This is a genomic window from Phaeospirillum tilakii (assembly GCF_042683125.1).
GTDB classification, from domain to species: Bacteria; Pseudomonadota; Alphaproteobacteria; order Rhodospirillales; family Magnetospirillaceae; genus Phaeospirillum; species Phaeospirillum tilakii.
This window is the reverse complement of sequence record NZ_JBHUIY010000035.1, coordinates 1-41,203: the sequence shown is the minus strand read 5'-3', so window position 1 is coordinate 41,203 and position 41,203 is coordinate 1. Positions and strand designations below refer to the sequence as shown.

The 41,203-nt window shown below is 69.8% G+C and carries 25 protein-coding genes and 1 pseudogene; 25 read left to right on the top strand and 1 reads right to left on the bottom strand.

Annotated features, from left to right (window positions below):
- Positions 1-113 precede the first annotated feature (113 nt).
- The 25 genes from ACFSNB_RS14870 to ACFSNB_RS14750 all read left to right on the top strand — a co-directional run bounded on the left by ACFSNB_RS14870 (position 114) and on the right by ACFSNB_RS14750 (position 40,377).
- Positions 114-989, top strand: coding sequence for a tyrosine-type recombinase/integrase (locus tag ACFSNB_RS14870; RefSeq protein ID WP_377317949.1), 876 nt, complete (start codon positions 114-116; stop codon positions 987-989).
- A 58-nt stretch (positions 990-1,047) separates the two neighbouring features.
- Positions 1,048-1,350, top strand: coding sequence for a type II toxin-antitoxin system TacA family antitoxin (locus tag ACFSNB_RS14865; protein ID WP_377317947.1), 303 nt, complete (start codon positions 1,048-1,050; stop codon positions 1,348-1,350).
- Positions 1,350-1,889, top strand: coding sequence for a GNAT family N-acetyltransferase (locus tag ACFSNB_RS14860; RefSeq protein ID WP_377317945.1), 540 nt, complete (start codon positions 1,350-1,352; stop codon positions 1,887-1,889). The genes ACFSNB_RS14865 and ACFSNB_RS14860 overlap by 1 nt, the downstream gene beginning before the upstream one ends.
- A gap of 83 nt (positions 1,890-1,972) precedes the next feature.
- Positions 1,973-2,137: a hypothetical protein gene (locus ACFSNB_RS14855; protein ID WP_377317943.1), complete on the top strand. Its 165-nt coding sequence runs from the start codon at positions 1,973-1,975 to the stop codon at positions 2,135-2,137.
- Positions 2,138-2,503: 366 nt separating this feature from the next.
- Positions 2,504-3,448 (top strand): helix-turn-helix transcriptional regulator, encoded by a 945-nt coding sequence (locus ACFSNB_RS14850; RefSeq protein ID WP_377317941.1) that lies wholly within the window; start codon positions 2,504-2,506, stop codon positions 3,446-3,448.
- Positions 3,449-3,598: 150 nt separating this feature from the next.
- Complete coding sequence (locus ACFSNB_RS14845) at positions 3,599-4,690, top strand: HlyD family secretion protein (protein ID WP_377317939.1); 1,092 nt, start codon at positions 3,599-3,601, stop codon at positions 4,688-4,690.
- Positions 4,687-6,228, top strand: coding sequence for a DHA2 family efflux MFS transporter permease subunit (locus ACFSNB_RS14840; protein ID WP_377317937.1), 1,542 nt, complete (start codon positions 4,687-4,689; stop codon positions 6,226-6,228). Before ACFSNB_RS14845 ends, ACFSNB_RS14840 begins: the two co-directional genes overlap by 4 nt.
- 1 nt (position 6,229) lies before the next feature.
- Entirely contained in the window at positions 6,230-7,666 is a 1,437-nt protein-coding gene (locus ACFSNB_RS14835; protein ID WP_377317935.1) for an efflux transporter outer membrane subunit, read from the top strand.
- A 255-nt stretch (positions 7,667-7,921) separates the two neighbouring features.
- Positions 7,922-13,420 carry a non-ribosomal peptide synthetase gene (locus tag ACFSNB_RS14830; protein WP_377317933.1) on the top strand — a complete coding sequence of 1,833 codons (5,499 nt, stop codon included), beginning with the start codon at positions 7,922-7,924 and terminating at the stop codon, positions 13,418-13,420.
- The gene (locus ACFSNB_RS14825; RefSeq protein ID WP_377317931.1) at positions 13,417-15,171 is read left to right on the top strand and encodes an ABC transporter ATP-binding protein; all 1,755 of its coding nucleotides are present in this window, start codon (positions 13,417-13,419) and stop codon (positions 15,169-15,171) included. The genes ACFSNB_RS14830 and ACFSNB_RS14825 overlap by 4 nt, the downstream gene beginning before the upstream one ends.
- Positions 15,171-16,955 (top strand): ABC transporter ATP-binding protein, encoded by a 1,785-nt coding sequence (locus ACFSNB_RS14820; RefSeq protein ID WP_377317929.1) that lies wholly within the window; start codon positions 15,171-15,173, stop codon positions 16,953-16,955. The genes ACFSNB_RS14825 and ACFSNB_RS14820 overlap by 1 nt, the downstream gene beginning before the upstream one ends.
- Positions 16,952-18,055 (top strand): saccharopine dehydrogenase NADP-binding domain-containing protein, encoded by a 1,104-nt coding sequence (locus ACFSNB_RS14815; protein WP_377317927.1) that lies wholly within the window; start codon positions 16,952-16,954, stop codon positions 18,053-18,055. The genes ACFSNB_RS14820 and ACFSNB_RS14815 overlap by 4 nt, the downstream gene beginning before the upstream one ends.
- A gap of 20 nt (positions 18,056-18,075) precedes the next feature.
- Positions 18,076-19,206, top strand: coding sequence for a class I SAM-dependent methyltransferase (locus ACFSNB_RS14810; protein WP_377317925.1), 1,131 nt, complete (start codon positions 18,076-18,078; stop codon positions 19,204-19,206).
- 7 nt (positions 19,207-19,213) lie between these two features.
- Positions 19,214-21,157 (top strand): class I SAM-dependent methyltransferase, encoded by a 1,944-nt coding sequence (locus ACFSNB_RS14805; protein ID WP_377317923.1) that lies wholly within the window; start codon positions 19,214-19,216, stop codon positions 21,155-21,157.
- Positions 21,154-22,260, top strand: coding sequence for a Gfo/Idh/MocA family oxidoreductase (locus ACFSNB_RS14800; protein WP_377317921.1), 1,107 nt, complete (start codon positions 21,154-21,156; stop codon positions 22,258-22,260). Before ACFSNB_RS14805 ends, ACFSNB_RS14800 begins: the two co-directional genes overlap by 4 nt.
- 47 nt (positions 22,261-22,307) lie before the next feature.
- Positions 22,308-23,033, top strand: coding sequence for a VOC family protein (locus tag ACFSNB_RS14795; RefSeq protein WP_377317919.1), 726 nt, complete (start codon positions 22,308-22,310; stop codon positions 23,031-23,033).
- A gap of 194 nt (positions 23,034-23,227) precedes the next feature.
- On the top strand, positions 23,228-24,169 hold the full coding sequence (locus ACFSNB_RS14790) for a helix-turn-helix domain-containing protein (RefSeq protein WP_377317917.1): 942 nt from the start codon (positions 23,228-23,230) through the stop codon (positions 24,167-24,169).
- Between the two features lie 146 nt (positions 24,170-24,315).
- The gene (locus ACFSNB_RS14785) at positions 24,316-27,309 is read left to right on the top strand and encodes a salicylate synthase (RefSeq protein ID WP_377317915.1); all 2,994 of its coding nucleotides are present in this window, start codon (positions 24,316-24,318) and stop codon (positions 27,307-27,309) included.
- Positions 27,306-33,914 carry an amino acid adenylation domain-containing protein gene (locus tag ACFSNB_RS14780; RefSeq protein ID WP_377317913.1) on the top strand — a complete coding sequence of 2,203 codons (6,609 nt, stop codon included), beginning with the start codon at positions 27,306-27,308 and terminating at the stop codon, positions 33,912-33,914. Before ACFSNB_RS14785 ends, ACFSNB_RS14780 begins: the two co-directional genes overlap by 4 nt.
- A 230-nt stretch (positions 33,915-34,144) precedes the next feature.
- Positions 34,145-36,241, top strand: coding sequence for a TonB-dependent receptor (locus ACFSNB_RS14775; protein WP_377317911.1), 2,097 nt, complete (start codon positions 34,145-34,147; stop codon positions 36,239-36,241).
- A 40-nt stretch (positions 36,242-36,281) separates the two neighbouring features.
- A complete protein-coding gene (locus ACFSNB_RS14770) occupies positions 36,282-37,541 on the top strand; it encodes an MFS transporter (protein ID WP_377317909.1) in 1,260 nt (419 codons plus the stop codon).
- Positions 37,538-38,344, top strand: a complete 807-nt coding sequence (locus ACFSNB_RS14765; RefSeq protein WP_377317907.1) for a thioesterase II family protein — start codon at positions 37,538-37,540, stop codon at positions 38,342-38,344. Before ACFSNB_RS14770 ends, ACFSNB_RS14765 begins: the two co-directional genes overlap by 4 nt.
- A 127-nt stretch (positions 38,345-38,471) precedes the next feature.
- The gene (gene exbB, locus ACFSNB_RS14760) at positions 38,472-39,188 is read left to right on the top strand and encodes a tonB-system energizer ExbB (protein ID WP_377317905.1); all 717 of its coding nucleotides are present in this window, start codon (positions 38,472-38,474) and stop codon (positions 39,186-39,188) included.
- Positions 39,189-39,193: 5 nt separating this feature from the next.
- The gene (gene exbD / locus ACFSNB_RS14755; protein WP_377317903.1) at positions 39,194-39,613 is read left to right on the top strand and encodes a TonB system transport protein ExbD; all 420 of its coding nucleotides are present in this window, start codon (positions 39,194-39,196) and stop codon (positions 39,611-39,613) included.
- Entirely contained in the window at positions 39,610-40,377 is a 768-nt protein-coding gene (locus ACFSNB_RS14750) for an energy transducer TonB family protein (RefSeq protein ID WP_377317901.1), read from the top strand. Before exbD ends, ACFSNB_RS14750 begins: the two co-directional genes overlap by 4 nt.
- 215 nt (positions 40,378-40,592) lie before the next feature.
- Here the strand turns inward: ACFSNB_RS14750 and ACFSNB_RS14745 are convergent.
- Positions 40,593-41,006, bottom strand: a pseudogene (locus ACFSNB_RS14745) (DUF3363 domain-containing protein); the annotation flags it as partial.
- Between the last annotated feature and the right edge of the window lie 197 nt (positions 41,007-41,203).

The following is a 41,203-nucleotide window of genomic DNA, read 5'->3' as shown; positions in this document are numbered from 1 at the left end:
CGGTTCGCCCGCCGATACTCACGGCGGGCGGTTTCGGTCCAGGGCATCGATCTCTCTCCGTTTCGTCTCGCAACAAAACGGAATCACAACCCTCTGAAACCGCTCAACTCTTTTTGAGTTGGGCTCTCAAAGAGCATGTCGCGGTGCGCTGCAAGCCGAGCACCCAGGCCGAATACAAGCGTTCGGTCGAGCTGTTCATCAATCCGAAAATCGGGACCCGCAAGGTCACCGACATTGAGCGGCGCGACATCGCCGAACTGCACCAATCGCTCAGCCACATCCCCTACCAGGCCAACCGGACCCTCGGCGTCCTGTCGAAAATGTTCAATCTGGCCGAGGTGTGGGGATTACGGCCGGACGGCAGCAATCCCTGCCTGCACGTCAAGAAATACGTCGAGCGCAAGCGTGAGCGTTTTCTCAGCCCCGACGAGTTCGCCGCCCTCGGCACGGCGTTGCGCGAGGCCGAGGCGGATGGATCCGAGACCCGATCGGCGATCACCGCGATCCGGCTGTTGATGCTGACCGGCTGCCGTCTGAGCGAAATCATGACGCTGAAATGGGAGGACGTCGACACTGCGGCCCGGGAACTGCGCCTACCCGACTCCAAAACCGGGGCGAAGGTGGTGCATTTCGGCCAAACCGCCGCCGCCATCCTGGACAGCATCGAGAGGTTGGACGACAACCCGTTTGTCATCACCGGCAAGAAGCCCGGCGCCCGGCTGACCGACCTGCAACACCCGTGGCAGCGTATTCGGGACAAGGCCGGCCTGGGTGATGTCCGCCTCCACGATCTGCGCCATTCCTATGCCAGCGGGGCCCTGGCGCTGGGGGAAGGGTTGCCGATGATCGGCAAGCTGCTCGGCCATTCGCAGGTCCAGACCACCGCCCGCTATGCCCACCTCGCCAACGATCCGGTCAAACGTGCCGCCGGCCGGGTGTCGGACATGATCGGCCTCGCCCTGACCGGAGGCGAACCACAGAGCCGCTAACGTGTTGAAGATGTCAGTACAGACCTGATAGGGTTGCGGTCAGAGAGGAAGGTGCCTGATGACGTCCGCCGAACCGCATCCGACCAGAGCCCAGCCCCGCAAGGGCGACGTGATCCAGATCCGCGCCTCGTCCGAGACCAAGGCGCTGCTGAACCGGGCGGCGGCGTTGCGCGGACAAAAGCTGTCGGAATTCATGCTCGACAGCGCCCGGCGTCAGGCGGAGGAAACCTTGCTGGATCAGCGGGTGTTCTTGCTGGAGCCCGACGCACACGCGCAGTTCCTGGCGCTCCTTGACGCCCCCGCCGCGCCGAGCGACGAAGTCCGTCAGCATCTGACCCGCCCGGCTCCCTGGGAGCGGTAATGCCGGAAAAAGAGGGGCCTGATCCGCCCCGGCGCGTACACTCGCCAGAGCGTTTGACCCCGAGCCACGATCTGGCCGCGTTCCAAAACGGCCGGCACCCGCCTCTGGACGATTGGCTGAAACGTCGGGCGCTTGCCAGCGAAGGCCTGTCGGCCCGGACCTACGTCGTCTGTGACGCCGATCCTCCGGGACGGGTGGTCGGCTATTACGCGCTGTCCACCGCAATGGAACAGCGGCGGGTTCTGCCCAGTGCAAGACTTCGGTCCGGAACACCGGACGAAATCCCGTTGCTGCTGATTGGCCGCCTCGCCGTCGATCAGGCATGGCACGGAATGGGCCTGGGCAGCGCCCTGGTCTCCGACGCCTTGCGGCGTTGCCTCGCCGCCGCGGACATCGCCGGTGTCCGCGCCGTGATCGTGCATGCGATCGACGACGGGGCGGTCAAATTCTACCGTCGTCTGGGTTTTATCCCCTCCCCGCTGGGGCCGCGCGTCCTGATCCTGCCGATTGAAACCGTTCGCTCCGTACTGTCCGATTAAACCCGGGGGGCAAAAATACCGCCCGCCCTCTCCCGCTCTGCTTCCTGGCCCGCCATGACCAATTCAAACGTCATGTCGCGGCAATGATCGACATGCCCGACCGCCTCAGTGACCTGCTGTTCCGCTTCCTGCACCAGAACAACGACACGCTTTCCCAGCGCGCCCGGGATAAAGAATTCGCCGGATTGACCGACGAAAAAGCCCGTAGGATCGAGTCCATCTACGCGGACGCCTTTCCCGGAGAGTGACCATGACGACCCGTTCACCCTCCCGGAGAGACATCATCTCGGCACTGCAGGTAGAACAGCGTCGTTTGCGGCACGAACAGGAGCAATCCGTCTGACGACCAATAGGTCACCCTCCCTCTGATAGCACACGAGGAGGCGACCGGAAGCCCCCTCGTCGCTTCACGGCGAACGCGGCCGGGGTGAGGTATCCGAGGCCGTGCAGGCGACGGCGACGACCTGATCGGCCGGAACACCCTTGGGGTCTGTTCGTGACGGCAGGCTCGGCACCGGACTCGACGGGCCGGACGAAACCTCCTATCAATGATAACGATTATCATTATCTTTTGCCGTGCGATCTTGCCCCCGCGCGGCAGTGCGAGGTCTGCCATGACGTTCCAGCCGTCCGATCCGACTCATTCCGAGATCGCCGCCTCGACCCTGATCCGGGATGTCTCCGTGCTGCGGCTCGACCCGGCCTCGACGTGCCACATGGTCACCCGTTCTCCCCAGGACGGGATCGACCTTCTGATCTGGCGCGGCCGGTTCAGCCGTCCGGTCGAGATGACGATCCGCGACGATAGCGAGCGGATCCACTTCACCTGCACACTGCAAGGCCGTGCGCGGCAATGGTTTGAATCCGGGGCCGGCAGCCTGGAACACCTGCTTGACGCCGGCACCGCCTGCATCGGGTTCAATCCCGGTTGCCGGGGCCGTTTCGGCCAGAATGGCCCTTTCGAAAGCGTGACGGTGATGGTCCGCCCCGACCTGTTCGCCGGCTGGGGCGACAGCGTCGATTCCACACTGAACCAGGCGATCCAGTCCGGCCGCTGCTTCGCCCGCTGCCCGCCCGTGGCCGAACTGACGGCAACGGCGGCAACACTCTGCCACGCCTTGACCGGCGAGCCGGGGCGGCATTCGTCCTTGTGGCTGCTGGGACAAGGCCTCGCCATGGTCGGGCTGGTACTGGAAGCCCATGGTGCCGGCCCCCACCCCATCGCCCCGCTTCCCGCGGCGGAGCGGCGCAAGTTGCGGCGAGCCCGCGACCGGCTGCTCGCCGACCTCAGCCAGCCGCCGACGATCGCCGAGTTGGCCCGCGAGGTCGGCCTCAGCGTCCTGAAGCTGAAGCGCGGCTTCCGCCTGATGTTCGACGACAGCGTCTACGGCCTGTTCCAGCACGAGCGGATGCAGGAAGCGCGCCGCCGCCTGCGCGCGGGGGAACTTTCGGTGACCGAGGTGGCGTCCGAACTTGGCTACACCAACGCCAGCCATTTCGCCGCCGCCTTCCGCAAGCAGTTCGGCGTCCCTCCGTCCGCCTTGAAGCGGGCACCGTAACGCGGGCCGCGTCCGCCGCGCGCCCTCCATTGCCGCAATCCGCTGAATTTTGAACCGATCCGGGCCCCAATCGAGCCGATCCGGGTAGCGCCGCGACGGACCCATCCCCGATCATCGCGCCACAGCTTTCCAACGCGCCGGATGGACCCTATGGACAAGCCCCGATCGATACGCCCTCGCAAGGCGGTGCTGCTGGCCCTCGCCAGCGGCGTGGCCATCCTGGCCTGCGCCGGGGGTCTCTATCACCAGAGCTACGGACGCTACTTCCAATCGACCAACAACGCCTACGTCCAGGCGGATTCCGTCGTGGTGTCGTCGAAGGTGGCCGGCCTCGTCGAGGCGGTGTTCGTCTCCGCCAACCAGGACGTCGCGGCGGGAGACCCGCTGGTGCGAATCGATGCGCGCGACTACCGCGCCGAGGCGGCCCAGGCCGAGGCGCAGATTGGCGTCGCCCACGCCCTGGCCGAAAGCACCCGGGCGCAAATCCGTGAACAGCGGGCGGGAATCGAACAGGCGCGGGCCCAGCGCGACGTCGCCGAGGAAAACACCCGTTTCGCCGAGGCCGAGGCGGCACGCTACGAACCGCTGGCCGCCTCCGGGGCGGAAACACGACAGAGTCTGGCCCGACTGCGCACCGAGGCCCGCCAAGCCCGTGCCCAGCTCGGAGCGCGGCGCGCCACCCTGGCCAGCGCCGAACGGCGGGTGGCCGCGCTGGAAGCGGGGGTGGAACAGGCCATGGCTCAGGCCCGGGCCGCGGAGGCGCGGTTGCAGGCGGCCCGGATCAACGTCGAGGCCAGCCTGATCACCGCCAGCACCAACGGCCGGATCGGCAACCTGACCGTCCGGGTCGGTCAGTATGCCCAGCCCGGCCAGCGGATGATGAGCGTGGTCCCGGTCGGCCGGCTGTATGTCGAGGCCAATTTCAAGGAAACCCAGGTCGGACTGATGCGGACGGGCCAGCCGGCCCGGCTGGAGGTCGACGCCCTGCCCGGCATCGCGTTCGCGGGGCGAGTGACCAGCCTTGCCCCCGGCACCGGAGCACAGTTTTCGCTGCTGCCGCCGCAGAACGCCACCGGCAACTTCACCAAGATCGTCCAGCGCGTCCCGGTGCGGATCTCGATCGACGCCAGCCCGGCGCTCCTGGCGCTGCTGGTGCCTGGCCTGTCGGTCGAGGCCGAGGTCGATACCCGCTCGGCCCGGGACGAGCTGACCCGGCTGGCCCGGGCCGATCAGCCGCAATGACCCCCGCCACGCCACGGCCCGAGGGAGAACGGACCGAACCCGGCGCCTGGCTGGCGGTGGTCGCCGGCACACTGGGCGCCTTCATGGCCACCCTCGACATCTCGATCGTCAACGCCGCGCTGCCAACGATCCAGGGCGAGATCGGCGCCAGCGCCACCGAGGGCACCTGGATCACCACCGCCTACCTGGTCGCCGAGATCGTCATCATTCCGCTGAGTGCCTGGCTGGTGCGCCTGCTGGGGCTGCGCAGTTTCCTGCTGCTGGTGGCCGGGCTGTTCACCGCCTTCTCGATCCTGTGCGGCCTGTCCACCTCGCTCGCGATGATAATCGTCGGGCGCAGTGGCCAGGGCCTGAGCGGCGGAGCGATGATTCCGACCGCGATGACCATCATCGCCACCCGCCTGCCGCCGCACCGGCAGATGATGGGCAATGCCCTGTTCGGCATGACCGCGATCCTGGGACCGGTGCTCGGCCCCCTGGTCGGCGGCATGCTGACCGATACGGTCAGCTGGCGCGCCGCCTTCTTCATCAACCTGCCGATCGGGATCGCCCTGGCCACCCTGCTCCTGACCGGATTGCGGCACGAGCGCTCCAACCTCGGACTGATCCGCGAGGCCGACTGGCTGGGAATCGGCGGCATGACCCTCGGTCTCGGCTGCCTCACCGTGGTGTTGGAGGAGGGGCAGCGTGAACAATGGTTCGAATCCGCGCTGATTCTTCGCCTCTGCCTCGCCGCCGGACTGGGCTTCGCGCTGCTGCTGGCCGGCCAGATGATGGCACGCCGGCCGGTGATCCGGCTGCGCCTGCTGCTCGACCCCCAGTTCGGCAGCGTGGTGATGATGGGCATCCTGCTGGGCATGGTGCTGTACGGCACATCCTACCTGATCCCTCAGTTCCTCGCCGCCATCGCCGACTACAACGCGTCGCAGGCGGGCCGGATCGTGCTGCTGGGCGGCGTCCCCTCGCTGATCCTGATGCCGCTGACGCCGCTGCTGATGCGCGGCCTCGACATCCGGATCGCCGTCGCCCTCGGCCTGCTGACAATGGCGGTCAGTTGCTGGCTGGAAACCGGGCTGACGGCGGATTCGGTCGGCGGAGACTTCGTGCTGTCGCAATTGCTGCGCGGCGTGGGGCAGGTGCTGGGGATCCTGTTCCTCAATCAGGCGGCGATGACCTCGGTTCCCCCCGACCAGGCCGGCGACGCGGCCGGGCTGTTCAATGCCGCCCGCAACATGGGGGGATCGATCGCCCTGGCCGGCATCGCCACCCTCCAGGATCAACGCCTCTGGCTGCACAGCCGACGGATCGAGGAGACGCTGTCGGCCAACGCCGTATCGACCCACGACTATCTCACCCTGCTGGGACAGGGCGAGTCCGTCGCCGGAATGGTGTCCCTGGCCCGGATCATCCAACAACAGGCCCTGGTGATGACCTTCAACGATCTGTTCTGGCTTCTGGGCACCGGCGTCGCGGTCGTGACCGTGCTGGTGGTGTTCCTGCGCCCCCTGCGCTCCGGCGCCGAAGCGATGGCGCGCTGAGATGCGGAAAGCGCCCGCCCCCGCCGCCCTCCTCGCCGCGCTGTGCCTGCCCGGCTGCATGATGCTGGGGCCGGACTATGCCGGACCGCCTGAAACGGTTCCCCCGGCCGCCCCGTTCGTCCGCGCCGGACCGGCGGACGGGGCCCCGCCGGCGCTGGCGTCCTGGTGGGAGGGATTGGGCGACCCGCTGCTCGACCGTCTGGTGGGGCGGGCCCTGGCCGGCAACGCCGACATCGCGGCGACCCGGGCGCGGACCCGGGCGGCGCTCGCGGTGCTGGCGGCACGGCGGGCCGATTTGTTCCCCCGTGCCGGCGCCCAGGGACTCTACCTGCATGGCCATCTGTCCGACGTCGATTTCGGCGCGATCCGCGACGGCGCCGGCGGATCGGAGGATTTCGACTATTACAGTCTCGGCTTCAACGCCAGTTGGGAAGTCGATCTGTTCGGCCGACAACGCCGAGGCGCCGAAGCCGCCCTGGCCCGCGCCGAGGCGGCCCAGGCCAGCCTGGCCGACGCCCGGCTCGGCCTGTCGGCCGAACTGGTGCGGACCTACGCCGACTTACGCGACCGGCAACGGCGGCTGGCCCTGGCGCGCGAGACCCTGGCGCTGCGTCAGCAGGCGCTGGATCTGATGCGACAGCGTCATGACCAGGGCACCGCCACCGAACTCGACATCGAACGCCAGCGGATGCGAATCGAGGAGCCACGGGCCCGCATCGCCCGGCTCGAAGCGGAAACGGCGGCGCTGCTTGACGCACTGGCGGTGCTGAGCGGCACCGTTCCCGGCACCCTCGACGCCGAACTGGCCCCGCCCCGCCCGGCCCCCCTGCCGCCGGCGGTGGTGACGGTGGACAACCCGGCGGCCTTGCTGCGGCGACGTCCCGATATCCGCGCCGCCGAACGGACACTTGCGGCCGACACCGCCGCGATCGGCGTCGCCGCCGCCGAGCGTTTCCCCAAGGTCACCCTGTTGGGCAGCCTGGGAGTCGGCGGCACCGACCTGTCCAGCCTGAGCCGACTGGATGACCTGTCCCTGTTCGCCTTGCCCCGTATCGAATGGACCTTCCTGGATTTTGGCCGCGCCGGGGCCATGCTGGCCCAGGCCGAGGCCCGGCGCGACGAGACCGAAGCCCGTTATCGCGGCGTCGTGCTGGCCGCGTTGCGCGATGCGGAAGACGCCCTGGCCCGTTTCCACGCCAGCCGAACCCGGATCGCCGGCTTCGCTCGCACCCTGGCGGCGGCCGAACGCAGCGTCGTCCTGCTGCGTCAACGCGAACAGGGCGGAACCGCGTCGCGTCTCCAGCTCATTGACGCCGAGGACCAGCGCGTCTCCGCGGCCGAGACCCTGTCCGGAGCCGAAGCCGACCTGACCCGGGACTACGCCGCCCTGCAAAAGGCCCTCGGCCTGGGCTGGGAGGATCAGGAAAAAGGGCCCTGATCCCGGCCGCCCCTTGAAATGATCCCTCTGGCGGCCGGCCAGCCCGCGCGGCGTTGAGCGTCAGCGTCTCGGCATGCATGGATCCAACGGATCAATTGATTCGCCGAGCGGCATGAGCCCCGCCCCGGCCAGAAAATTCCGATCCGGGTAAAGAACGGCACCGTTTCGGCGAGAGACGCCCTCCCCCACGCCGTATTGTCATCCAATGCTGATAATGAAAATCGTTTGCATCATGACGCGGGGAGCATCGCCACGATGGATGTCGCCAAACTGGTCACGGAGCTGGAAACGCTGGGGGTCGACCTGTGGGCCGAGGCCGGAAAGCTTCAGTTCCGCGCGCCGAAAGGGCTGCTGACCGCCGAGCGGATGGGTTTGCTGCGCACCCACAAGGGGCAGATCCTCGACCTGCTGTCGGCCGACCACAGCGTCGTCGTCGAACCCGATCCGGCGGCACGGCACCAGCCGTTCCCGCTGACCGACGTGCAGGCGGCCTACCTGCTGGGCCGGCAGGATTCGTTCGGCCATGGGGGGGTCGCCTGCCACGGCTACCTGGAGGCGACCTTTCCCGAAGCCGCCCCCGAACGACTGGAAGCGGCCTGGAACCGGCTGATCGCCCGCCACGACATGCTGCGCGCGGTGATCGCGACCGACGGACACCAGCGCGTCCTCGACACGGTGCCGCATTACCGCCTGGCCGTCACCGACTGCCGTGGCGCCCCGTCCGCCACCGTCAACGCGACACTGACGGCGATCCGGGCCGAGATGGACCACCGCCTTTACCCCACCGACATCTGGCCGCTGTTCGAATTGCGGCTGACCCGCACCGACGGGGGCGACATCCTCCACGTCTCACTCGACGCCCTGATCGCCGACTGGGCCAGCGCCGGCATCCTGTTCACCGAACTCGACCAGATCCTGGCCGGCCGGGACGATCGGCTGCCGCCGCTTGAAATCACCTTCCGCGACTATTTGCTCGCCGAACGGCGGCTGCGCGACACCGCGCGATACCGCCGCGACCGCCGCTACTGGCTGGATCGTCTCGACCAATTGCCCGCCGCGCCCGATCTGCCGCGCGCCCCCGCCACCGTCGCCACCTTGCCCCGCTTCGTCCGCCATCACGGCCGCCTGGGCAGGGCGGCGTGGGAGTCCCTGCGCCGCCACGCCGCCGCGCGCGGGCTGACGGCATCGATCCCGGTACTGGCCTCCTACGCCGCCGTGCTGCAACGCTGGAGCCGGCGCCAGCGGTTCAGCCTCAACCTGACCCTGCTCAACCGTTTTCCGCTCCACCCCCAGGTCAATGATCTGGTCGGCGATTTCACCTCGGTCAGCCTGCTGGAGGTCGAGGCGCCCGGGCCGCGCGGTTTCACCGAACAGGCGGCCCATCTGGCCGCGCGGATGCTCGACGACCTCGACCACCGCCTGTTTTCCGGGGTCGAGGTCATGCGCGAACTGGCGCGTCGGCGCGGCCGTGAGGCGGCTTTGATGCCGGTGGTGTTCACCAGCGCGATCGGCCTGGACGCCCGCCCCGAAGGCGGCCCCCGGTTCGGCCACGGCCTGACCCAGACCCCCCAGGTGGTTCTTGACTGCCAGGTCCGCGACGACGCCGACGGGCTGGACATCAACTGGGACGTCCGCCAGGGCGTGTTCCCCGACGGCATGGTCGATGACATGTTCGCCACCCTGCTGGCCCTTCTCGCCGCCCTGGCCGAGGATGCCACCGCCTGGGACAGAACCGAACCGGTGCCGCTGCCGGACTGGCAGCGGGCCGAGCGCGCCCGCGTCAACGCCACCGCCACCCGGTTGCCGGACGGGATGTTGCATCACGCCCTGCTGCGCCATGCCGCCCAAACCCCCGGGGCGACGGCGGTGATCGCGCCGGGGAGAACCCTGAGCTACGGCGAACTGGCGCGGCGGGCCGCCGGGGTGGCGACGGCGCTGCGTGACCGGGGCTGTGCTCCCGGCGAACCGGTGGCGATCGTGATGGCCAAGGGGCCCGAGCAGGTGGTGGCGGCCCTCGGAGTGCTGCTGGCCGGTGCCGCCTACCTGCCGTTCGAGGCGCGTCAACCGCGCCAGCGGCGCGACCGGGTGCTGGCCAACGCCGGCCCGCGCCTGATGCTGACCCAATCCTGGCTGCCGGTCGCCGCAGAGGCGCCGGCCGGGGTCGAGGCCCTGGCGGTGGACCGGATCGCCCCGGCGGAGACACTGCCCGAGACGGATGACGGCGCCCCCGACCGCCTTGCCTATGTGATCTACACCTCGGGCTCCACCGGCGAGCCGAAAGGGGTGATGATTTCCCACCGCGCCGCCCTCAACACCGTCGCCGACATCAACCGCCGCTTCGGCGTCAGCGCGACCGACCGCATGCTTGGCCTGGCCCAACTCGGCTTCGACCTGTCGGTCTACGACGTGTTCGGCGTGCTCGGGGCCGGCGGCACCCTGGTCCTGCCCGATCCCGAACGGGGGGCCGACCCGTCACACTGGGCCGAGATGGTCGCCCGCCATGGGGTGACGCTGTGGAACTCGGTGCCGGCACAGATGCAGATGCTGGCCAATTATCTCGAAACCGAACCCCGCCCCCTGCCCGCCCTGCGGTTGGCCCTGCTGTCGGGCGACTGGATTCCCGTCACCCTGCCCGACCAGATCCGCCGTCTCGTCCCGGGGCTGGACCTGATCGGACTGGGCGGCGCCACCGAAGCGTCGATCTGGTCGAACCACCACCGCATCGATAGGGTCGATCCGGACTGGACCAGCATTCCCTATGGCTTGCCGTTGGCCAACCAGGGGTTCCGCGTGCTCGACGAGGCGCTCCGCGACGCTCCGGCCTGGGTGACCGGCGAGTTGTACATTACCGGTGATGGTCTTGCCGACGGCTATTGGAACGACCCCGCGTTGACCGCCGAACGCTTCTTCCCCCATCCCGTCGATGGCCAGCGCCTGTACCGCACCGGCGACCTCGGTCGCTACCGCCCCGGTGGCCTGCTTGAGTTCCTTGGCCGCGAGGACGGCCAGGTCAAGATCCGCGGCCATCGCGTCGAGCTGGGCGAAGTCGAGGCGGCCCTGCTGGCCCATCCCGCCGTCGCGGCGGCGGTGGTGGTGGCGGCCGGGGGCACCCGCGCCGACCGTACCCTGCTTGGCTTCATCGAGCCGGCGCGGCGACGGCCGGACGCAGCCGAGGAGGAGCGGCAGGCGTGGCTGCGGCTCGCGCCGGTGGTGCAGCGGTTCGCCGAGGACCATCTCCGCGACCTGGACGCATCACGGGTGGCCGATTCGGTCGGCGCCCTGCGCGACGCCGCGCTGGCCACCATGTTCGACGCCTTCGCCACGCGAGGGCTGTTCGCCGACCGGACGACGGCGCACGATGCCGAGGCGATTCTCGTCCAAACCGGGATCGACCGGCGCCATCATTGGCTGGCCCGGCGCTGGCTCGACCTGCTGGCCCAGGCGGGATGGCTGGCGACCGAGCCGGAAACCGGCCACTACCTCCGGCGCCGCGACGGCATTGATGTCGCGGCGGCATGGGACCGGGTCGCCCGCCTGGGGGCGGAGGGCATGTTTCCCCCGGACTTCGTCGGCTACCACCGCGCCCACGCCGCGCGGATTCACGCCCTGCTGGCCGGCGAGCAGACTCCGTTCACGCTGCTGTTCCCCGAGGGGCGGCAGGACATCGCCCACGCGCTTTACCGCGACGACGCCATCTCGCGCCACAACAATCAGGCGGTTGCGGCCCTGGTCAACCGCATCGCCGCGCGACATCCACGCGGCACCGCGCTGCGCCTGCTCGAATTCGGCGCCGGAACCGGCGCCACCAGCGCGGCGGTGATCCCGGTGTTGGAGGGCTATGACGCCGACTACCTGTTCACCGACGTCACCCCCTTCTTCCTGTCCGAGGCGCGCGAGCGTTTCCGCGACCATCCCTGGGTCCGTTTCGGCCGCGTCGACCTTGACGACGACCTGCCCGCCCAGGGGATCGCGCCGCAATCGGCCGACGTGGTGCTGTGCGCCGGGATGCTCAGCAGCACCGCGGACATCGCCGCCGCGCTGGCGCGGATCGCCACCACCCTCGTTCCGGGGGGCTGGCTGATCCTGACCGAGCCCACCGCCGACCTGCCCCACATCCTGCTGACCCAGGGCTTCATGATCGAACCGGCCGGCGGCGACCACGCCCACGGCGGCACCAAATTCCTGCCGGTCGAACGGTGGCGCGAGTTGATCGCCGCCGCCGGAGGCGACCTGCTGCTGTCGCTGCCCGAGGACGACGCCCCACTGGCGGCTTGCGGGCTCCGGATGCTGGCGGCACGCTTCAAGGCCGACCGGGAACGGATCGGTGCCGACGAACTGGTCACCTTCCTGGCCTCGCGGCTGCCCTCGCACATGGTGCCCGCCCACATCCAACCGCTCGACCACCTGCCGCTGACCGGCAACGGCAAGCTCGACCGCGCCGCCCTGGCCGGCTGGATCCCGGTGGGCGGGATCGATCCCGGCGTCCCCGCCACCGCCGAAGCGGATGGCCTGACCGCGCGGCTGTGCGCATTGTGGGCCGAGGCCCTCGGCCTGGCCCGGCTGGCGCCGGAGGACAATTTCTACGACCACGGCGCGGATTCGCTGATCCTGGCCCGGGTGGCCGGACGCCTGCGCGAGGAGGTGGTCGAGGCCAGGGACTTCGCCTACGACACCTTGTTGCGCCAGATGCTGAACGAGCCAACCGCCGCCGCCCTGGCCCGGACCCTGCGCGCGCCGTCCGCCGCAGCGGAAACGGGAACACGGGCCGTCCCCGCGCCGGCCGTCCCGGCAGCCGGCCAGGACAGCAACGCCCTGCTGCTGCCGTTCGGCGGCGGCGACGACGGGGTGGCCCGCGTGATGTTCCACGCCGCCCTGGGCACGATGGATTATTTCCAGCACCTTGGCCGCGCTCTGGCGGCCCAGTCCCTGGGGCCGGTGATCGGCATCGCCGTCGCCGACACCGAACGCTACCTCGCGCTCGAACCGGCCGAACTGATCGGGCGGGTGGCCGACGATTACGCCCGGCGGCTGGCCGAGGCCGGGCACCGCCGTTTCCAGTTGGTCGGCTATTGCCTGGGAGGATTGCTGGCGACCGAGGTCGCGCGAAGGTTGTTGGAACGCGGCCTCGACGTGTGCGACCTGACCCTGGTCGACAGCATCCCGATGTTCATCGACACCGACGAGGAACTGGCGTTCGAGGCGATCTTCGTTCCCAACCTCAACCTTGATCCGGTCACGGCGGTGTTCGGCGCCGACATCGACCCTGCCGACGTCTACCGCGCGATCGAAACGCTGACCACCGGCGGCAACCAGCGCATTCCCGCCGGAGCGATGGGGCGGCTCGGCGGTGATCCCGGGCTCGAAGCGGTCGCGGCGGCGGCGCGGCGGCAGGCGGCGCGCCCGCAGCAGGACCGCCTGGCCGACTACGCCCGGGCGATGACCGCCCAGGCCGGAGTGCCGGTGGGGCCGGAACTGGTGCCGGCGCTGTTCCGGGTTTGCCGCCACAGCATGCGCGCCGCCCGCTTCGACCCGCCGCCCTATGTCGGCGACATGACCTATCTGCGCTGCCGGGAACAGCAATCCTTCGGCATCACCGCCGGCGTGGGGCATCTGGCGGTGCCGTTCTGGGAAAAGGTCTGCCTCGGCGACTTCCGCCTCATCGACGTGCCCGGCAACCATTTCAGCGTGGTCGAGCCGCCCCACGTCACGGTGGTGACCGACCATCTTGCCGCCGCGCTGGGAGGGGCCCGGTGAGCGCCCCCGACGACGCCCGCGCGCTGCGCGCGCTGCGGCAACCGGTGATGGGGATGATCCGGGCCGGAACCGGCCTGGGCGGCCTGGGCGCGCTGACCGGCCTGATTCCCTTCATCGGCATCGTCGAACTGGGACGCGCCCTGCTGCGGCCGGGACCGGCCGATCCGGGCGAGTTGGTGGCCATCGCCGCCGTGGTGGTCGCCGGACTGGTGGTCGGCTGGAGCTGCACCGGCGGCGGATTGTGGCTGACCCACATCGCCGACCACCGCCTCCAGGCGATCCTGCGCCGGGCCCTGGTGCGCAAGCTGGGGCGAGTCCCGCTGGGCTGGTATTCCGACCGCACCTCGGGCGCGGTCCGCAAGGCGGTGCAAAGCGACCTCGACGACCTGCACCATCTGGTCGCCCACCATTACGTCGAACTGGCCGGGGCGATCCTGCTGCCGGCCGGGGGCCTCGCCTACCTGATGTGGCTGGACTGGCGGCTGGCCCTGCTGGCCGTCGCTACCCTGCCGATCTATGGCGCCGCCTACGCCTGGATGATGCGCGGGTTCGCCGACAAGATGACCCAGCTTGACGCCAGTTTTTCCCGGGTCAGCGCGGCGATCATCGAATTCGTCCACGGCATCGCGGTGGTCAAGGCGTTCGGACAGACCGGGCGCGCCCACCAGGGGTATCGGCGCGCGGTCCGCGATTTCGGCGAACGCTACGCCGGCTGGGTGCGGCCGCTGCTGCAACTGGAGGCGATCAGTTCGATGGCGCTGTCGACGCCGGTGATTCTCCTGGTCAGCCTGAGTGGTGGCGCGGCGATGATCGCCCGGGGCTGGATCGGCCCGGTCGACCTGCTGGCCGAGGTCCTGGTCGCGGTCGCCTTGCCCCAGACGATCCTGACGCTCAACCAGAGCCTGACCGCCGAACGCAAGGCGGTGGCGGCGGCGGACCGCATCGCCGGCCTGCTCGACACGCCCGAACTGCCCAGCAACCCGTCGCCGCGCCGGCCCGAAGGCGGAGAGGTCCGCTTCGACTCGGTCTCTTTCCGCTACGACGACGGACGCGACGCGCTGTCCGGCGTCACCCTGTGTTGTCGGCCGGGCACCGTGACCGCCCTGGTCGGCCCGTCGGGGGCGGGCAAATCGACCCTGGCCAAACTGGTACCCCGTTTTTACGACGTGACCGGGGGCGCGGTGCTGGTCGGCGGAATCGACGTGCGCGAGATCGCCCCCGACCGGCTGTACCGCCATGTCGGGTTCGTGTTGCAGGACGTGCAGTTGGTGCATGGAACGGTGGCGGACAATCTCCGCCTCGGCCGTCCCTCGGCCAGCGACGCGGAGATGGTCGCGGCGACGCGGGCGGCGCGGATCCACGACCGCATCCTCGCGCTGCCGCGCGGCTACCAATCGGTGGTGGGCGAGGACGCGATCTTTTCCGGCGGCGAGGCGCAACGCGTGTCGATCGCCCGGACCCTTCTGGCCGATACCCCGGTGCTGATCCTCGACGAGGCAACCGCGCACGCCGACCCGGAATCCGAGGCGGAGATTCAGGACGCGCTGTCGGTGGTGGCGCGCGGTCGTACCGTGCTGGTGATCGCCCATCGGCTGGCCACCATCACCGGGGCCGATCGGATCATTGTGCTGGAATCCGGGCGGATCGTCGAACAGGGGCGCCATGCCGAGTTGCTGGCGGCGGGAGGACCCTACGCCCGAATGTGGCGGTCAGGCGCCAACGACGACGCCATCGCGATGGAGGCGTTGTGATGCTGCGTGACCTTGCCAAGATCCTGGGGCCGCGCCACGCCGGGGCGTTGCGGGTCTATCTCGCCTGGCTGGTGGCCTACGCCGTGCTGGAGGGGGCGGCGATCGCCTTGCTGGTGCCGGTGCTGAAGGCGCTGCTGTCGTCCGACCCCGCCGGAGCGACCCCGTGGCTGCTGACGCTGGCCGGCGCGGTGGCGGTGTACTACCTTGCCCGCCACCAGCAGACGATGAAAGGGTTCGCCCTGGCCCTGGTGGTGCTCACCACCCTGCACGACCGTCTGGGCGACCATGTCGCCACCTTGCCGCTGGGCTGGTTTTCCTCCGAGAAGGTCGGACGGCTGGCTCAAAGCGCGACCGGGGGGACCATGATGGTCACCAACGTGTTCGCCCATTTGATGACTCCGGTGGCCAGCGGGGTGCTGACCCCGGCGACGATCGCCCTGGCGATGCTGCTGTTCGACTGGCGGCTGGGCCTGGCGACCTTGGCGTGTGTGCCGTTGATCTACCTGGCCCACCGCTGGTCGTCGCGCTGGATCGGCCGCACCGAGGAAGCGGTCGACGCGGCCGGGGCCGAAGCCGGCAACCGGGTGGTCGAGTTCGCCCGCCACCAGCAGGTGCTGCGCGCTTTCGGCCGCACCAGCGACGGCTATCCTCCGCTCGACGCCGCGATCGCGGCCCAACAGGCGGCGGGGGGATCGATGCTGCGCAATACCATTCCGCGCCTGCTGGTCGGCGGGCTGTCGGTCCACCTCGCCTTTCTGGCCCTGATCTCGGTCGGACTGACGCTGGCGCTGACCGGCGCGGTCGATCCGGTCGAACTGGTCGCCCTGCTGGCATTGGCCGCCCGCTTCGCCGGACCGCTGGCCGAGGCGGCGGGACGCACCGGCCTGCTGCGGATGGCGGCCAACGACCTGCACCGGCTGGCCGAGATCTTCGACCAGCCGGCCTTGCCCCAGCCGGCGACCCCGGCGGCGCCGACCCGCCCGGGGACGATCGCGTTCGAGCGGGTGACGTTCGCCTACCGCCCCGACCAGCCGGTCCTGCACGACTTGTCGTTCCAGATTCCGGCGCGGACGCTGACGGCGATCGTCGGCCCGTCGGGATCGGGCAAGACCACCATCACCCGCCTGCTCCTGCGTTTTTTCGACGTCTCGTCCGGCCGCGTCCTGGTCGGAGGAACCGACGTCCGCGCCCAGGATTCCGAGACGCTGATGGCCCAAATGGCGCCGGTGATGCAGGAGGTCTACCTGTTCGACGACACCATCGAGGCCAACATCCGGATCGGGCGGCCCGACGCCGGCGAGGACGAGGTGCGCGAGGCGGCCCGGCTGGCCGGGGTGGAAGAGATCGTCGCCCGGCTGCCCCAGGGCTGGAACACGCCGGTGGGCGAAGCCGGCTCGCTGTTGTCGGGGGGCGAACGCCAGCGGGTGGCGCTGGCGCGGGCGGTGCTGAAGGATGCCCCGATCGTCCTGCTTGACGAGGCCACCGCCGCGCTCGACCCCGAGAACGAGCATTTCGTCCAGGCGACGATCCAGCGCCTGAAACAGCGGGCCACCGTGGTGGTGATCGCCCACCGGCTGCCGACCATCGCAGCGGCCGACCGGATCCTGGTGCTGGATGGCGGCCGGCTGGTCGAATCGGGCAACCACCGCGACCTGCTCGCCCGCAACGGCCGCTACGCCGCGTTCTGGCGCGAGCGCCGCCGCGCCCATGGCTGGCGGCTGGTGCCCGAAGCCGGACCGGCGGCGCAGCCGAAACGGCATCCGGGGCCGGGGGTGCCGGCATGATCGTCGGACTGGTCGGCGGCTATGGCGACGTCGGAACGGCGGTCGCGCGACAGATCGCCGCGCTGGGGCTGGCGCGGCTGCGGATCGGCGGACGCGACGCCGAGACGGCGCAACGGCTGGCCGCCAGCCTGGGCGGCAGTGAGGCCGCCGGGGTCGACGCCGGCGACGACGCCGCACTCGACCGTTTCGTCCGGGACTGCCGGGTGGTGCTCAATTGCGCCGGCCCGACCCAGGCGATCGGCGACCGGGTGGCGCGGGCGGCGTTGCGGGCGGGGGCGGATTACGTCGACGTCGGAGGTGATGAACGGCTGGAAGCCGCGCTCGACCCCGGCGAATACCGACGGCGGGGGCGGATCGCGGTGATTTCAGCCGGCTTGCACCCCGGACTGACCGGATTGCTGCCCCGCTGGGCGGCGGGACGAGGCTGGAGCCGGGTCGACGGCCTGACCAGCTATTTCGGGCTGCGTGACACCTTCACCCCCACGGCCGCCCTTGATTACCTCCAGGCGGCGGCCGACGGCATCGGCCGGTCGGGAACGGTGTGGCGGGGCGGCCGCCATCCCGCCCCGCCGGTCCGGAACGGCGAAACCGCCGTGCCGCTGTTCCCCGTCCCGACCACCCTGCTGGCCTACCTGACCCCCGAAGCGGAACGGCTGGCGCGCGCGCTGCGGCTGGAACACGGTGCCTGGTACACCGTGCTGTGCGGGCGGCACGTCACCAGCGCCTTCGCCTGCGTCCACGGGCTTGGCCCCGAGGCGGGAGCGCGGCTGTTGTGCCAGGCCAGCCGGCTCGACCTCGGCGGACAAACGCGCTTCGTGCTGCATCTGCTGCAACTGGACGGCTGGCGCGACGGCCGGGCGACAACGCGCACCACCGTGCTGCGTGGCACCGGCAACGCCGCGCTGACCGGGGCGATGGCGGCGATGACCGTCGCCGCCGTCCTCCGGGGCGAAATTCCTCCCGGCCGCCATGCCGCCGCCGCAATCCTGAACCCCGACCGAACCATCCCCCGCCTGGTGTCCTGCGGCGTGGTCGACCTGCTGACCGAGGCCGACGGGACCATCGCCGCGCTCCACGCCATCGAAGAGGGCGCGTTATGACCGCATCGGACTTGCCATCGTTGGCCGCGACGGCCCATCGGGCCGGACTGACCGCTCTGGCCGAACGCGGGGCCGGGGCGGAGACGATCGCTGCCCTGCCCGATCGTCTGTGGCGGGTCGAGGCGATCAGCCTGGACGCGATCCGCGCCTTGCTGGCGGACAGCGGCGCCCTGCCCCCCGGCGGCCCGGCCCACGCCCCCCAAGAGATCCTCGCCATCCTGGGCACCGCGCCGCGTCACGCCTGGCTGGTCCGCCGCTGGCTGGCGGCGCTGGGCAGACGCGGGCTGATCGCGCCGGACCGCGACGGACGCCTGGGCTGGAGCGGACCGCCCCCGCCCAAAAGCGAGGGCGCGGCGGCGCTACCCGAGGCCTACCGGGCCCTGGGCTTTCCCCCGGCGATGGCGGTGGCACACGGTGCCGCGCTGGAGCGGCTGGCCGCCCTGGTGCGCGACGAGGTCACCCTTCAGCGGATTCTGTTTGGCGATGGCGACGTGCTGACCGCGCTGGCCGCCTATCAGGACAACCTGTTCACCGCCTACCTCAACGCCGCCGCCGCCGCTCTGGTCGCCACCCGCGCCGACAGCGGCCGCCCGCGTCTACTTGAACTGGGCGGCGGCGCCGGTCTCACCACGGCGGCGACGGTGCGGGCCCTGGGGGGACAGGCGGCCGCCTACCGCTTCACCGACATCTCCCGCCTGTTCACCAGCGCGGCGGCGCGGCGGTTCGCCCAGGTTCCGGAGCTGTCCTGCGCGCCGCTCGACATCGACACGGATTTCGGGTCCCAGGGGGTGCCCCCCGCCTCGGCCGAAATCGTACTGGCCGGCAACGTTCTGCACAACGCCGCCGACATCGGCGCCACCCTGCGCCGGATCCGCCAGACCCTGGTGCCGGGCGGCTGGCTGATCTTCACCGAATCCACCGAAGAGACGGACGCGATCCTCACCGCGATGCAATTCCTGCTGTCACCGCCGGCGGGAGCACCACCTCCGGGCGGCCGCGACCGGCGCCCCGACGGCCATGTGTTCCTCGACGCGGCGGACTGGACCGACGAACTCGACGCGGCCGCCCTTTCCCCGGTCCTTGAATTGCCCGAACCCGCCTCGCCGCTGGCCGCCGCGGGCCAGCGCCTGTTCCTCGCCCAAGCCCGGTAAGCCCACGATGACCACCCCCCCTCCCTCACTGCCCGACCAGATTCTCGCCGCCCTGCGCCGCCAGGAGACCGGAGCCGCCCTGTCCTCGGGCGAACACCGGTGGAGTGGCGCCGAAATCGCCGCCCTCAGTGACCATGCCGCCGCGCTGCTGCGCGACCGCGGCGCCACGCCGGGCGGCACCCTGGTCTGGCCCGAAACGGCCGTCGAACAGCCCGGCCTGCTGCCGGCACGGCTGGCGGCGCTGCGCCTTGGCCTGCGCCTTGTGGTCGGCCCGCCGACGGAGGGACCCGCCGTGCGGCTCGGTCCGGAGGACCTCGTCCCCCCCGGAGGCAAGCTCCGGCCACGATCCGGCCTGGGCTCGCTCCCGGAGGCGGCCGGAGGCGCCCCCGCCGAGGAAAAGCGGATCCGGCAGCTTGGCAACCGGCTTGGGTCGGTCCGCCGCGTCGCCGTGCTGGCCCCGCTGACGGGTGCGGGGGGCGACGCCGCCCTGGCCTGCTGGAGCACCGGCGGCAGCGTCGTCCACCAGCCGGCGGCACAATCCTCCCCCGGCACGGCGTTGCGCGTCCTTGAACAGGCGCAAGCGGACGCAGCGGTGCTGACCACCCCGCTGCTGCGCGACCTGCCGGAACATCCCGCGCTGGCCCTGGCCGATTTCGGACCGTTGCGGAGAATCGTCCACGATGGCGCGACAGCGGCGGACGGCAACGCCGCCTGGCGCGAGCGGGGAATCGATCTGATCGGCATCGAGGCCGGCCCCGGCGACACGACGGCCCCGGCCACCGCCGGAGACGAGGGCGCCCGCCTGCTCGCCGCGGCCGCGGCCGAGGTCGATGCCGACATGGCCGGGCTCGATCTGGCCGCCGCCCTGTCCGTGATCGACCGCCTGGGCCACACCGCGCTGCTTTCGATGCTGAACGCCCTGTCGCGGCGCGGGCTGTTCCCCCATCCCGGCGCCGTCCACGGCGTGGAGGAGATCCTGCAACGGGCCGAAGTCGCGCAAGAGCATCAACCGCTGATCCGGCGCTGGCTGCGCGTTCTGGAAGAACACGGCCTGCTGCGTGCCGACGAAAAAGGCTGGCGAGCGATCGCGGCGCCCGAAACCTACGCAGACCGGGCGATGGCCCGGGCGTGGGACGGGTTGGAACGCGACTGGAGCGCCACCACCGGCGGAAACGCCGGAACCATCGCCTACGCCCGCCGCAATGCCGAGTGCCTGCCCGAGCTGATGGCGGGCCGCATCCTGGCCGTGCATCTGCTGTTCCCCGAAGGACGCGCGGACCTGGCCCGCGCGCTTTACCGCGAGAGCATCGCCGCCCGCTATCAGCATCTTGCGGTGCGGGCGGTGATCCGCCGGATCGCCGCAGGCTGGCGCGGGAAACGGCCGCTGCGGCTGCTGGAGGTGGGAGCGGGCACCGGAGCGACCACGGAAACCCTGATGCCGGCCCTGGCGGCGGCCAGCGGCGGCAGGGCCGAATACCTGTTCACCGACGTGTCGCGTTATTTCCTCGACCAGGCGGCGTCATGGCTGGCGGCCTATCCCTTCGCCCGCCGGGGGCTTTACGACATCGACCGTGCCCCGGACGGACAGGGTCACGCCGCCGGCAGCTTCGACGTTGTGATCGCCGGCGGCGCGCTCAACGCCGCCCGCGACACCGACGCCTCGGTCGGTTGGCTGCGCGAGCTTCTGAGCCCGAACGGCTGGCTGGTACTGACCGAACCGACGGTCGAGGAGGTGTGGGTCATGGCCTCGCAAGCCTTCATGCTGGCCGAGGCGCGCGACGGCCGGCGCCGCAGCGGCACCACCTTCCTGTCGCTGCCGCAATGGAACGCGGTGCTGGACAGCGCCGGATTGCGCCGCTCCGCCAGCCTGCCTCGGCCCGGGCATCCGCTGGACCGGCTGGGGCATCGGGTGTTCGTCGCCCGCAACGCCCCGACGGAGATGGTGCGGTGACCCCGCCCCGGCTCGGACCGACCCGGCGGGTCGTGGTGGTGGGAACGGCGTTCGGCCGGATCTATCTCGACGCCGTCGCCTCAGCGCCGGACAGATTCTCCCTGGCTGGAATCCTGGCACGCGGCAGCGACTATTCGCGCCACTGCGCGCGGGAACGCCGGGTCCCGCTCTATTGCACGGTCGAGGCCTTGCCCGACGACATCGACATCGCCTGCGTGGTGGTGCGGTCCGGTGCCACCGGCGGCGCCGGGGCGGATCTGGCCCAGGCCCTGTTGGGACGCGGGATCCACGTCCTGCAGGAACATCCGGTTCACGTCACCGAGATCACCGCCTGCCTCCAGGCGGCGCGGCAGGGCGACGCCGCCTACGCGGTCGACACCCTGCATCCCAACATCCGCGCCGTGCGGCAGTTCCTGGCCGCCGCCGCCCATCTGCGCCGACATCATCCCCCCCGCTTCCTCGACGCGGCCTGCAACAGCCAGTTGGCCTATCCGCTGCTCGACATCCTGGGGCGGACGGTGGGCGGGCTGCGGCCCTGGACGTTTGCCGACGCCCCGCTCCGCCCCTCGCCGGACGCCCCGTTCCTCATCCTGACCGGAACGCTCGGCAGTGTCCCGCTGACGCTGCGGGTGCAGAACCAGGTCCACCCCGACGACCCCGACAACCATTCCTTTGTGCTGTACCGGGTCGCGCTGGGATGCGACGCCGGCGTGCTGACCCTGGCCGACATCCAGGGGCCGGTGCTGTGGACCCCCCGGTTGCATGCGCCACGCGACGCCACCGGCCGGCTCCGGATGCGCGGCGACGGTACCGAACGACTGTCCGTGTCCAGCACCACAATCCTTGCCGGGGGCGAACCGGGTAGTTTCCACTGGATGTTCGCCCGGACATGGCCGGACGCAGTGGCCACCTCCCTGCGCGACCTGGACCGGGCGATCAACGACCCGGCCGCCCGGCGACGTGAAGGCCAATGGGCGCTCGACGTGTCGATGGCGTGGCGCGACCTGACCGGACGGCTCGGCATGCCCGAGATGATCCACCCGGAGGAACCGGCGCCGCTGCCGGTGGAGGAGTTAATCCGCGCCGTCCACGCGGTGGGATGAGCAGAGCGCGATGCCCCCGGAAAAACTGGAATGGAAGGAAAAAGACGATGCGATGCAGCCATGTCCTGGTTTGGGTCGACGACCTGCATCGGGCCGTGCGGGATTACCGTCATCTTGGCTTCCAGGTCGACTACGCCAGCGAGCAAAGCAAGGCCCGCCATGCCCATGTCTGGTTCCCGCAGGGACCGATCCTCGAACTGCTGACCACCCCCGGCAACGCGCGCCATTTCACCTGGCTGATCGACCTGGTCGCCGGACGCGGCGCCGGACGCCGGATGGTGGGCTGGGCCGGCGCCGGGGAGGGGTTTTGCGATATGGCGGTACTCGGCGAAACAGCCGACCTGGCCTCGGTGCTGGAGGATCTGCGCCGCGACGGGGTGACCACCGGTCGGCCCGTCCGCTGGGTGCGCCGCCGTCCAGACGGACAGCGCACCCGCTTTCAGTTCGCCTACCCGACCCGGCCCGGCCTGCCTTTCCTGGTCAGCCCCTACGATCCACCGCAACATCCCGCCAGATCGGCCCATCCCAACGGCGCCAGGGGGATGACCCGGGTCCGGCTGGGGGTCGCCTCCGGAGACGAAACGGCGGTGGCCCGGCTGGTCGGGGACGACCCGGCGGTCACACTTGAACCGGCCACGACCACCGGCGTGCGGGCGATCGAACTGGCGGGATTGCAGCACGAACTGGAACCAACCTTCCTGCACGGAGCGGTCATCCGCCGTGACAGCAAACGGACGGACACCACCGCCGGCCTCTCCGACCATTTTAGTTGAATATGAAACTCATTCTCAACTAAGATCTCCACCCTGAAGAGGGGGGCAGAAAGGTCTTTCGCCGAATACCCGCCCCCCCCTCGAAATGATCCGCTGTGACGGCCGGCAAGCCCGCGCGGCGTCGCCGTCCCCGACCTGAAATGATCAAACGGATCAATTCAGTCGCCGGGCGGTATAATAGGCTTGGGGACGACATGAAACAGGATGACTCCCTCCCGCAGGGGGATTGGCGCGGCGGCAGCAACGACTATGGCGATCTGTTCGAAACCGGCGCGGGTCGGTTGAGCGACCTGAACGCCCGGTTCGTCGATCTGCGGCCCGACATGACCGCCGCCCTTTACGAGGGCAACGGGCGCGAGAAAACCCATGCCGAGCTGCTCAACAACAGCCCTTTCATTCATTTCACCTGCCTGCTCAGGGACCGCTCATGCACCCTGGTGCGCGGTCGGGAACTTTCGCCCGACGTCGGCGAAGGCTATGTGGTGTTCGCGCCCGGGGAACGCTTTTCGGTCGATTACGGCCCGCATTACACCCATGTCGACCTGATGGTGACACCGGAAGCCCTGTCCGACCTGGCTGGAGACGAGGCGGACTGGATTCGAGACGAAGTCGGGCGCGGGTTCATGATGCAGGCGAGCCCCCCTGGCCAGCGGATGGTCGACGCCGCGCTACGGTTGGCCGCCCATATCAAATCTCCCCACGCGCAGCGCCTTTATCTGCATTCAGCGGCGCTGGAGCTGCTGGGCGGGCATATCGATGGCCTGGGCGGCCGCGCGCCCGCCGGGCCGGTCCCCCCCCGCGAACGCCAACGCCTGATCGCGGCGCGGGAACGCCTGCTGCGCGACCTCAGCACGGCACCGACCATAGCCGAACTGGCACGGGAAATCGGGCTCAACCAGCTCAAGCTGAAACAGGGTTTCAAGGCCCTGTTCGGCACCAGCGTCTACGCCCTGTTCCAGCAGCACCGGATGGAGCGGGCCCGCCACCTGCTGCGCAGCCACAGCGTGACGGAAACCGCGCTGATGCTGGGATACAACAATCTCAGCCATTTCAGCACCGCTTTCCGCAAGCAATTCGGCATCCTGCCCCGCCACGAACGCAAGGGCGTGGCCGGCGACCTCCCTCCGCCGAGATAATCCCGATCCGGGCAATTTTACACCCCGTTTCGGGGGGGATTCCTCCCGCAAAATTGATAATGACAATCATTATCTCTGCTGCATTCTCCGGTCGCCGGCCTCCGCCGCGACCGGCCCCCCGCAGTTGGTGAGGAAAGGGACTTTCGATGGAACGCGCCTTTCATCCATGGCCGGAAGAGTTGGCCCGAAAGTATGAGCGCCGGGGCTATTGGCAGCCACTGGCTCTGGGAGAGCAGTTCCGTCACTGGGCCAGCCGCCATGCCACCCGCACCGCCCTGGTCGACGGCGCGACCAGGCTGTCCTTCGCCGACCTCGACGCCAGGATCGACCGCCTGGCCGCCGGCTTCCACGCCCTGGGCCTTGTCGCGGGGGACCGGGTTCTGGTGCAGTTGCCCAACAGCGCCGGGTTCGTCGCCGCCTGCTTCGCCCTGTTCCGCCTTGGCGTGGTGCCGGTCCTGGCGATGCCGGCGCAACGCTCGGCCGAAATCGACGCCCTGTGCCAAGTGGCCGAACCGGCCGCCTACCTGCTGCCCGAGCGCTTCCTCGGGTTCGATTATCGGCCGATGGCGGAGGAGATCGCCGCCCGCCACCCGTCGCTGCGCTTCCTCATCGTCGACGGCGCGCCCGGGCCGCACCTGACGCTGGAGGGACTCGAACGTCCGCGGCGGGATTTCGCGGCCCCCGGCCATCGCGACGTCGCCCTTCTCCTGCTGTCCGGCGGCACGACCGGCACCCCCAAGCTGATCCCGCGCACCCACGCCGATTATGCCTACGCCGCCCGCGCCTCGGCCGAACTGTGTGGCCTCGGCCCCGACAGCGTCACACTCGCCGCGCTGCCGCTCGCCCACAATTTCCCCCTGTGCTGCCCGGGGCTGATCGGCACGTTCTCGGTCGGCGGCACCGTGGTGCTGGCCCGCACCCCGGGCTTCGACGAAGCCTTTCCGCTGATCGCCCGCGAACGGGTCACCATTACCGCCCTGGTTCCCGCGCTGGCCCGGCTGTGGACGGCGGCGCGGGCCTGGAACCAGGACGACCTGTCCAGCCTCGCCCTGCTCCAGGTCGGCGGCGCCCGGCTGGAGCCGGCGGCGGCGACCGAGCTGCGCGCGGCGCTGGGATGCCGGGTTCAGCAGGTGTTCGGCATGGCCGAGGGACTGCTGTGCTACACCAGACCCGACGACCCCGACGACGTTGTCCTGACCACCCAGGGCCGCCCGCTCAGCCCGGACGACGAGGTCCGGATCGTCGATGAAGACGGAAACGAGGTCGCACCGGGCGAAAGCGGCGAACTGCTGACCCGGGGGCCCTACACCATCCGCGGCTATTACCGCGCCGGGACCGCCAACGCGGCGTCCTTCACCCCGGACGGGTTCTACCGCTCGGGCGATCTGGTCCGCCGCACCGCCGGAGGCAATCTGGTGGTGGAGGGCCGGGTCAAGGACCAGATCAACCGCGGCGGCGAGAAGATCGCGGCGGCCGAGATCGAACAGCACCTGCGCGCCCACCCCGCCGTGCGCGACGCGGCGGTGGTGGCGGTGCCCGACCCCCGACTGGGCGAGCGCAGTTGCGCCGTCCTGATCGCGCCCGAAAGCCAGCCCGGCCTTGACGGCCTGCATGCCTTCCTGCGCGGACGCGGGCTGCCCCGCCACAAGCTGCCCGACCAGGTGGCGTTCGTCCGGTCCTGGCCGCTGACGGCGATCGGCAAGATCGACAAGAAGCAGTTGGCCCGGCTGGCCCGGATGCCCGAGGCGGAAGCGGCCCGCCCCTACCTCGAACACGAAACGACCATCGCGGGCGAGCCGCTCGAACTCGCGGCGCGGATCGCCGCCAGCGACCCGGACGAGGCGCTGATGGTTTACGAACGCGGCGGGGAATGGTCGGTCGGCATCGGGCGCGCGGCCGAAATCGTGGCCGACGCGGAGGGACTGATGCTGCGCCTGGGCGACGGCGTGCGGCGCTGGCACGGCCCCGACCTTTGCGCCCAGTTGGTCCAGGCCCTGGCGGCGCTCCCCTTCACCGGCTGGCGCGTCTACGGCACGGCGCATTTCGAGCTGGCCCGGCGGCTGCTGGACCTGCCGGTGGCGAAGGACGCCCCGCCGTTACTGCATCTGGTCGTCCCGGACAGCGAAATCCGCCTGTCGCGGGGGCGGGCGCTGCTGCGCGGGCTTGATCAGCCCGGCCTCGACGCCCTCGCCCGCCGGCTCGCGGCGCTGGACCGCCCGGCGGCCGGGCCCGCCCGGCCGCTTCCCGCCTCCCGCATCGAGGTCCCCCAGGTCGAAACCGCCGAGGCCGAGCCTTACCGGCGCCTGGTCGCCGTGGCCGTCGCCGAGATCCGCCAGGGGCTGTACCAGAAAGTGATCCTGTCGCGGCGGGTAAGGCTGACCGCGATGCCCGACCTGATCGCCAGCTACCTGACCGGACGGCGGGCCAACACCCCCGCGCGTTCCTTCCTGCTGCGGCGTGACGGGTTCCAGGCGGCCGGGTTCAGCCCGGAAACCGTGGTCGAGGTGGCCGGGGACGGCGCGGTCAGCACCCAGCCGCTGGCGGGAACCCGGGCGCTGGGACAGGATCCGGCCGAAGAGGAGCGCCTGCGGGCCGAACTGCTGAGCGACGCCAAGGAAGTCGCCGAACACGCGGTGTCGGTCAAGCTGGCCCACCAGGAACTGGAAGAGGTCTGCGCCCTCGACTCGATTCATGTCCGCGACTTCATGACGGTGTGCCGGCGGGGATCGGTCCAGCATCTCGGCTCGCGGGTGGCGGGACGTCTGCGCCAGGGTCGCTCCGCCTGGGATGCCTTCGCCGCCCTGTTTCCGGCCGTCACCGCCTCGGGCATCCCCAAGCGCCCGGCGATCGAGGCGATCGGACGACACGAGCCCGGGCCGCGCGGCCTTTACAGCGGTTGCGTCCTGATCGCCGACAGCGACGGCGCCCTCGACGCCGCCCTGGTGCTCCGCACGGTCTACCGCCAGGGAGACGAAGCCTGGCTTCAGGCCGGAGCCGGGCTGGTCGCCCTGTCCACCCCGGAGCGCGAGTTCCGCGAAACCTGCGAGAAGCTGGGAAGCGTATCGCCCCACCTGGTCGCCGCGACGGCCGAAGGCGGGCAAGAGCGCATCGGTCGCGCCCTGGAAGGGGCTGGCGCATGAGCACGCCCCCGCCGTTGGCCGCGCCGGCCGCCGCCTTGTCCCCCGACTGGCTGCGCGCGCAAATCCTGCCATTGCTGTCCCATCCAGGCCGGACGCCTAGCGACGACGACGACCTGATCGAAGCCGGACTGGATTCGCTCCAGGTGATGCGACTGGTCGCCAACCTGGGCCAGGCCGGGGTGGCGGTCACCTTCTCCGCCCTGATCGAGCGGCCCACCCTGGCCGCATGGGAAGAACTGGTCCTCGCGGCCGCCCCCGCACGGGAAGATCCCGGCGCCGCGACCATGAAAACAGCGACCGACGATGCGGTGGGCGGGGACACGGTGGACGGGGACGCCTTCGCCCTGACCGACGTCCAGCACGCCTATTGGATCGGCCGCCGCGACGACCAGCCCCTGGGCGGGATCGGCTGCCACGCCTATATTGAACTCGACGGACACGACGTCTCCCCCGACCGGCTGGAGGCGGCGTGGAACATCCTGCGGCGGCATCACGGCATGCTGCGCGCCCAGTTCGGCGCGGATGGCACCCAGCGGATCGCCCCGGCCGACGACAGCGTTCACCCACTGCCGGTGCATGACCTGCGCGCGGCCACCCCCAACGAAGCGGCGGCGGCCCTTGATGCGACCCGCGACCACCTGTCGCACCGCCGCCTCGCCGTCGAAACGGGCGAGGTGGCCGGGCTCGAACTGAGCCTGCTACCGGACGGGGCGACCCGGATTCATTTCGACGTCGATTTGCTGGTGGCCGACGTCCACAGCCTGCACATCCTCCTGCGCGACCTTGCCGCCGCCTATGCCCACGCCGCCACGCCGCCCGCCCCGGTCGACTGGAGTTTCGCTCGTTACCTCGCGCACGAGACCCGGCGCAAGGCGGCCAGCCGCGACACCGACCGCGCCTACTGGCTCGACCGGCTGGCCGACATTTCCGGCGGACCGGCTCTGCCACTGCGGCGCCAACCCGAGGAGATCGGCACGCCGCGTTTCCGCCGCCACCTGCGCCGGCTGAGCCCCCCGGCCTGGGACGCGTTGCGGCGCCACGCCGCCCGCCACCGCCTCACTCCGGCGCTGGCTCTGGCGACCGCCTATGCCGAGACCTTGGCACGCTGGAGCGCCTCCCCCCGCTTCCTGCTCAACCTGCCGCTGTTCGACCGCCAAGGCGGCGACCCGGGACAGGAAGAGGTCGTGGCCGACTTCACCAATCTGCTGCTGCTCGCGGTCGATTGCGGTGAGGACCGTCCCTTCGCCGCGCGCGCCAGTGCCCTTCAGGCGGATCTGCATACCGGCATCGCCCACGCCGGCTATTCCGGCGTCCGGGTCCAGCGCGACCTCGCCCGGCTGCGGCCGGGCGAACGAAGCTTCGCCCCGGTGGTGTTCGCCTGCAACCTCGGGACGCCCCTGCTGGGAGACGAGGCCCGCGCCGTGCTTGGTGAACTGAGCTACATGATCTCGCAGACGCCGCAAGTCTGGCTCGACCACCAAGTTTACGAACTGGACGGCGGTCTGCTGCTGACCTGGGACGCGATCGACGGCCTGTTCCCGGACGGGCTGATCGAAACGATGTTCGCCGCCTATGCCGGTCTGGTCGAAACCCTGGCCACCGACGCGGCAGCGTGGGAACGGCCCGTCCCGGCGGCGTTGCCGGCGCAACAGCGGGCAGTGCGAACGGCGGTCAACGCCACCGAAGCCCCGTTCATCCCGCGCCGCCTGCACGATCCCCTGTTCACGACGGCGGGGCTGAGCCCCGAACGGGTGGCCGTGCTGGACGACGGAACGGCACACAGTTACGGCGCATTGGCCGACCGGGCCCTTCAGGTCGCGGCCTTGCTGGTGGAACAGGGCGTGCGGCCGGGTGACCCGGTGATGGTGACGGTCCCGCGCGGCAGCGACCAGATCGTCGCGGTGCTGGGGGTGCTGGCGGCGGGCGGCTGCTACGTCCCGGTCGGCATCGACCAACCGGCAGCCCGCCAGGCCCGCATCCGCGAGACCGCCGACATCCGCCACGCCTTGCTGCCGGCCGACCTCGCCGCCGCCACCCGGCGCCCGCCGCTCGACCGGCCGGTCGAAGTCGCGCCGGAATCACCCGCCTACATCATCTTCACCTCGGGTTCGACCGGCGAACCGAAAGGAGTCGAAGTCACCCATCAGGCCGCGGCCAATACCGTCGACGCCATCAACCGCCGGTACCGAATCGGCGCCGGCGACCGCGTGCTGGCGGTATCGTCGCTTGATTTCGACCTGTCGGTCTACGACATCTTCGGCCTTCTCGGCGCCGGGGGCGCCGTGGTGGTGGTCGGCGAGGAAGAACGGCGCGACGCCGCCGCCTGGCTTGACCTGATCCGCCGTCATCGCGTGACGGTCTGGAACTCGGTGCCGATCCTGCTCGACATGCTGCTGGTCGCGGCCGAGGCCATGGGCGGACCGCTGCCGTTGCGGCTGGCCCTGGTCTCGGGCGACTGGGTCGGCCTGGACCTGCCCTTCCGTCTCGCCACCGCTTCCGGCGCCGCCACCCGGCTGGCCGCGCTGGGCGGCGCCACCGAGGCGGCGATCTGGTCCAACGTCTACGACGTGACCGGGCCGTTGCCGCCACACTGGCACTCGATCCCCTATGGCGCGCCGCTGGACAACCAGTGCTACCGCGTGGTCGATCCGCGCGGCCAGGACTGCCCCGACTGGGTGGCGGGAGAATTGTGGATCGGCGGCAGCGGCCTCGCCACCGGCTACCGCGGCGATCCGGCACAGACGGCCCGCCGCTTCGTCACCGCCGGCGGACGCCGCTGGTATCGCACCGGCGACCTCGGTCGCTATTGGCCGGACGGAACCTTGGAGTTCCTCGGCCGCACCGACCATCAGGTCAAGGTGCGGGGCCACCGCATCGAACTGGGGGAAATCGAGGCGGCGTTGCAGGCCCAGCCGGGGGTACGCCACGCGGTCGCACTGGCGGTGGGGCATCCCGCGGCCCTGGCCGCCGCCCTGGTGCCGGATCCCGGCGCCCCGGCCGACCTGATCACCCGGGTCCGCGCCGGATTGGGCGACCGGCTGCCCGATTACATGGTCCCCGCCACCCTGGTGGTCCGCGACGCCCTGCCGCTGTCGGCCAACGGCAAGGTCGACCGCGCCGCCCTGGCCGCCGCCCTGGCCGGGCTCGCCACCGTCCCCCCCGCAGCAGGCGACGACCCGCCGCGCGGAGAGCTGGAACGGCGGGTGGCCGCCGTCTGGAGTGCCGTGCTCGGGCAAGAGCGGGTTGATCGCGGCGACGACTTCTTTCTCCTTGGCGGCGACAGCCTGCTTGCGACCCGGGCGGTCGCCCGGCTTCGACAAGAGGGACTGACCGCCGACCATCCGCTTCGCCTGCTGTTCGCCAGGCCGGTGCTGGCCGAATTCGCCGCCGGGCTGACCGAGGCCAGCTCCCTTCCGGCCGTCACGCCGGTACGCGAAGACGACGCCGAGCGCGCCGCGCCCTTCCCGCTGACCGAGGTGCAGCAGGCCTATCTCACCGGACAAAAATCCGGCCTGCCGCTCAGTTGCGGCACCACCTACGCGCTGGAATTCGACGGGAACGACGTCGACCTGGACCGGCTCGCCGCGGCCTGGAACCGGCTGGTCCGCCGCCACGAGATGCTGCGCGCGGTGGTGACCGAAGACGGGCGGCAGCGCATCCTGCCCGAGGTCCCGCCGGTGACGATCTCGGTCGAGGACGCCCCCGGCGCGGACGAGGCGGCCGCCAGCCTGCGGCTGATGACGCGATGGGAACAGCGCGCAACCGGCGCCCGCCCCGGCTGGCCGCCGTTCGACCTGCACGCGGTCCGCTACGGCCAGGGGCGCTGCCGGTTCGGCCTCGCCGTCGATTACCTTCTTCTGGACGGGTTCAGCGTCAAGCTGCTGCTGGGCGAGTTGGTCGCGTTGGTGCGCGATCCCGCCGCCGTCCTGCCGCCGTTGAGGCTGTCTTTCCGCGATTATGTGCTCCAAGTCCGTCCCGATGCCGAAACGGTGGCCCGCGACGAAGCCTACTGGCGTGGCCGGCTCGACGACCTGCCGCCGGCCCCCGACCTACCCCTCGCCACCGATCCCGCCGCCATCGCTGCGGCACGGTTCTGCCGCCGCGAGACCCGGCTGGCGGCCGACCGCTGGCGGCCCCTGCGGGCGCGGGCGCGCGAATTCGGCCTGACCCCCTCGGCACTGCTGCTGACCGTCTACGCTGCGACGCTGGCGCAATGGAGCGGCGGCGAGGCGCTGACCCTCAATCTCACCCTGTTCGACCGCCACGACGTCCACCCCGACATTCACCGGGTGCTGGGCGACTTCACCACCCTAGCCCCGGTCGCCTTCCACCCGCAGCCGGGGGCCAGCCTGCTCGACTTGGCGCGGAGGACCCGCGCGGAACTGGCCGAGGTGCTGGAGTACCGGTCGGTCTCCTCGATCTGGGTTCAACGCGAACGCGGCCGCCGAATCGGCCGGACCGCCGCCCTGCCGGTGGTATTCACCAGCACGCTCGGCCTCGCCGACGATGTCATGGACGACCTCCCTCCCGGCTTCCCTGCCCTGGCGGCAGGCGGCATCTCCGAAACACCACAGGTCTGGCTGGACCATCAGGTCTCCGAACTGAACGACGAACTGCGGCTGACCTGGGACGCGGTGGACGGATTGTTCCCCGCCGGTCTGCTCGACGAGATGGTCGCCGCCCACCATCGCTGGCTGGAAACGCTGGCGGCCGACGCGACCTCCTGGAGCCGCCCCATCCCCGACCTGCTGCCGCCCGGACAGCGGGCCCGGCGCGAGACCGGTGCCACCAGCCAGGTTTCCCCAGCCGGCCAAGCCTTGCATCAGGGCTTCTTCGACCTAGCCCGCGCCCGCCCGGAACGAACGGCGCTGTTCGATGGCGAACGGGCCGTCAGCTATGGCGAGTTGAGCCGGCGGGCCTTGCGGCTGGCCGCCGCCCTGCGGGCGAAGGGGGTCAAGGACGCCGAACCGGTGGCGATAACGCTGCCACGGGGCGTAGATCAGGTTGCCGCCGTGCTAGGGGTGCTGGCCGCCGGCAGTTGCTACGTCCCGGTCGGCCCCGATCAGCCGCCAGCGCGGCGGCACCGTATCCTGGCCACCGCCGGCATCCGTCATGTCGTCACCGCCACCACCCTGGCCGACAGCGAAGACGCCGTCCCACTGGACGCGCCCCTCCCCTGCCGGGGCGAGGATCCGGCCTACGTCATCTTCACCTCGGGGTCGACCGGCGAGCCCAAGGGTGTCGAGGTCAGCCACCAAGCTGCGCTCAACACCATCGTTGCCGTCAACCGCCGTTACGCCATCGGCGCCGACGACCGGGTGCTGGCGGTGTCGTCGCTTGATTTCGACCTGTCGGTCTACGACCTGTTCGGCCTGCTGAGCGCCGGAGGGGCGATGGTGGTGGTGACCGAGACCGACCGGCGCGAGGCGGCGGCATGGCTGCGGCTGATCCGCCGCCACGGCGTAACGGTGTGGAACAGCGTTCCGATCCTGCTCGACATGCTACTGACGGCGGCGGGAGACGACCCGGAGCCGCTGCCATTGCGGGTGGCCTTGTTGTCGGGCGACTGGATCGGCCTTGATCTGCCGTCCCGGCTGACCCACGCCACCGCCGGAGCCTGCCGGTTCGCCGCGCTGGGCGGCGCCACCGAGGCGGCGATCTGGTCCAACCTGTTCGAGGTCGATGGCCCGCTTCCCGCCGGGTGGGGCTCGATCCCCTACGGCTTCCCTCTTCCCAACCAGGCCTACCGGGTGGTCGGTGCGACGGGACAGGATTGCCCCGACTGGGTGGTCGGGGAACTGTGGATCGGCGGCGCCGGGGTGGCGATGGGCTATCGCGGCGCTCCGGCGCTGACCGCCGAACGCTTCATCAGCCGGGACGGACAGCGCTGGTACCGGACCGGCGACCTTGGCCGCTTCCGCCCCGGCGGGGTGCTGGAATTCCTCGGCCGGCGCGACCAGCAAATCAAGCTGCGCGGCCACCGCATCGAATTGGGGGAAATCGAGGCGGCCCTTCAGTCCCAGCCGGGGGTCCATCAGGCCGTCGTGGTGCTGCAAGGCCAGCCGCAGGCGCTGGCGGCGGCGGTGGTGCTTGCGCCAGCAACCGCCGCCAGCGAGGAATCCGAGAGCCGGCTGCGCGCCGGACTGACGGAGAGCCTGCCCGATTACATGGTTCCATCCCGGATCGAGGCGTTCGAGCGGATGCCGCTGTCGTCCAACGGCAAGATCGACCGCAAGGCGGTCCTGGCCTGGTTCGACGCCACCACCCGGCCCGCCGGCCACGACAACCCGCGCGACCCGCTGGAAAGCGCAATCGCCGCGATCTGGGCCGATACGCTGGACCAGCCGCGCGTCGGGCGCGACGACGATTTCTTCCTGCTTGGCGGCGACAGCCTGCGCGCCACCCGGATCGTCGAACGGCTGTGCCGCGAGGGAATCACCCGCGAACCGGTGCCGTTGCGCCTGCTGTTCACCAGCCCGACCCTGGCAGGGTTCACCGCCAGCCTGACTCACCACCACGCCGTCCGGCCCGCCCCCACCGCCGACCCGCCTCAAGCCATGGCGGAGAGGGAAACGGCGGAAGCGTTCGAGATGGGCGCGATCTGACCCCCGGCCGGTCCGGCCCGCCCCTCCGGAGGAGCTTTCCGCTTCCGTCCAGGTGTCCGGCGTCGCCGGAAGGCGAGGCTGCCCTGAACCACGACGACACCCCTTACTGGAGACCGCTGTGATGTCGGTGAAACGCGATGCAGTCTAACATAAGGTTCCTTCCGGATGCGCTCCGGGTTCATGGCGCCCCCGACCGGAACACCACCGCCGGCGGCCAGGTCAGCGGGCTGATGCTGATGTTCACGCTCGCTCTGGCGTCGCAGGTCCCGGCCGCCCCGCCGGCCCGGGCGGAGGACGCCGACAGCGCAGGGACGATGGCGCTGCCGGCGGTGACGGTCACCGCCCGGCGCGGCGAGGAACAGGCCAAGGACATCCCATTCGGCCTAGCCGTGATCGATGGCGACGCGGTTGAAACCGGGCGCATGCAGACCGTCGATGAGGCGCTCCGCAACGTCACCGGAGTCAGCATCAATTCATCGGGCGGCCCCAACGATTACAATGTTCGCATCCGTGGCGTCGGTTCGCTCTACCAGATGAACATGGACGACAATTCCGTTGTGCTGAACGTCGATGGCGTCTCGATGTCGTCGCGCAACCTGTCGCTCGGGACCCTGGACGTCGATCAGGTCGAAGTGCTGAAGGGACCGCAGGGCACCCTGTTCGGCCGCAACAGCGAGGCCGGCGCGATCAACATCACCACCCGCAAGCCGACCCGGGTGACGGAAGGCTATGTGCGGGGCGAAATCGGCCAGCAGATGCAGAATCTGGAGGAGGGGGCGATCGGCGGTCCGATCAGCGACACCCTGGCCGCCCGCATCGCCGTCCGCCGCACCGGCGCCGATTACTGGGTCGACAACGCCCAGGACGGCAAGCCGCTCACCCAGATGAGCGACCTCGCCTTCCGCGGCAGCCTGCTGTGGGATGCCGGCACCGGGACTGACGCGCTGCTGACGGCGGAAGGGGAACGCAACACCGGCGGCATCAATCTGCTGATGCTGCGTCCCTATGGCGACCATCCGGCGCTCGACATTTCCCCCAAGGTGTTTGACGAGAACCGCAAAAGCAACAGCCGCACCTCGCTTGAGGTCAATCATGATCTCAGGGCCAGCCGGCTGACCTCGGTGACGGCGGCGACCACCACCAATTACATCGGCTGGAAAGCCTATGACCGCGACCTGACCCAGGCGATGTTCGGCTTCCCGATGGAGATGCTGGTACGGGATTCCGCCTTCGAACAGGCCTACAGCCAGGAATTGCGGCTGGCCTCATTGCCCGGCGCCAAGGTGTTCTGGGTTTCCGGCCTCAATGTCAGCCATGCCAACCGCTCGTTCGACAGCGCCTATGTCTCGCAGGGGGCACGCAACGCCAAACGCCGTTTCACCACCGACAGTGCCGGCCTGTTTGGCGAAGTGACCTATCCGCTGACTGACGCGCTGAAAGTGACGGGCGGCCTGCGCCATTCCTGGGACTGGAAAGGCTATGACGCAGATTATGTCTCCGCCGCCGGACTCCACAGCACCGACCAGCGCGGAATTTATGCCAATTACATGACCGGCCGCGCCGGCCTGTCCTACGCGGTGACGGCGGACACCAACCTCTATGGCACGGTGTCGCGCGGCTACAAATCCTCGGGATTCAACGATTACGCCACCCAGGTCGCCGACAGCGTTCCCTACAAGGCGGCGACGGTGCAGTCCTATGAAATAGGCGTCAAATCCGAACCCGCCCAGGGGCCGTTCACCCTGAATGGGGCGCTGTTCCTGACCCGGGTCAAGAACGACCATATGATGAGCTACAATAGCACGACCTTCGTCACCTCGGTCCTGAATGCCGACACTGAAAGCAAGGGCGCGGAACTGGAGGGATCGTGGCGCTTCGGCAACGGCGTCACCCTGTCGGGTGGTGTCGCCTACACCTACGCCGAGATCACCTCCGATGCGTCCGGGGTGAGCGGGGGCGATGTCACTGCCGGCAACCGGGTGCCCGACGTGCCGCGCTGGAGCGGCAATCTGGCCCTGGCCTATATCGAGGATCTGCCCGATTTTCTTGGCCTGCCTGATCCGGGGATCAATGCCCGGATCAGCTACCGGGTCGCCGGCAGCCGGCCGGCCGACGTGCAAAACCATTTCAACCTCGCCCCCTACGGCAAGCTTGATCTCCATCTCGGCCTGATGATCGCCAGCGCCGAACTCTATGCCTGGGGCGACAACCTGCTCAACGACCGTTACGACCTCTATGGCTACGGGGATTCGTCCTATCCCGGCGTGACCTACGGCAACCTGGCGCGCGGCCGCACCGTCGGCCTTGGCACCAGCTACAAATTCTGATCGGCCCCGGCGGCAAATTCCAGAAGGAAAGGAAGAGCGAATGGAGCGCAAGACCGCGCCAGCGACGTGGTGGCTGCTGACCAGCCTCTACACCACCCAGTATCTCGGGCTGGGGTTCCTGGTGGTCGCCCTGGTGGCGATCCTGCGCGACCACGGTGCCAGCCTCGACCAACTCGGTTTGATCTACATGCTCGGTCTGGTCTGGCCGTTGAAGTTCCTGTGGGCGCCGTTGATGGACAAGGTCCGCTTCGGCCGGTGGGGCCATTACCGGGTCTGGCTGCTGCTGACCCAGGGCGGGCTGGCCGTGACCCTGGCGGCGATGGGACGGTTCGACGTGGTCGGGGATTTCTGGACCGTCTATCTGCTGGGGCTGGCGGTGGCGGTGCTGTCGGCCTCGCAGGACATCGCGGTCGACGGCTTGGCCTGCCGGCTGCTGACGCCGGCCGATCGTGGTTTCGGCAACGGCATCCAGGTTGCCGGCAACCTGTTCGGCAACATGCTGGGCGGCGGCATCGTGCTGCTGACCTATCCTCTCCTCGGCTGGCAGGGCAGCATGCTGACCCTGGCCGCCGGCACCCTGGTCTCGCTGGGACAGCTCTTGTGGTACCACGAACCATCCTGGGCCTCCGTTCCCACTGCCGGGGCCAATCTTTTGCGCTGCGCCGTCGCGTTCTGGACCCGGCAAGGGGGCCGCCTCTGGCTGCTGCTGGTGCTGCTGTATCCCGTCGGCAGCAGTCTGGCCTATGCCCTGATCGTGCCGATCCTGGTCGATGCCGGCTGGGGAATGGACCGGATCGGCTTGGCCGTCAACGTTCTGGGCTCGCTGGCCGGAATGGCGGCGGCACTGGCCACCGGCTGGATCCTGCCCCGGCTGGGACGACGGCGCGGGATGATCTTGGCCGCCCTGCTCCAGATCCCCGGCATCGGCGCGATCGCCTTGCCGGTGTTCGGCATGACCGACGACGTGACGGTCACCGTCGCGGTTGGGCTTTATTTCCTGTTCTATAATCCGGCCGCGACGGTTCTGGCCACTCTGATGATGGACCACGCCTCGCCCGAACGCCCGGCCACCGATTACACCGTCCAATACAGCCTGAACATGCTGTTCGCGATGGCGGCGATGTCGGTTGCCGCCACCCTGGCCGGACAAATCGGCTATGGCGGTGTGCTTGGGAGCGCGGTGGTGGCCGCACTGCTGGCGGCGATGCTGTCGCTGCGCTACCGTCCGCTGCCGGAAGCCGAAACCGCTGGCGCGACGGCGCGCCCGGTTCAGGCGGCGACGGTAGGGAACCTGCCATGACCGCCGACCGCCGGCGGGGATGGCTGCGCCGCCCCCGTCCCACCCCGGACGCGGCATTGCGGCTGGTGTGCCTGCCCCACGCCGGTGGAACACCGGGGTTGTTTCGCGCCTGGGTGCCGCTCCTGCCGCCGGCGATCGAGCCCGTGCTGGTCTGCCTGCCCGGGCGGGAAAACCGCCTGAGCGAGCCGGTTCCGCCCAGTATCCCCGCCCTGGTCGCCGACTTGGCCGAGGCGGTGGAACCGTTACTCGACCGCCCCTGGGCCTTGTTCGGGCACAGCATGGGGGCGGCGGTGGGGTTCGAGTTGAGCCTGACGCTGCGGCGGCGGCCGACCTGGCTGTTCGTTTCCGCGCGCGAACCGCCCCAGCATCATCATGGAGGCGCTCTCCACCGGCTCGACGACGAGGCCTTGTGTACCGAATTGCTTCGGCTTGGCGGTACCCCGCCCGAACTGCTGCGCGAGGCAGAGATCCGGGCGATGGTGTTGCCGGCAGTACGCCAGGACTATCGCTTGATCGAAACCTACCACGCCCGCCCTGCCGGGCGGACCGACGCACCACTGAGCGTATTTCTTGGCCGCGACGACCCCGATCTGACCCGGGAAGAGGCGCAGGGCTGGCGCAAATGGACCACGGGGCCATTCGACCTCACCGTGTTCGAGGGCGGGCATTTCTATCTCGCCGACCAACCCGAAGCGGTGGTCGCCGCCATCCTCGCGACGCTCACCGGAGCGTGGACACCGAAGCTCGGGCCGTTTCAGTCCCTCTTGACCGAAAAAACGCCTCGGCATCGGGGGAAGGTTTGATATTAAGAGTCACTTTCATTATTCGGCGATGGATCATGGCGCGTCCCCATTCTCCCTTTGCGCCGGCTTGGACGGCGCTCATGCGCAGGTTCCAATCCTTGAGACCCTCTCGGCAGGATACTTTTTCATGACCTCTCCCGATCTTCCCCCTTCCTCGCTGCCGCACGACCTATCGCCCTGGGCGATGTTCATGTCGGCCGATTCGATCGTGCAAACGGTGATGGTCGGCCTCACCTTGGCCTCGGTAGCGACATGGAGCCTCTGGCTGGTCAAGGTCGTCGAACTGGCACTCGCCCGGCGGCGGGTACGCCAGGTGAAGGCCACTCTCGAGGAAACTGTCAGCCTGAACGAGGCAATCGCCCGACTGGGCGATGTCGCTGGAGCGGAAGCTCATCTGGCCCGAGCGGCGATGGCCGAAGCCCGCCTGTCGGGTGAGGGCTCGACCGCAGGACTGAAAGAGCGGATCGCCAGCCGCCTGGGCCGGATCGAAGTCAGCGCCGGGCGGCAATTGGCCAAGGGAACCGGCCTGCTGGCGACGATCGGCGCGGTCGCTCCGTTCGTCGGCCTGTTCGGCACGGTGTGGGGCATCATGAACAGCTTTGTCGGCATCTCCCGTGCCCAGACCACCAACCTCGCGGTGGTCGCTCCCGGCATCGCCGAAGCATTGCTGGCCACCGCGCTCGGTCTGGTGGCGGCGATCCCGGCGGTGGTCATCTACAACGCCTTCGCCCGCTCGATATCGGGATACAAGGTGGAGATGGCCGACGCCTCGGCCGCCGTCCAGCGCATCGTCAGCCGCGACCTCGACCGCCGCGCCCTGCCGCTGCCGAAAGCGGCGGAGTAACGCCGATGGCTCCTGCTCCGGTCCGGGACGAAGACGACCTCGCCGAAACGCATGAGATCAATGTCACCCCGTTCATCGACGTGATGCTGGTGCTGTTGATCATCTTCATGGTCGCCGCCCCGCTGGCCACCGTCGATGTCAAGGTTGACCTGCCTGCCTCAGCCGCCCCCCCGGCCCCCCGGCCCGACCGGCTGCTGTCGCTGACAGTGGCGGCGGATAAAACCCTGAGGGTTGGTGATACCGTGGTCAGCGGGGAGCAATTGGCGGCGACGCTCGACACCATTTCCGGTGGCGACAAGGAAGCCCGTCTCTTCCTGTATGCCGATACCAGCCTCGCTTATGGCAGCCTGATGGAGGTCATGGATCGCCTCCGTGCCGCCGGTTATCTCAAGGTCGCTCTGGTCGGCGCGGAAGAAACGCGATGAAACCAGGAATGGCCACGGCCTCATCATCGTTCTCCCCGTGTGGATCGGGCACGGACGACGGCACCAACGGCCCGAACTGGCGACACTGGATGGTTTCGGCCACACTGGTCGGACTTTTCCACGTCGGGTTGCTGACCGTCGCCGTCATGCGGCCATCAAGGCCGCCACCGCTGCCAACACCGCCGGCCATGGCGATCGACCTCGCTCCGCTCCCCCCGCCACAGCCCGCCCCCAAGGTGGAACCGCCGCCGCCAACACCGCAGCCAGCCGAGACGAGACCGAGGCCGCGGACTCCTCCGCCCCGTCAGACGCCCAAACCGCAAGCCGCCAAGCCGATCGCCCCGCTTTCCCGCGCTGCGGAGGTCGCACCCGCCCCGCCGGAACTGGACGCGAAGCCTCCGGAGCCGGCGCCATCCCCGCCGCCACCCGCCGTGACATCGACATCAACTCCGCCGAGCAACGCGGCCCATCTATCGTCGATCGCATCATGGCACAGAATACTGCTCCAGCATCTGCAAAGCCGGAAACATTATCCCCGCACCGCTCAATCCCGGCGTCAGGAAGGAATCGCGGTGATCCGCTTCGTTCTGGACCGCCGGGGAAGCCTGTTGTCGGCCCGGCTGGAACGCAGCAGCGGCGTCGAGATCCTGGATGAGGAAGCGGTGGACCTGCTCCACCGTGCGCAACCTCTGCCGCTACCGCCCCCTGAAATCGCAGGCGACCAGATCGAGTTGGCCATCCCGATCGAGTTCCGGCTCAAATGATGTTCAAGATATTTTCCATCCCTCATCCCTCCCCTCGGTTCAGCGAAATCGTGAGCCTTGCAGGCCCGGCCACATTCCGGGCAGGCAACAGCGAGCCCCGATCCGCCACCCCCAGACGCGGGTGCAGCAGCGTCTCCATCTCCAGGTGCCGGCGCCACGGCGCCATCGGGAATGGGAGCAATGGCATCGCCCTTGCCGATCTCGACGTAATGGGCGCGGCCGTCGACCGCGCCGACGATCTGGTAATGGCTATCCTTGATCTCGTCCGACAGACCGCGCGCGACGAGACGGCCGACGATCGGTCGGGACGGCAGTTCGGCTGGAGCGTGCAGGACATAATAGACGGCGGATCGAAGCAGCCCCTGCTCCGTCATTTCGCAGTGCATCGTCTTGAGGATGTCGCCGCGCTCGCCCCTCTCGAGTTCATCGGCGAGGCGCCATTGCCCCGGCGCTACCTCCTCGGCCAGACCGAGCCGCTTCAGCTTTTGCAGACGACCGGCGCGCAGCAGGCGGCGATCGATGGAGATCAGGCGCTCCTGCTCAATGTCGTGCCGCAGCCGGTTCTCGATCTCGCGCTCGGTGCGCTGCCCGAGGTCGAGGCTGACGATCTCGGCGGCGCGTTCCCGCATGCCGGTGGCGATATAATCCCGGGCGATGATCAGGTCGCGGCCGCGTTCGTCCCGCCCCCGGAGGATGACGTGGCTGTGGGGATGGCCGGTGTTGTAGTGGTCGACCGCGACCCAATCGAGCCGGGTGCCGAGATCCTGCTCCATCTGCGCCATTAACCGCCGGGTCAGCGGCTTCAGATCGTCGTACTGGTCGCCAT

Bases quoted from the DNA above. Each gene is read 5' to 3' on its own strand.
- ACFSNB_RS14840 (WP_377317937.1), top strand. From the start codon at position 4,687: ATGACCCCCGCCACGCCACGGCCCGAGGGAGAACGGACCGAACCCGGC.
- ACFSNB_RS14835 (WP_377317935.1), top strand. From the start codon at position 6,230: ATGCGGAAAGCGCCCGCCCCCGCCGCCCTCCTCGCCGCGCTGTGCCTG.
- ACFSNB_RS14780 (WP_377317913.1), top strand. From the start codon at position 27,306: ATGAGCACGCCCCCGCCGTTGGCCGCGCCGGCCGCCGCCTTGTCCCCC.
- ACFSNB_RS14850 (WP_377317941.1), top strand. From the start codon at position 2,504: ATGACGTTCCAGCCGTCCGATCCGACTCATTCCGAGATCGCCGCCTCG.
- ACFSNB_RS14865 (WP_377317947.1), top strand. From the start codon at position 1,048: ATGACGTCCGCCGAACCGCATCCGACCAGAGCCCAGCCCCGCAAGGGC.
- ACFSNB_RS14790 (WP_377317917.1), top strand. From the start codon at position 23,228: ATGAAACAGGATGACTCCCTCCCGCAGGGGGATTGGCGCGGCGGCAGC.
- exbD (WP_377317903.1), top strand. From the start codon at position 39,194: ATGGCTCCTGCTCCGGTCCGGGACGAAGACGACCTCGCCGAAACGCAT.
- ACFSNB_RS14785 (WP_377317915.1), top strand. From the start codon at position 24,316: ATGGAACGCGCCTTTCATCCATGGCCGGAAGAGTTGGCCCGAAAGTAT.
- ACFSNB_RS14830 (WP_377317933.1), top strand. From the start codon at position 7,922: ATGGATGTCGCCAAACTGGTCACGGAGCTGGAAACGCTGGGGGTCGAC.
- ACFSNB_RS14845 (WP_377317939.1), top strand. From the start codon at position 3,599: ATGGACAAGCCCCGATCGATACGCCCTCGCAAGGCGGTGCTGCTGGCC.
- ACFSNB_RS14750 (WP_377317901.1), top strand. From the start codon at position 39,610: ATGAAACCAGGAATGGCCACGGCCTCATCATCGTTCTCCCCGTGTGGA.
- ACFSNB_RS14795 (WP_377317919.1), top strand. From the start codon at position 22,308: ATGCGATGCAGCCATGTCCTGGTTTGGGTCGACGACCTGCATCGGGCC.
- ACFSNB_RS14855 (WP_377317943.1), top strand. From the start codon at position 1,973: ATGATCGACATGCCCGACCGCCTCAGTGACCTGCTGTTCCGCTTCCTG.
- ACFSNB_RS14770 (WP_377317909.1), top strand. From the start codon at position 36,282: ATGGAGCGCAAGACCGCGCCAGCGACGTGGTGGCTGCTGACCAGCCTC.
- ACFSNB_RS14820 (WP_377317929.1), top strand. From the start codon at position 15,171: ATGCTGCGTGACCTTGCCAAGATCCTGGGGCCGCGCCACGCCGGGGCG.
- ACFSNB_RS14765 (WP_377317907.1), top strand. From the start codon at position 37,538: ATGACCGCCGACCGCCGGCGGGGATGGCTGCGCCGCCCCCGTCCCACC.
- ACFSNB_RS14805 (WP_377317923.1), top strand. From the start codon at position 19,214: ATGACCACCCCCCCTCCCTCACTGCCCGACCAGATTCTCGCCGCCCTG.
- ACFSNB_RS14775 (WP_377317911.1), top strand. From the start codon at position 34,145: ATGCTGATGTTCACGCTCGCTCTGGCGTCGCAGGTCCCGGCCGCCCCG.
- ACFSNB_RS14815 (WP_377317927.1), top strand. From the start codon at position 16,952: ATGATCGTCGGACTGGTCGGCGGCTATGGCGACGTCGGAACGGCGGTC.
- ACFSNB_RS14860 (WP_377317945.1), top strand. From the start codon at position 1,350: ATGCCGGAAAAAGAGGGGCCTGATCCGCCCCGGCGCGTACACTCGCCA.
- exbB (WP_377317905.1), top strand. From the start codon at position 38,472: ATGACCTCTCCCGATCTTCCCCCTTCCTCGCTGCCGCACGACCTATCG.